The sequence below is a fragment of the Pseudomonas sp. GW821-FHT04D07 genome, assembly GCF_059420225.1.
On sequence record NZ_JBWKTH010000005.1, the window covers coordinates 216,952 to 273,685 of the forward strand.

At 63.0% G+C, this 56,734-nt stretch carries 53 protein-coding genes (1 of these 53 cut by a window edge); 21 read left to right on the forward strand and 32 right to left on the reverse strand.

All coding sequences use genetic code 11. The annotated features are described in order from the left end of the window. Positions 1-236 precede the first annotated feature (236 nt). From gspF to gspG, 7 genes are all read right to left on the reverse strand, one after another. On the reverse strand, positions 237-1,448 hold the full coding sequence (gene gspF, locus AC07T0_RS09685) for a type II secretion system inner membrane protein GspF (RefSeq protein ID WP_495000955.1): 1,212 nt from the start codon (positions 1,446-1,448) through the stop codon (positions 237-239). Next, on the reverse strand, positions 1,448-2,866 hold the full coding sequence (gene gspE / locus AC07T0_RS09690; RefSeq protein ID WP_495000956.1) for a type II secretion system ATPase GspE: 1,419 nt from the start codon (positions 2,864-2,866) through the stop codon (positions 1,448-1,450). Before gspE ends, gspF begins: the two co-directional genes overlap by 1 nt. Positions 2,867-3,059: 193 nt before the next feature. After that, entirely contained in the window at positions 3,060-5,465 is a 2,406-nt protein-coding gene (gene gspD, locus AC07T0_RS09695; protein ID WP_495000957.1) for a type II secretion system secretin GspD, read from the reverse strand. Then, the gene (locus AC07T0_RS09700) at positions 5,462-6,004 is read right to left on the reverse strand and encodes a type II secretion system protein M (protein ID WP_495000958.1); all 543 of its coding nucleotides are present in this window, start codon (positions 6,002-6,004) and stop codon (positions 5,462-5,464) included. The genes gspD and AC07T0_RS09700 overlap by 4 nt, the downstream gene beginning before the upstream one ends. After that, positions 5,997-7,154 (reverse strand): type II secretion system protein GspL, encoded by a 1,158-nt coding sequence (gene gspL / locus AC07T0_RS09705; RefSeq protein ID WP_495000959.1) that lies wholly within the window; start codon positions 7,152-7,154, stop codon positions 5,997-5,999. Before gspL ends, AC07T0_RS09700 begins: the two co-directional genes overlap by 8 nt. Then, positions 7,151-8,134 (reverse strand): type II secretion system minor pseudopilin GspK, encoded by a 984-nt coding sequence (gene gspK / locus AC07T0_RS09710; RefSeq protein WP_495000960.1) that lies wholly within the window; start codon positions 8,132-8,134, stop codon positions 7,151-7,153. Before gspK ends, gspL begins: the two co-directional genes overlap by 4 nt. 8 nt (positions 8,135-8,142) lie before the next feature. Continuing rightward, positions 8,143-8,589: a type II secretion system major pseudopilin GspG gene (gspG, locus tag AC07T0_RS09715; RefSeq protein WP_495000961.1), complete on the reverse strand. Its 447-nt coding sequence runs from the start codon at positions 8,587-8,589 to the stop codon at positions 8,143-8,145. A 521-nt stretch (positions 8,590-9,110) separates the two neighbouring features. Between gspG and hutH the strand changes: the two genes are divergently transcribed. The 10 genes from hutH (at position 9,111) to gspI (ending at position 18,967) form a co-directional block, all read left to right on the forward strand. Next, positions 9,111-10,640 (forward strand): histidine ammonia-lyase, encoded by a 1,530-nt coding sequence (gene hutH, locus AC07T0_RS09720; RefSeq protein ID WP_495000962.1) that lies wholly within the window; start codon positions 9,111-9,113, stop codon positions 10,638-10,640. A gap of 58 nt (positions 10,641-10,698) precedes the next feature. Then, positions 10,699-11,904, forward strand: coding sequence for an alpha-hydroxy acid oxidase (locus AC07T0_RS09725; protein WP_495000963.1), 1,206 nt, complete (start codon positions 10,699-10,701; stop codon positions 11,902-11,904). Continuing rightward, positions 11,901-13,277, forward strand: coding sequence for an FAD-binding oxidoreductase (locus AC07T0_RS09730; protein ID WP_495000964.1), 1,377 nt, complete (start codon positions 11,901-11,903; stop codon positions 13,275-13,277). The genes AC07T0_RS09725 and AC07T0_RS09730 overlap by 4 nt, the downstream gene beginning before the upstream one ends. A 102-nt stretch (positions 13,278-13,379) precedes the next feature. Further along, a complete protein-coding gene (locus AC07T0_RS09735) occupies positions 13,380-14,216 on the forward strand; it encodes a transporter substrate-binding domain-containing protein (protein WP_495000965.1) in 837 nt (278 codons plus the stop codon). Positions 14,217-14,289: 73 nt separating this feature from the next. Continuing rightward, positions 14,290-14,949 carry an amino acid ABC transporter permease gene (locus AC07T0_RS09740; RefSeq protein WP_495000966.1) on the forward strand — a complete coding sequence of 220 codons (660 nt, stop codon included), beginning with the start codon at positions 14,290-14,292 and terminating at the stop codon, positions 14,947-14,949. Continuing rightward, positions 14,946-15,617, forward strand: coding sequence for an amino acid ABC transporter permease (locus AC07T0_RS09745; protein WP_495000967.1), 672 nt, complete (start codon positions 14,946-14,948; stop codon positions 15,615-15,617). The genes AC07T0_RS09740 and AC07T0_RS09745 overlap by 4 nt, the downstream gene beginning before the upstream one ends. An 89-nt stretch (positions 15,618-15,706) precedes the next feature. Beyond that, complete coding sequence (locus AC07T0_RS09750; protein ID WP_495001027.1) at positions 15,707-16,507, forward strand: amino acid ABC transporter ATP-binding protein; 801 nt, start codon at positions 15,707-15,709, stop codon at positions 16,505-16,507. After that, on the forward strand, positions 16,504-17,637 hold the full coding sequence (gene hisC / locus AC07T0_RS09755) for a histidinol-phosphate transaminase (RefSeq protein WP_495000968.1): 1,134 nt from the start codon (positions 16,504-16,506) through the stop codon (positions 17,635-17,637). Before AC07T0_RS09750 ends, hisC begins: the two co-directional genes overlap by 4 nt. A 3-nt stretch (positions 17,638-17,640) precedes the next feature. Next, positions 17,641-18,378 (forward strand): histidine utilization transcriptional repressor HutC, encoded by a 738-nt coding sequence (gene hutC, locus AC07T0_RS09760; protein ID WP_495000969.1) that lies wholly within the window; start codon positions 17,641-17,643, stop codon positions 18,376-18,378. Positions 18,379-18,553: 175 nt separating this feature from the next. Next, positions 18,554-18,967, forward strand: a complete 414-nt coding sequence (gene gspI / locus AC07T0_RS09765) for a type II secretion system minor pseudopilin GspI (protein WP_495000970.1) — start codon at positions 18,554-18,556, stop codon at positions 18,965-18,967. On the opposite strand, the gene AC07T0_RS09770 is transcribed toward gspI, so the two are convergent. Next, on the reverse strand, positions 18,927-19,358 hold the full coding sequence (locus tag AC07T0_RS09770) for a type II secretion system protein N (RefSeq protein ID WP_495000971.1): 432 nt from the start codon (positions 19,356-19,358) through the stop codon (positions 18,927-18,929). The genes gspI and AC07T0_RS09770 overlap by 41 nt on opposite strands. Before the next feature lie 234 nt (positions 19,359-19,592). Here AC07T0_RS09770 and AC07T0_RS09775 point away from each other — a divergent pair, with 234 nt between their 5' ends. Both AC07T0_RS09775 and AC07T0_RS09780 read left to right on the forward strand, forming a co-directional pair. Further along, a complete protein-coding gene (locus tag AC07T0_RS09775) occupies positions 19,593-20,045 on the forward strand; it encodes a GspH/FimT family pseudopilin (RefSeq protein ID WP_495000972.1) in 453 nt (150 codons plus the stop codon). Then, positions 20,042-20,650, forward strand: a complete 609-nt coding sequence (locus AC07T0_RS09780; RefSeq protein WP_495000973.1) for a type II secretion system protein GspJ — start codon at positions 20,042-20,044, stop codon at positions 20,648-20,650. Before AC07T0_RS09775 ends, AC07T0_RS09780 begins: the two co-directional genes overlap by 4 nt. 196 nt (positions 20,651-20,846) lie before the next feature. Here the strand turns inward: AC07T0_RS09780 and AC07T0_RS09785 are convergent, their stop codons facing one another. Genes AC07T0_RS09785 through AC07T0_RS09795 form a run of 3 tightly spaced genes read right to left on the reverse strand, consistent with a single transcriptional unit; the run spans position 20,847 to position 23,111 of the window. After that, complete coding sequence (locus tag AC07T0_RS09785) at positions 20,847-21,797, reverse strand: FecR family protein (protein ID WP_495000974.1); 951 nt, start codon at positions 21,795-21,797, stop codon at positions 20,847-20,849. Positions 21,798-21,831: 34 nt separating this feature from the next. Then, positions 21,832-22,380, reverse strand: a complete 549-nt coding sequence (locus tag AC07T0_RS09790; RefSeq protein WP_495000975.1) for a sigma-70 family RNA polymerase sigma factor — start codon at positions 22,378-22,380, stop codon at positions 21,832-21,834. A 5-nt stretch (positions 22,381-22,385) separates the two neighbouring features. Then, positions 22,386-23,111, reverse strand: coding sequence for a TonB-dependent outer membrane receptor (locus AC07T0_RS09795; protein WP_495000976.1), 726 nt, complete (start codon positions 23,109-23,111; stop codon positions 22,386-22,388). 153 nt (positions 23,112-23,264) lie between these two features. Between AC07T0_RS09795 and AC07T0_RS09800 the strand changes: the two genes are divergently transcribed. Further along, positions 23,265-23,597 (forward strand): hypothetical protein, encoded by a 333-nt coding sequence (locus tag AC07T0_RS09800; RefSeq protein WP_495000977.1) that lies wholly within the window; start codon positions 23,265-23,267, stop codon positions 23,595-23,597. 101 nt (positions 23,598-23,698) lie between these two features. Here AC07T0_RS09800 and dctM read toward each other — a convergent pair whose 3' ends face one another. From dctM to AC07T0_RS09840, 8 genes are all read right to left on the reverse strand, one after another. Beyond that, positions 23,699-24,982 (reverse strand): C4-dicarboxylate TRAP transporter large permease protein DctM, encoded by a 1,284-nt coding sequence (dctM, locus tag AC07T0_RS09805; RefSeq protein WP_218222936.1) that lies wholly within the window; start codon positions 24,980-24,982, stop codon positions 23,699-23,701. Next, on the reverse strand, positions 24,982-25,620 hold the full coding sequence (locus AC07T0_RS09810) for a TRAP transporter small permease (protein WP_495000978.1): 639 nt from the start codon (positions 25,618-25,620) through the stop codon (positions 24,982-24,984). The genes dctM and AC07T0_RS09810 overlap by 1 nt, the downstream gene beginning before the upstream one ends. Positions 25,621-26,178: 558 nt before the next feature. Next, positions 26,179-27,165: a TRAP transporter substrate-binding protein gene (locus AC07T0_RS09815; RefSeq protein ID WP_495000979.1), complete on the reverse strand. Its 987-nt coding sequence runs from the start codon at positions 27,163-27,165 to the stop codon at positions 26,179-26,181. A gap of 193 nt (positions 27,166-27,358) precedes the next feature. After that, a complete protein-coding gene (locus AC07T0_RS09820; RefSeq protein WP_495000980.1) occupies positions 27,359-28,171 on the reverse strand; it encodes an HpcH/HpaI aldolase/citrate lyase family protein in 813 nt (270 codons plus the stop codon). A 161-nt stretch (positions 28,172-28,332) separates the two neighbouring features. Then, positions 28,333-29,547 carry a CaiB/BaiF CoA transferase family protein gene (locus AC07T0_RS09825; protein WP_495000981.1) on the reverse strand — a complete coding sequence of 405 codons (1,215 nt, stop codon included), beginning with the start codon at positions 29,545-29,547 and terminating at the stop codon, positions 28,333-28,335. Then, positions 29,547-30,896 (reverse strand): MmgE/PrpD family protein, encoded by a 1,350-nt coding sequence (locus AC07T0_RS09830; RefSeq protein ID WP_495000982.1) that lies wholly within the window; start codon positions 30,894-30,896, stop codon positions 29,547-29,549. Before AC07T0_RS09830 ends, AC07T0_RS09825 begins: the two co-directional genes overlap by 1 nt. Before the next feature lie 10 nt (positions 30,897-30,906). Continuing rightward, the gene (locus AC07T0_RS09835; protein ID WP_495000983.1) at positions 30,907-32,070 is read right to left on the reverse strand and encodes an acyl-CoA dehydrogenase family protein; all 1,164 of its coding nucleotides are present in this window, start codon (positions 32,068-32,070) and stop codon (positions 30,907-30,909) included. A gap of 23 nt (positions 32,071-32,093) precedes the next feature. Continuing rightward, positions 32,094-32,921: an HTD2 family dehydratase gene (locus tag AC07T0_RS09840; protein WP_495000984.1), complete on the reverse strand. Its 828-nt coding sequence runs from the start codon at positions 32,919-32,921 to the stop codon at positions 32,094-32,096. Between the two features lie 146 nt (positions 32,922-33,067). Between AC07T0_RS09840 and AC07T0_RS09845 the strand changes: the two genes are divergently transcribed. Both AC07T0_RS09845 and tal read left to right on the forward strand, forming a co-directional pair. Further along, positions 33,068-33,961 carry a LysR family transcriptional regulator gene (locus AC07T0_RS09845; protein ID WP_495000985.1) on the forward strand — a complete coding sequence of 298 codons (894 nt, stop codon included), beginning with the start codon at positions 33,068-33,070 and terminating at the stop codon, positions 33,959-33,961. A 132-nt stretch (positions 33,962-34,093) separates the two neighbouring features. Next, positions 34,094-35,014: a transaldolase gene (tal, locus tag AC07T0_RS09850; RefSeq protein WP_495000986.1), complete on the forward strand. Its 921-nt coding sequence runs from the start codon at positions 34,094-34,096 to the stop codon at positions 35,012-35,014. A gap of 194 nt (positions 35,015-35,208) precedes the next feature. On the opposite strand, the gene AC07T0_RS09855 is transcribed toward tal, so the two are convergent. Continuing rightward, complete coding sequence (locus tag AC07T0_RS09855) at positions 35,209-35,412, reverse strand: co-regulatory protein PtrA N-terminal domain-containing protein (RefSeq protein ID WP_495000987.1); 204 nt, start codon at positions 35,410-35,412, stop codon at positions 35,209-35,211. Between the two features lie 216 nt (positions 35,413-35,628). Between AC07T0_RS09855 and AC07T0_RS09860 the strand changes: the two genes are divergently transcribed. Then, on the forward strand, positions 35,629-36,525 hold the full coding sequence (locus AC07T0_RS09860; protein WP_495000988.1) for a LysR family transcriptional regulator: 897 nt from the start codon (positions 35,629-35,631) through the stop codon (positions 36,523-36,525). Positions 36,526-36,528: 3 nt separating this feature from the next. Here AC07T0_RS09860 and AC07T0_RS09865 read toward each other — a convergent pair whose 3' ends face one another. The 3 genes from AC07T0_RS09865 to AC07T0_RS09875 form a co-directional block, all read right to left on the reverse strand. After that, positions 36,529-37,773, reverse strand: coding sequence for a cyclic di-GMP phosphodiesterase (locus AC07T0_RS09865; protein ID WP_495000989.1), 1,245 nt, complete (start codon positions 37,771-37,773; stop codon positions 36,529-36,531). A 51-nt stretch (positions 37,774-37,824) separates the two neighbouring features. Further along, entirely contained in the window at positions 37,825-39,447 is a 1,623-nt protein-coding gene (locus tag AC07T0_RS09870) for a methyl-accepting chemotaxis protein (RefSeq protein ID WP_495000990.1), read from the reverse strand. A gap of 217 nt (positions 39,448-39,664) precedes the next feature. Next, positions 39,665-40,945 carry an HAD family hydrolase gene (locus AC07T0_RS09875; protein WP_495000991.1) on the reverse strand — a complete coding sequence of 427 codons (1,281 nt, stop codon included), beginning with the start codon at positions 40,943-40,945 and terminating at the stop codon, positions 39,665-39,667. A 261-nt stretch (positions 40,946-41,206) separates the two neighbouring features. Between AC07T0_RS09875 and AC07T0_RS09880 the strand changes: the two genes are divergently transcribed. Continuing rightward, complete coding sequence (locus tag AC07T0_RS09880; RefSeq protein ID WP_495000992.1) at positions 41,207-41,977, forward strand: DeoR/GlpR family DNA-binding transcription regulator; 771 nt, start codon at positions 41,207-41,209, stop codon at positions 41,975-41,977. A gap of 139 nt (positions 41,978-42,116) precedes the next feature. Here AC07T0_RS09880 and AC07T0_RS09885 read toward each other — a convergent pair whose 3' ends face one another. The 3 genes from AC07T0_RS09885 to AC07T0_RS09895 form a co-directional block, all read right to left on the reverse strand. After that, positions 42,117-43,310, reverse strand: a complete 1,194-nt coding sequence (locus AC07T0_RS09885; protein WP_495000993.1) for an MFS transporter — start codon at positions 43,308-43,310, stop codon at positions 42,117-42,119. Between the two features lie 245 nt (positions 43,311-43,555). Next, on the reverse strand, positions 43,556-44,188 hold the full coding sequence (locus tag AC07T0_RS09890; RefSeq protein ID WP_495000994.1) for a Vgb family protein: 633 nt from the start codon (positions 44,186-44,188) through the stop codon (positions 43,556-43,558). 9 nt (positions 44,189-44,197) lie between these two features. Next, entirely contained in the window at positions 44,198-45,418 is a 1,221-nt protein-coding gene (locus AC07T0_RS09895; RefSeq protein ID WP_495000995.1) for a helix-turn-helix domain-containing protein, read from the reverse strand. Positions 45,419-45,540: 122 nt separating this feature from the next. Here AC07T0_RS09895 and AC07T0_RS09900 point away from each other — a divergent pair, with 122 nt between their 5' ends. The 3 genes from AC07T0_RS09900 to AC07T0_RS09910 all read left to right on the forward strand — a co-directional run bounded on the left by AC07T0_RS09900 (position 45,541) and on the right by AC07T0_RS09910 (position 48,373). Next, positions 45,541-46,338, forward strand: coding sequence for a DUF899 domain-containing protein (locus AC07T0_RS09900; protein ID WP_495000996.1), 798 nt, complete (start codon positions 45,541-45,543; stop codon positions 46,336-46,338). A gap of 5 nt (positions 46,339-46,343) precedes the next feature. Beyond that, entirely contained in the window at positions 46,344-46,610 is a 267-nt protein-coding gene (locus AC07T0_RS09905) for a hypothetical protein (RefSeq protein ID WP_495000997.1), read from the forward strand. A 116-nt stretch (positions 46,611-46,726) separates the two neighbouring features. Continuing rightward, positions 46,727-48,373, forward strand: coding sequence for a SulP family inorganic anion transporter (locus tag AC07T0_RS09910; protein WP_495000998.1), 1,647 nt, complete (start codon positions 46,727-46,729; stop codon positions 48,371-48,373). A gap of 30 nt (positions 48,374-48,403) precedes the next feature. Here AC07T0_RS09910 and AC07T0_RS09915 read toward each other — a convergent pair whose 3' ends face one another. The 5 genes from AC07T0_RS09915 to AC07T0_RS09935 all read right to left on the reverse strand — a co-directional run bounded on the left by AC07T0_RS09915 (position 48,404) and on the right by AC07T0_RS09935 (position 55,460). Then, positions 48,404-48,589 (reverse strand): ribbon-helix-helix protein, CopG family, encoded by a 186-nt coding sequence (locus AC07T0_RS09915; protein WP_495000999.1) that lies wholly within the window; start codon positions 48,587-48,589, stop codon positions 48,404-48,406. Between the two features lie 132 nt (positions 48,590-48,721). Then, positions 48,722-49,600: a glutathione-dependent disulfide-bond oxidoreductase gene (gene yghU, locus AC07T0_RS09920; protein WP_495001000.1), complete on the reverse strand. Its 879-nt coding sequence runs from the start codon at positions 49,598-49,600 to the stop codon at positions 48,722-48,724. Between the two features lie 20 nt (positions 49,601-49,620). Further along, a complete protein-coding gene (locus AC07T0_RS09925) occupies positions 49,621-51,108 on the reverse strand; it encodes an efflux transporter outer membrane subunit (RefSeq protein ID WP_495001001.1) in 1,488 nt (495 codons plus the stop codon). Beyond that, entirely contained in the window at positions 51,101-52,273 is a 1,173-nt protein-coding gene (locus AC07T0_RS09930; RefSeq protein WP_495001002.1) for an efflux RND transporter periplasmic adaptor subunit, read from the reverse strand. Before AC07T0_RS09930 ends, AC07T0_RS09925 begins: the two co-directional genes overlap by 8 nt. Before the next feature lies 1 nt (position 52,274). After that, the gene (locus tag AC07T0_RS09935) at positions 52,275-55,460 is read right to left on the reverse strand and encodes an efflux RND transporter permease subunit (RefSeq protein WP_495001003.1); all 3,186 of its coding nucleotides are present in this window, start codon (positions 55,458-55,460) and stop codon (positions 52,275-52,277) included. 220 nt (positions 55,461-55,680) lie between these two features. On the opposite strand from AC07T0_RS09935, the gene AC07T0_RS09940 reads away from it, so the two are divergent. Then, on the forward strand, positions 55,681-56,154 hold the full coding sequence (locus AC07T0_RS09940) for a MarR family winged helix-turn-helix transcriptional regulator (protein WP_495001004.1): 474 nt from the start codon (positions 55,681-55,683) through the stop codon (positions 56,152-56,154). A gap of 40 nt (positions 56,155-56,194) precedes the next feature. Here AC07T0_RS09940 and AC07T0_RS09945 read toward each other — a convergent pair whose 3' ends face one another. Beyond that, a protein-coding gene (locus AC07T0_RS09945; RefSeq protein ID WP_495001005.1) for a LysR family transcriptional regulator crosses the window boundary here: on the reverse strand, positions 56,195-56,734 show its 3' portion. It continues 423 nt past the right edge of the window; the window shows 540 of its 963 coding nt (coding positions 424-963); its start codon lies off the right edge, out of view; it ends in the stop codon at positions 56,195-56,197.

Consider the following 56,734-nt stretch of genomic DNA (forward strand, 5'->3'; position numbering starts at 1 on the left):
CTGGGCTCAACACAGGCTTCTGTTGAGCTGCACACAAAGTCTGGACCCAACACAGGCTTCTGTTGAGCTGCACACAAAGTCTGGGCCCAACACAGGCTTCTGTTGAGCTGCACACAAAGTCTGGGCTCAACACAGGCTTCTGTTGAGCTGCACACAAAGTCCGGACTCGACATAGGACTAATGTGGGAGCGGAGCTTGCCCGCGAAGAGGCCAGCCCGGGCAACCCATCTGCCCGGCTATTGCACCAACTGATTGATCTCGATAATCGGCAGCAACACCGCCATTACGATCAACAACACCACCGCCCCCATCACTACGATCATCAGCGGTTCGAGCAGCGCGGTCATGCCCATGGCCCGCCGCTCGATATCCCGCGACAAGGTCTGCGCCGCCCGCTCCAGCATCGGCGGCAACGAGCCGGTCTTCTCGCCGCTGGCAATCAGATGGATCAGCACCGGCGGAAACACTTTCTCCACCTTCAGCGCCGCCGCCAGGTTCACCCCTTCACGGACCCGTGCCGTAGCTTCAGTCACACTCAGACTCAGGCGGTCGTTGGACACCGTCTGCCGCGCGGCCTCCAGTGCCCGCAACAATGGCACCCCGGCACCGCCGAGAATCGCCAGGGTCGAGGCAAACCGTGCGGTGTTCAGCCCCAACACAAAGCGGCCGATCAGCGGCAGGCGCAAGATCCGACTGTGCCAGCCCAGCCGTGCCGTCGGATTGCGCAGATACAAGCGCCAACCCCAGAAACCACCGACCAGGGCGGCGAAACACAACCAGCCCCAGGCTCGGATAAAATCACTGGCATTGAGCATCGCCAGTGTCAGCCCCGGCAAATCCTGGCGCGCCTGGGAAAAAGCGCTGACCACCTGGGGCACCACATAGCTGAGCAGGAAAATCACAATGGCCACCGACACCAACCCCACCACTCCCGGATAGATGAACGCAGTGAGAATCTTGCCCCGCAGGTTGTTGCGCTCCTCGATGTAATCAGCCAGTCGCTCCATCACCTGGGCCAGGTCGCCGGACTCCTCGCCCGCCGCGATCAATGCCCGGTAGATATCGGGAAAGTCCCGTGGACGCTTGGCCAGGGCTTCGGCCAGGCGCATGCCACCGCGCACATCGGCGCGCACCGCGCTCAAAGTCTGGGCGATATGCTTGCGCTCGGCCTGCTCCACCGTCGCGCTCAACGCGGCTTCCAACGGCAGGCTGGCCCCCAGCAGGCTTGCCAGTTGCCGGGTGGCCCAGGCCAGGTCGTTGTCCGAGAGCTTGGCGCTGAACATCCCACTGGCACTGCCTCCTCCTTGAACGCCGTCGGCCTGGACCAACAAGGCGGTCAGCCCGCGACTGCGCAACAGGCCCAGGGCCGCGCCCTGGCTGTCGGCTTCCAGATGGCCGGTTTCGATCTTGCCCAGGGCGTCGGCGGCTTCGAAGCGATAGCGATTCATCAGGCGTCCCGTGTCACGCGAAGGATTTCTTCCGGCGCGGTGGCGCCACTGTGCACCCAGCGCTCGCCGTCCTCACGCATGCTCAACATGCCGGCCGCCCGCGCGGCCAGACGCAGGGCCTGCTCGCCGGCGCCCTGGTGGATCAGACTGCGGATATCGTCGTCGATGCAGAACAACTCGTGGATACCAGTACGACCGCTGTAGCCGGTGTGATTACAGACGCTACAGCCCAGCGGCCGCCAGCTGCCGGGCGCGGCCGGGTCTTCCTGGCGACAATGCTGGCACAGGCGCCGGACCAGACGCTGGGCCAGCACGCCGAGCATCGACGAGGCCAGCAGGAACGGCTCCACGCCCATGTCGATCAGGCGGTTGACCGCCGACACCGCGTCGTTGGTGTGCAGGGTTGCCAGCACCAGGTGCCCGGTGAGCGAGGCTTGCACGGCAATCTGCGCGGTTTCCAGGTCGCGGATCTCGCCGATCATGATGACGTCCGGGTCCTGGCGCAGGATCGCCCGCAAGGCCAGAGCGAAGGTCATATCGATCTTGGCATTCACCTGGATCTGACTGATGCCCGGCAGGTCGTATTCCACCGGGTCCTCGACAGTGAGGATATTGCTGGTACTGGCGTCGAGCCGGGCCAGGGCGGCATAGAGGCTGGTGGTCTTGCCGCTGCCGGTGGGGCCGGTGACCAGCACGATGCCATGGGGTTGGCGGATCAGTTGATCGAGCCGGGCCAACACATCAGGGTCCATGCCCAGGGTTTCCAGTTGCAGGCGTCCGGCCTGCTTGTCCAGCAGGCGCATCACCACCCGTTCGCCATGCCCGGTGGGCACGGTGGAGACGCGGATATCGATCGGCCGACCGGCCACGCGCAAGGCGATGCGACCGTCCTGGGGCAGGCGCTTCTCGGCAATATCCAGCTGGGCCATGATCTTGATCCGCGACACCAGCGCGCCATGTAGCGCCTTGCGTGGTGAGACCACGTCACGCAGGGTGCCGTCGACCCGATAGCGCACCACCGAATGGGTCTCGAAGGGTTCGATATGGATATCGCTGGCCTCGTCCCGCGCGGCCTGGGTCAGCAAGGCGTTGATCATGCGGATCACCGGCGCGCCGTCCTGGGTGTCGAGCAGGTCGGTGATTTCCGGGATGTCCTGCATCAGCCGGTCGAGGTCCACCTCGTTTTCCGCCGCACCGACCACCGCCGCCGCGTTGCCGGTGTCGGCATAGGCGCTGGCGAGCAGGCCATCGAGCTCATCGTCGCGGACCTGCTCCAGGCGCGCCGGGCCGAACTGCCGACGGACCTCGCTGATGGCCCAGCCCGGGGTCGACGGGCAAGCGGTCAACACCGCACCGTCCTCGCCGTCGCGCAGCAGAACCCGCTGCGCCTTGGCCCAGGCGTACGGCAGCGCACTCATGGTGCCCCCAGGGCTTGTGGGAGCAGGCCTGGTGGGAGCGGAGCTTGTCGGATCGCCGCACCGCCGCGAAGAGGACCTTGAGGCCGCCAAAAGCTTCGCGGGCAAGCTCCGCTCCCACAGGTTCGATTGTGCCTTTCCTTGAGGAGCCGGCATTGCTTCAAGCCCACTCGCCACAAGGCCCCTGTTACCAGTTTCATGGCTGCGGCCTCTCATTGAGTGACACCGGCACCGCGCGAATTGCCGCCCGTGGCGCTTGCTGGGTCGACGGCGCGGAACCCGGAATCGCCAGGGCCGCATTCGGCAGCTGCGGCGCCTGCATATCCGGCATGGCCCAGCTGCGCTCCGGTTGCAGGCTGCCCTGGGCCCGGCGGATAAAGTCATAACGGTTGAGGGTGATGCTGCGCCCCGCCGCACCGTCGCGAATGATATAGGGCCGCAGGAACACCATCAGGTTGGTCTTGGTGGTCTCGCGCCGCTCATGACGAAACAACGCACCGATCCCAGGAATACTTGATAGAAATGGCACGCCGTCATTGGTCTGGGTATAACCGTCCTGCAACAAACCACCGAGCACCATGATCTGCCCGTCATCCAGCAGGATGCTGGTGTCGATGGCGCGTTTGTTGGTTACGGTGCCAGCGGCCGCCGCCGAGGCACGGTCGTCCACCGTGCTGACTTCCTGGTAGATATCCAGCTTGACCGTGCCGCCCTCGGAAATCTGCGGCCGCACATTGAGCTTGAGGCCGACCTCCTCGCGCTGGATGGTCTGGAACGGGTTGTTGCTGGAGCTGCTGCCGTTGGTAACGTACTGCCCGCTGACAAAAGGAATGGTCTGGCCGACAAAGATGCTCGCCACTTCGTTATCCAGGGTCAGCAGGTTCGGCGTCGACAGCACATTGGAGCCGCCCTTGGTTTTCAAGGCCCGGGCCAGGACCTTGAGGTCCATGACCTGACCGACGCCCGGGATGTTCACCGCGCCCTTGACCACACCGAGGCTCAGCCCCTGGGGTAGCACATCTATGCTGTTCTTGGCGCTGCTGACCAGATTGGTACTGCCCAGATTGACCCCGCCGATCACGCCATTGCCGGCCAGGCTGCCGGCTTGCCATTGCACACCGAACTCATTGGCATCGTCTTCGCTGACTTCGACGATCAGACTTTCGATCACCACCTGGGCGCGGCGCTGGTCCAGTTGGTCGATGACTTCCCGCAGATTGCGATACAGCGGGTCCGGGGCGCTGATCAGCAAGGTATTGGTGGTGGCATCGGCCTGGATGGTCACCCCGCCCGCGGAAAACGCCACGCTCTGGTCCGCGCCCTGGTTTGCACCGCCGGCCTGCGAGCCCCCGGCGCGCGCACCCTGCCCGTAGGACGAACTGCCCGTGGTGCTGGTGCCACTGCTTGTGGTGCCGCTGCTGCTCTGCGTACTGGCCTGGCCGTTCTGACTGCTGTTGTTACTGTTCATCCCGCCGTTACTGAGCATGGCCCGGGTCGGATCGCCCTTGCCATCAGCGCTGTCGCTTTCCCCGGTGAGCAGCCCGCGCAGAGCCTGGGCCAACTTGCCGGCCTGGGCATTGCGCAGGTACACCACATGCAGGTTGCTCGGGTTGCTCTGGGCATTGTCCAACTTGTAGATCAATTCTCGCGCAAGCTGCGTGCGCTCCGGGCTGCCGGAGCGAATGATGATCGAGTTGGAGCGCGGGTCGCCGAGCACGACAATCTTCTGGGTCGGGTCATTGCCGGGACTGTCGAGCAGTTCGGCGACCATGCTGGCGATATCGCTGGCAATGCCGTTCTGGATGGTCACCACATCGGTGTCAATGGCGCTGGGGGTGTCGATACTGGCGATCAGCGTGGCGACCCGCTCCAGGTTCTGCGCGTAATCGGTGATCACCACGGTGTTATTGCCCGGGTAGGCATTGATCGGGTTATTCGGCGAGACGATGGGCCGCAGCACCGGGATCAGGTTCACCGCGTTTTCGTATTGCAGGCGGAAGGTGCGGGTCAGCATACCGCCCTGGGCCGGGCGATCGGCGCTGTAGATCGGCCCGCCCAACAGCTTGGCATCGGCCTCCGGCACCACCTGGTTGACTCCACCGACATCCACCACGCTGAAGCCCTGCATGCGCAGGGCCGCCAGCAGCATGTCATAGGCGCGATGGGCAGGGACCTCGCCTTCGGAGACCAGAGTCAGGGTGCCCTTGACCCGTGGGTCGACCAGGAACTGCTGCCCGGTGGAGCGTGACAAGGCGCGGACCACCGCCTGGATATCGGCGTCGACGAAATTCAACTGCACCGGCTGGTTGCCCAATGGACTGGGCGCCAGGCTGCCTTTGGCCGCGCCCTTGCCCAGCCCGGGATTGATCGGCGTCCGTGGCTGCCGATGTTGCTGCTCCAGCTGGGCCTGGAGTCGCTGCCGATCAGCCACGGCATCGCCACTCTTGACCGTCGAGGCCAGGGGCCGACCCAACTCGCTTTCCACCAGCAATGGTGGCTGCGACGCCGGTGGTGTATTGCTGCAGGCACTCAAGGCCATCAACCACCAGGGCGCCGCAGCCTGCCGACAACGCAAGGCCAATAAAGAACCTGACCACTTCATGAAGCTTCCTTAGCGCCAAGCGCCTGATCCATGCGAACGGTTCCGGACAATTTGCCCATCGTGCCATCGGGTTCGGTCGCGCCTTTGCGCTGCAAACGGGCCTCGACCACTTCCAGGGTGAATAACGGGGGCGTACCCAGCAGCCAGCCCAACAGGCCATCCGCCGGGGCCTCGTCGAAGGTCAGCCGCCAGCCGGTACCAACGCCTTGCAATTGGTAGTGCCCAGCCAGGCCGCCGGCGTCCAGGCTGCTGCGCAAGCCGGCCTCGACATTTCCGCCAGCCGGACCGGCAAGCCCTTGCAGCAGGCCGTCGAGAGTCTGTGCCTGGGTACGCAATTTGGGGGTTTCCAGGCGCCAGAAGTCGATCTTTTGCAAGGGCGGCTGGATCAGCACAAACCACACCAGCAGGCCCGAGACACCCATCGCCATGCCCAGCACCAGCTGTCGCTCGCGCCGAGCCAGGCTTTGCCAATACAGCCGGACCTGGCTCGAAAGCTGGCGCCAGCGGTTTCGATAGCGGTTGATAAAGGCCTTATTCACTGTCGTTCTCCGCCAGCGGTTGTGGGCCGGTGGTTTTCAGGACCCAGCCGTCGGCAACCGTCGTCGCTTCCACGCCAGCCTGGCTCAGACTCAGTTGCCAGGCCTTGTCGCGACCGCCGCTCGGCATGCCGGGCAGCGGGCTCAGGTGCAATTCGCCATGTTCGAAGACCAGCGTCTGCAGGCTGCCGACCATAAAAGGCATGGCACTCCCGGCTTGCTGGACCAGACGGGCAAAACCGCTGTCACCGGGCGCGCCGCTCTCGCGCAAAGCCAGCTGCTGACGAGCCTGTTGCAACGGGTTGAGGACCATTGGCAAGGCCGGAAATGCCTGCTGCACCCGCTGGGTCATCCAGGCCTTGAGCTGCTGGCCCTGTTCCACCTGGCGAGCGGCATATAGATTGAGGCCCACGGCCCAGACCGCCACCGCGAGCGCCATACCGGCCACGGCTCGCCGCCAACCGCCGGCGTTGCTGGCCATTGGCTGGACCGCACCGTGCAGCCCCCAACCCGGGGCTTTGCCAGACCAGACGCGCTCCTCGGACAGACTCTGGACCAGCGCATTGTCCGGAGCCGACGCCCCGACCCAATGCATCACGCTGCCGCTATTGAGCAAATCCGCCAGCGCTGCCTCGACAGCCGGATGAACCTGGGCCTGGTCCTGGCTGCGGCGCAGCAACAGATGTTCATCGCGCACCGCTACGACAGGCGCGTGCGCCGCCGCCACCGGCAGGCAATAGGCCGCCGGGTACAGGCCGCGCAACTTGAGCCCGGACTGGCGCAGCAAGGTGCCGAAGCGCTCCAACAATGCCCGCTGCAGCCAGGCGACCTGTACCTGCCCCGCGGCATCCCGCGGGCTATGAACGATATGCATCGACTCACAACCGCCAAGGATCAGCGCCTGGGCCGCACAGCCCACCGCCGCCTGAATCCTCGCCAGTGGCAGGTTGGGTAACTCGATACTGGCCAGCAAGCTGTCGCGCGGATGCAGGTAACACTCCACGGAGGCGCCTTTATATGTCTGCCCCAACAGTGCGAGGCTGCTGCGGCCACGGTCGCTCAGCTTGCCCTGACGATCCAGCCAGGCAAACTCCAGCGAGCTGTCCAGGGTCAGCGTCTCCAGCGGCAACAAGGCCAGACGTAGCGAAGTCATACGCCCACCCGCGACCAGATCACCTGGGGCATCTGTAGCTCCTGGCGATACAGCAACACCGCGAGGCTGACCCGCCGGCTGTCGCTGCGCGAACGGGCATTGAGGCGGAACCAGTCGCTGGTGATCCCGACCTTGATATCGCTGACCACCAGCTCGGGCATCTGCAGACGATTGACGAAATCGCCGCGATTGATAAACCAGCGCCCGGAATCACGCTCAGACACCAGACTGCGCGCCCGCGACAGCGACAGCCCCGGCACCTGGGAGGCGAGGACTTCGGCGCTGGCGGTATTGCCGTTGACCCAGGTGTTGGCCGGCAGAATCGTCACATGGGGTGCCAACAGCGCCAGCACTGCGTCGTCTACTCCCGCCAAGGCACTCAAGTCATCCAGGCTGTGCAACATCGGCCGGGTCGCCGGCAGCGGCTTGAGCGCGGTTCCCGGCGAGGTCAACCGACCGCTGTCGAAGCTGCCCTTGACCGGCGGCGCAGCGGGCGCGTTATCCGGCAGCAACGAGTAAGCGGCGGTCACCCGCTGGACAATCCGCTGGCCCACGGCAGGCTTGATGCCGATCGATTCGCACAGTTGTTGGAAAGCCCGAACCTGGTCGGAATCGATCCGGCTGTCACGCACCAGATTACGCAGATTGAACTTACCCTGCTCGTCTTCCAGGCGCCCGCTGAACTGCCCGCCGCGCTCGCTCAGGCCAGCGACTACGAGCGGCTGCGCCCAGGCTTGGTCAAGCCGGGTCAGCGGGTCGTGCTGGCGGGCCTGCCAGAGCTTTTGCCGGCTCAGCTCCAGACCGCCGCGCAACAGCCAGGCGCCCTGGACTCGCGACTGCTCGGCTTCAAGGCTGCGAGTAAAGACGCTCTGGCGGGCGAGCATGCCGCCGGCGATCACCGCCACCACGGCGGCGATCAGCAAGGCGCTGATAATCGCCATGCCGCGCTGCCCGGCGGCTGTCAGCGAAGGTTTGGTCATGGCCCGGACTACAACTGCCAGGAGCCGATATCAGCGTCGGTGCCTTCACCACCCGGCTTACCGTCGGCACCCAGGGAGAACACATCGACTTCGCCGTTGGCCCCAGGGTTGAGGTACTGATAAGGACGGCCCCAAGGATCGTTGGGCAGGCGTTCGAGGTAGGAGCGCCAGGTGCTGTCCTTGGCGTTCGCCGGCCGCTCGGCCAAGACCTTCAGGCCCTGGTTCTGGTTCGGGTAGCTGCCATGGTCGAGGCGATAGAGCTTGAGGGCCTGCATCAGGCTGCCAATGTCCTGCCTGGCGGCGGTGACCCGGGCCTGGTCGGGGCGGTCGAGAACCTTGGGTACCACAATGGCCGCAAGGATCCCGAGAATGACCACCACCACCATGATCTCGATCAGCGTGAAGCCTTGCTGAGCGCCAATCCGCGAGCGGGAATTGATGTGCGCGATATCCATCTCGACATTCCTTGGCTTGATTCGATTCGCCGCGGATTGTTGCAAGAAGATATGTCACCGGTATTGAAAATCCTCGGGAGGAAATGCCGCCCACCCCGTAGTGCATTCGCGCCGCCGGCATGCAATCTCGCGAAGCCAAGGCCGCCGCTTTGGCGGACAACAGTGTGCGCAGCTGTATATACAGCAAAAATTTCCATCACCGCCGACCGTCTTTGTCTCCCGGCGCCTCCTTGCGCGGCAAAGCGCCCCTGCGCTGCGCGGAAACCTTGCATCGCGAAAAACCCTACTATCATTGGTTTCTATTCGCCCCAACAGTGTGCGAGAGGCGCGGTTTTGGTGCGGTATTTGGTGACACATCGACGGCTCGACCAGCGCTGGCGTTTTTTTTCAATCCGCGGGGATCGGGTCTGCAACGCCACTCTCTGACTGGAATAGCGGTTTTGGCCCGCATATTGCTCGTCCTGTATATACAGGAACATATAGCCGCCTATTCCACCCACCCTCCGCCTTAGGACACTGCCATGCCCGCACCTCTGCTGCTCAAGCCCGGTCAACTCACACTGGATCAACTGCGCGTCATCTATCAGAAGCAATGCGCGATCGAGCTGGACCCTGCCGCGCGTGAGAACGTCGACGCCAGCACCCGTACCGTGAACGAGATCATCGCCAACCAACGCACGGTGTACGGCATCAATACCGGCTTCGGCCTGCTGGCCCGGACCTCGATTGCCACCGAGTCGCTGGCCAAGCTGCAACGCAACCTGCTGCTCTCGCACTGCACCGGCACCGGGCCGTTGCTCGATGATGCCAGCGTCGGCCTGATCATGGCCTTGAAGGTCGGTTCGCTGGCCCGTGGCTTTTCCGGGATCCGCTGGGAAGTGATTGAAGCGCTGGTCAAGCTCTATCACGCCAAGGTCTATCCGTGCATCCCGTCCCAGGGCTCAGTGGGTGCCTCGGGCGACCTGGCACCGCTGGCGCATATGTCCGCCGTGCTGATTGGCGTCGGTCGCGTGCGCCAGGCAGGACGGGAAATGGATGCCGTCGAAGGCCTGGCGATTGCCGGCCTGGAGCCCATGGTGCTGGGGCCGAAGGAAGGCCTGGCGCTGATCAACGGCACCCAGGTGTCCACCGCGCTGGCATTGCGCGGACTGTTTGCCGCCGAGAAGCTGTTCAGCGCCGCCGTGGTCGCTGGCAGCCTGTGCGTGGAAGCCTTGAAAGGTTCCGACGTGCCCTTCGATCCGCGCATCCAGGCGGTACGTGGTCAACCCGGGCAAATCGACGTGGCCCGGTTCTATCGTGAACTGCTGGCGGACAGCGAGATTCGTCAATCGCATATCGATTGCGCCCGGGTCCAGGATCCCTACTCGCTGCGCTGCCAGCCGCAAGTCATGGGCGCTTGCCTGGATCACCTGCGTTTCGCCGCCGGGGTGTTCCTGCGTGAGTCCAACGCGGTTTCGGATAACCCATTGGTGTTCAGCGCCGACGGCGACGTGCTCTCGGGTGGCAACTTTCACGCCGAACCGGTGGCGATGGCCGCTGACGTCCTGGCCCTGGCAATTTCCGAGATAGGTGCGCTGTCCGAACGACGAACTGCCCAATTGGTTGACCCGGCGCTCTCCGGTCTGCCGGCTTTTCTGGTACGCGAAGGCGGCCTGAACTCAGGCTTTATGATCGCCCAGGTGACCGCCGCCGCCCTGGCTTCGGAAAACAAGACCCTGGCCCACCCGGCCTCGGTGGACAGCCTGCCGACTTCGGCCAACCAGGAGGACCACGTGTCGATGGCGACCTTTGCTGCCCGCCGTTTGCTGGATATGGCCGGCAACAGCAGCGCCGTGGTGGCCATCGAACTGCTCGGTGCCGCCCAGGGTGTCGACCTGCATGCCCCGCTCAAGACTTCGGAAAAGCTCGCTGAAGTCCTGGCGATGATTCGCAGCGAGGTCGCGCATTACGACGAAGACCGTTACTTCGCCCCCGATATCGCGGCGGCCAGAAACTGGGTCGAGTCCGCCGCCTTCGAACGCTGGTTGCCGGCCGCACGTCTTTACGCCTGATTAAAACCGGGTTGGCGCAGCCCTGCTGCGCCACTTTCATCACGCCATAGGGATCGCCATGCGTCGCTATTATTCAGGGCTGGATTTTCACCGAGCACAGAGCATTGCCGAACTGGCGGCGATGGCCCGGCAACGTCTGCCGCATTTCGCCTGGGAATACCTGGAAGGCGGTGCCGAAGAAGAGCTGACGCTACGCCGCAATCGCCAGGCCTTTGCCGATATCGCCCTGCTGCCGCGGACCCTGATGCCTTGCTCGGCGACGCAGACCCAAAGTTCGTTGTTTGGGCGAGACCTGCCGCTGCCCATGGCCATCGGCCCCACCGGCTACAACGCAATGCTTTACCGCGATGCCGATATTCATTTAGCTCGGGCCGCCACAGAGCGCGGCCTGCCTTTCACCTTGAGTACCGTGTCCACCAGTTCCCTGGAGCAACTGGTCGCGGCAGTGCCCGAGGTCAATCTCTGGTTCCAACTCTATTGCCTGCGTGATCCGGCCGTGCGCGAGGATCTGCTGCAACGTGCCGACGCGGTCGGTTGCAAGACGCTGCTGCTGACCAGTGACGCCGTGCTGCTGGGCAACCGCGAATGGGACCGACGCAACTTTGTCCGGCCCCGGCAATTGAGCCTGCGCAACCAGCTCGACGTGCTCTGTCATCCCCGCTGGATGGCCCAGGCGCTATGGCCACAGGGCCTGCCGATCCTGGGCAATATCGAGCGCTATCTGCCGCCCGAACAACGCACCATCGAAGGCGCCGCGCATTTTATCGGCAGCCAGATGGACACCGGACTCGACTGGGACGCACTGGCCCGGCTGCGCGAGCGCTGGCCGCACCGGCTGTTGCTCAAGGGCGTGCTGCATCCGACGGATGCCGAAAAAGCCGTGGCCCTGGGGCTCGACGGATTGGTGGTCAGTAACCATGGCGGCCGGCAACTGGACGGTGTTCCGGCCAGCCTCGACTGCCTGCCGGCGATTGCCGCCGTGGCCAAGGGCAAACTCGCGCTGCTGCTCGACAGTGGCATCCGTCGCGGCACCGACATTCTCAAGGCCTGCGCATTGGGTGCCGATGCCGTGTTGCTGGGGCGATCTACCCTGTATGGAGTCGCCGTCGGCGGACAAGCGGGCGCCGCTCATGCCCTCGATCTACTGGCGCAAGAGCTGCGCCTGGCCCTGTCTTTGCTGGGCACTGCAAACCTGAACCAGCTGGATCGTCGTGCCCTGGTCACGACGCCCTCTATCCTTTCCGACCGTGAGTTGAGCCGATGAGCGATTTACCACAAACCCTCGAACTGCTGCGTCAAGCGTTGGGGAATGACGCCGTCGTCACCGGCGCTGATATCAGTCAGCGTCACTACAGCGACTGGACCGGCCATGCCCCGACCTGCCCGGCGGCGCTGCTGTTGCCAAGGACCACGGCGGACGTGGCGAGTGCCTTGCGTATCTGCAATGACACCGGACAATCGGTGGTTCCGCAGGGCGGCATGACCGGCCTGGCCGGCGGCGCGGTGCCACGGGCCAGCGATATCGCGCTGTCCCTGGAACGCCTGCGCGGCATTGAAGAGATCGACCCGGCGGCCGCCACCATCAGCGTCCTGGCCGGTACCACCCTGGAGGAAATCCAGCAGGCGGCGCTCAACGCGGGCTTTGTCTTCCCCCTCGACCTGGGCGCTCGCGGCTCGTGCCAGATCGGCGGCAATATCGCCACCAATGCCGGAGGCAATGCGGTGATCCGCTACGGCATGACCCGTGACCTGGTGCTCGGACTGGAAGTGGTCCTGGCCGATGGCCGAGTGCTCGATCTGCGCAACAAGATGATCAAGAACAACTGCGGCTATGACCTGAAACAGTGCTTTATCGGCAGCGAAGGCACCTTGGGCGTGATTACCCGCGCGGTCTTGAAGCTTGCCCCGCAACCGGGCCAGACCAGCACCCTGCTCTGCGCCCTGCCCGACTACGCCAGCGCGGTCAGCCTGCTGCGGCGGATCCAGCGCGGTGTCGGCACGCCACAAGCCTATGAGTTGATGTGGCAGGACTTCTTTCGCCTCGGCGTCAGTTGGCTGGAAAACGCCACGGCGCCGATCTCACTGGAGCATCCGTTGTATGTGCTGCTGGAGTCCGCCGGCGCTCAAGACCAGCTCGAAGCGTCCCTGGAAGAGGCATTCGCCGCCGGTGAAGTCCTCGATGCGGTCCTCGCCAGCTCCCAGGCCCAGGCCCGCGGACTCTGGAAGATCCGCGAAGCAACCGCTGAGTTTCCGCTACGCATGACCCCCTTGAACTTCGACGTCAGCCTGCCGATCGGCCTGATCGGCGACTTCGTCGAGCGTTGCCGCGCACGCCTGGAACAGCGCTGGCCGGGCAACCACAGTGTGTATTTCGGCCACATCGGTGACAGCAACCTGCACCTCACCGTGGACTGCGCTTCCCTGCCCCAGCCCGCGCCGATCCTCGCCATCGAGGAGCTGGTCTACAGCGCCGTCGGCGAACTCGGCGGTTCGGTGTCCGCCGAGCACGGCATCGGCCTGCTCAAGCGCGAGTTTCTCCATCACTCGGTGGGCCCCGAAGCCCTCGCGGTCATGCGTCAACTCAAGGATTGTTTCGACCCCAACGGCATTCTCAACCCGGGCAAGATTCTCGCCTGAGAGCTGTATATACCGGAGTGGCACGTTAACTGCTGTCGCCAACCTGAATCACCGCTGGAACACACACTCAACCTCGCTGCATCCCCCTGAAGGAGTGACACCATGCAACTCGATTCTCTATTCAGTAAACGCTTCAACGGCCTGTGCCTGGCGCTCACCCTGAGCGTCGCGTCCCTGGCGGCACATGCTGATCAACTGGCCGATGTCAAAAAAGCCGGTGAACTGGTGGTAGGTACCGAGCTGCAATTCGCGCCTTTCGACTTCACCGACAACGGCAAGCAGAAAGGCCTCAACTCAGAGCTGTTCGAACAGTTGGGCAAGGAACTGGGGGTCAAGGTGAAATTCCTCGACCTGCCGTGGCCCAGCGTGTTGCCAGGGCTTGAAGCGAAGAAGTTCGATGTGGTCGCTGGCCCGATCATCGTGACCCAGGCCCGTAAAGAGCGTTACCACTTCATGCTGCCGATCGCCGAAGCCACCGTGGCCTTGATGATCGGCGCCAACGACAACAGCATCAGCAAGCCGCAAGACATCGCCGGCAAGGCCGTGGGCGCGGGCAAAGGCTCGGCACAGCTCGAAGAACTGAAGACCTTCGCCGCCACGCTGCCGGAGAAAGTCACGATCCGCGAATACGTCGACAACAACCAGGCCTACGCGGACCTGGCGGCCAAGCGCATTGTCGCCGTCGCCAACTCGCTGCCGAACATCTCCTATGTCGCCGCCCAGCGCAGCAACGCCTTCAAGGTGGTCCAGCCGCCGTTCGGCAAGACCTCCTACTTCGCCTACCTGGGACGCAAGGATGCCGACGCCAACAGCCTGATCGCCGCACTCGATACCGCCCTGTTGAAAATGCATGCGGACGGGCGCCTGGCAGCCTTGCAGAAGAAATGGCTGGGTGCCGAGATGAATGTGCCGCAAGCCGACTTCACCCCGACCTGGTAAATCCGCCTGCCCATTGGAGGACCTGATCGCCGGCCAAGCCTGGCCGGCGATCAACTGAGTTGGAGTCACTGCAATGTTCGATTGGCCTTTATTTTTGCAGAACCTGCCGTTACTGCTGACCAGCCTGCTGGTGACCCTCGAGGTCTCCACCGCGGCCCTGGTGATCGGCTTTTTCATCGGCATCCTGGTTGCCAGCCTGCGCCTGTCGCCGCTGCCATTGTTCAGGCGCCTGGGGGGCGGCTACATTTTCGTGTTCCGGGGCATTCCGCTGCTGGTGCAATTGCTCTTTGTCTATTACTTCCTGCCACGGGTCGGCCTGCCCAACGTATCGCCGCTGACGGCCGCGATCATCAGCCTGTCGCTGTGTGCCGGGGCTTATATCGCCGAGATCCTCCGTGGCGGCTTCCTGGCCATCCCCGGCGGGCAGTTGGAGGCGGCCGGGCTGCTCGGCCTGAGCACGCGGCAGATGCTGATCCGCATCCGCGTGCCGCAAGCCGTGCGCCTGACCCTGCCGGCCCTGGTCAATGAAATGATCCTGCTGATCAAGGCTTCTTCGCTGGTGTCGGTGGTCGGCCTCGCCGACCTGACCCGTACCGCGCAGAACCTCGCGGCCAGCGACTACCTGTTCGTGCAGGACTACCTGATGCTGGCCGGCTTCTATTGCCTGATCAATATTCCACTGGCGTTCTGCGGCGGTCTGTTGGAACGACGCATGAAGGAGCAACAGACATGATCTTCGACTATCGGGTCATTACCGAGCACCTCGACGATATCGCCCAGGGTTTCACCGTCACCCTCGGCACCTGGTCCGCCGGAGTGCTCCTGGGGTTGTTCCTCGGCTTGCTGATTGCCGTGGCGCAACTGTTTGGCAACAACCTGATTCGAGCGCCGCTGCGGGCCTTTATCGAGGTGATTCGCAGCACGCCATTTCTGGTCCAACTGTTCCTGGTCTACTACGGCGGGCCGTCCTTCGGACTCAGCCTGGACCCTGTTCCCGCCGGGATTCTCGGGCTGGGCATTTATGGCAGCGTGTACTTCGCGGAGATCTTCCGCACCGGTTTCGAGTCGGTCGCTCGTGGCCAACTGGAGGCGGCCGACTGTCTGGGCATCACCCGCTGGCAATGCATCCTGCGCATCCAGTTGCCGCAGATGCTGGTGATCATCCTGCCGGCGCTGGTCAATCTGGTGACCATCCTGTGCAAGGAAACCGCGGTGCTGTCGATCATTACCATCCCGGAACTGACCATGGTCATGACCGGTATCGGTTCGCAAACCTTCGCCTTTGTCGAAACCCTGCTGGTGCTGTGTATCGGCTACCTGCTGCTGGTGGAGTTCTGTTCGCGCCTGGGGATGTACCTGGAGACGCGGGTCGGACGCTTTATGAGCCGGCAGCCACAATGAACGCCCGACAACGCCCTGTGCAACCCATCGTCCCGAAACAAGGTGACCCCATGAAAACTCCCGAACAACTCCCCGGCGACTCGCAACCCATGGTGCGCCTGCACAATGTCGGCAAGAGCTTCGGCGCCCTGCGTGTACTCAAGGGGATCGACCTGGAGGTCCGGCATTCCGAAGTGGTATGTCTGATCGGCCCTTCCGGCTCGGGCAAAAGCACCCTGCTGCGGAGCATGGCCTTCCTCGAAGAGTACGACGAAGGCGAGATTCATATCGAAGGCCAGTTGCTCGGCTATGTCGCGGACAACGGCAAGGGTCGCAAACGCGCCGCGCAAGCGCAGATCAATCAGGTCCGGCGCAATATCGGCATGGTCTTCCAGCAGTTCAACCTGTGGCCACACATGACCGCGCTGGGCAATGTCAGCGAAGCTTTGCTGCGGGTGCGCAAGCTGTCGTCCGCCGAGGCCCGTCAGCGCGCGTTGGCCATGCTCGACAAAGTCGGCCTGGCACATAAGGCCGACGTCTATCCGATCCAGCTCTCCGGCGGTCAGCAGCAGCGCGTGGCGATTGCCCGGGCGCTGGCCATGGAGCCGCACATCATGCTGTTCGATGAGCCGACCTCGGCCCTCGACCCGGAGCTGGTGGGCGAAGTCCTGCAGGTCATGAAGACCCTGGCCAAGGAAGGCATGACCATGGTGGTGGTCACCCATGAAATGGGCTTCGCCGCGCAGGTCGCCGATTCGGTGGTGTTCCTCGACCAGGGTCAGGTGGTGGCCCAGGGCACACCGCAGCAAATCTTCCACAACACCGAACATCCCCGTCTGCAGCAATTCCTGCAGAACTATCTGGATCGCAATGCGTTCTGGCAAGACAACAAAGAGGCTTCCCTGGTATGAACGCTGCTGAACTGCAACTCCTCGCCCGCCCGCAAGTGCGTGATCTGGCCAGCTACAACGCCGGCCTCGGCACGGAAGCGGTGCGCAAGCGCTTCGGGCTGACCCGGGTGGCCAAGCTGGGCAGCAACGAAAATCCTCTGGGTCCGGCACCGGCGGTCGCCGCCGCGATGGCCCTGGCCTGCTCCAGCATCGCGCTGTACCCGGATGCCAGTTGCCTGGAACTGCGCGCCGCCCTCAGCGCCAAGCTCGGCGTGGCGGGCAATCAGTTGGTGTTCGGCAATGGTTCCGAAGATCTACTGAGCATCATCAGCCGGGTGTTCCTCGACCATGGCGATGAAGTGGTCACCGTGGTGCCCTCGTTCGGCCTGCACTTTATCTACCCCATCGCCGCCGGTGCCCGGGTGACGGGCGTGCCGATGACCAGCGAAGGCCGCTTCGACGTGCCGGCGATGATTCAGGCATTGACCCCGAAAACCCGTCTGCTGATGTTTTCCTGCCCGTCCAACCCGGTGGGCTGCACCCTCGACGCCGACGAGTTGCAACGTCTGTTGGCGGCACTGCCGGCCCAGTGCCTGCTGGTGTTCGACGAGGCCTATTACGAGTATGCCCAGTTCGAGCAGGGTTACCCTGATTGCCTCGGCCTGATCCAGGCCAGCGGCAAGCCGTTTATCCTGCTGCGGACCTTCTCCAAGGCGTATTCCCTGGCCGGCTTGCGGATCGGCTACGGTATCGTCAGCGACCCCATGCTGGCCGACCTGATCGACCGCCTGCGCACGCCGTTCAATATCAACCGCGTGGCCCAGGCCGCGGCGATTGCCGCACTGGCCGACGAGGAGCACCTGCAGGCCACCCTCGCCCATGTCGCCCATGAGCGTCGGCACATGGTGATCGCCTTGCAGAACCTCGGTCTGGACACCGCACCGTCGATGGCCAACTTCCTCTTCTTCAGCACGCCCTATCCGGCTGAAACCATCAACCAGGCCTTGCTGAGCAAAGGCATTATCGTCAAACCCTGGCGCGAAAACGGCTACACAGAGTACTTGCGTGTCTCCATCGGTAGCTGTGAGGATAACGACCTTTTTCTCAAGGCCTTGGCAAGTGTGCTTGCCGCTCAAAAAAATGCGGACTGAATCATGATCAAAAATGCACCGCAAGCCCTCTATCGGCGCGCGAAGGACTTTGTGCAAGACAAGCTGCGCAGCGGCGAATGGAAGCCTGGCGACTTGATCCCCTCGGAAAATCGCCTGGTGCAGGAGCTGGGCATTTCGCGCATGACCGTCAACCGGGCCTTGCGCGAGCTGACGGAAGAAGGTCATCTGTTGCGGATTTCCGGGGTCGGCACCTTCGTTGCCGAAAGCAAACCGCAATCGAACCTGCTGCGCATCACCAATATCGCCGACGAAATCATCGCCCGTGGGCATCGCTACTCCTGCCGAGTTCTGCACCTGGGTCGCGAGGCGGCCTCGATGCCGGTGGCCGCTGCCCTGGCGCTGCCTACCGGCTCGTCAGTGTTTCACCTGATCTGCGTGCATAGCGAAGAAGGCGTGCCGGTGCAACTTGAGGATCGCTACGTCAATCCCGAACTGGTACCGGACTTTCTGCAACAGGAGTTCGGTGAGCAGCTGCAACCGGCGCGCTACCTGTTGCAGGTCATTCGCCCCGATGAGATGGAGCATATCGTCGAAGCCGGTCACCCCAGCAGCGACGAAAGCCGGCATATGCAGATCGACGCCCTGGAGCCGTGCCTGATCCTGGTACGGCGGACCTGGAGCCAGAACAAAATCGTCACCTATGTGCGCCTGACCCATCCCTCGTCGCGTTATCGCCTCGGCAGTCGCCTGCCGGTGAGTGGCGCGCACCGCGACAGTTGAGAGAAAGCAGCAGAATTCCCAAGGTCGCTGGCCATTGAAAACGGCTGGTAGCGAGCTAAATGCGGACAGACGCCAGGATCATGGCCAGCAGCCGAAAAAGCTCGGGAGCTTCGGTCAGCAGGCGGTCAAACAAGCCGGCTAACCTGATACCTGGGTTCCCTCTTGAGTCAACTTGATGCCTGCTCCACGCCAAGGCGGTTTCACCCTGATCGAAGTGCTGGTGGCGTTGACGATCATCGCCGTCGCGCTGTCCGCCGCCGTGCGCATGGCCGGGGTGATGACCCAGAGCAACGGGCTGCTGCGGGATAAATCCATTGCCTTGTTGGCGGCCCAGAGCCGTCTGGCGGAATTGCGCCTGGAAGGACGCTTGCCCGTCGGGCGCAAGTCCTTCGAATGCGATCAGGGCCGGCTGATGTTGCGCTGCGAGCAGATGATCGGCGCCTTCGGCGGCGGTTTGTTCAAGGTCGATATCCTGGTTCTGGATCGCCGCCGCGAAGCGCCGCCACTGGCGCAGCTGGAAACCGTGCTGAGCCCGGCCCAAGCCGCGCTCACGGGCGGGTCAGCTTCGGCAGGAACGGCGCAGCGCTGAGACGGGTCACGTTCAGGTGGAGCTTTTCCTTGCCCCGCTCGACAACAATGCCCTCGGGTTCGATGGCAAGTAGGCGCACACCCTGGCTCAGGAGCTCGCCGGCGAGGAAGCTGCGCGGCGGGCCGTCGTTGAGGCTGAGGATCGCCACTGCTCCGTGCACCCCGGCCATGACCCCGGAAACCTTGATATCGAGCACCGCCGGCTGGTTGGAAAACCATTGCAAGGCGGGATTGTCGCTGCGGGTGCCGGCGGCCGGCGGCAGGCCTTCGGGCAACAGCGATGACGCAGGCTTCAGCAACAGGCTGGACCAGATCAGCGCACCGGCCAGGGCCGCGAGCAAGGCCAGCGCCTGGACCAGCTGGGGCGGAGAGAAACGGTGAGTCCATTGCATGCTTGAAGTCCTTTTCGACGTTGATCCGAACGCGCCACCCTGTAGGCGCTGGCTTGCTGGCGATGCGATCCAATGGTCGACATCACCGTTGCCTGATACACCGCTATCGCCAGCAAGCCGGCGCCTACACAACCGCGCTCCCATCAGACTACCTGTCAATTCTCACGTTTTTATTTCACACGCTCATCATCTTCGCGGCGCAGCATGTATTCACCCCCAAGGAGCCCTTGTCGAATGGATGTCGTGCGCCCCCAGACCGGTTTCACCTTGATCGAACTGATGGTGGTACTGGTCATCATCGGTATCGTCAGCGCGGCCATCGGCCTGAATATCAAGCCGGACCCGCTGCACCGGCTGCGCCTGGACGCCGAGAGCCTGGCCCAGGCCCTGCAAGTGGCCCAGGCCGAAGTCCAGGCGGATGGCCGGCCGATTCGCTGGCTGAGTGACAGCCAGGGTTATCGCTTCAGCCGCGGCGACGATCAGGGCGGCATCGAGCAATTCGCCCACGACCCACAACTGCGCCCCCGAGCCTGGCAGAGCACACCGATGCAGGTGCGCATCGAGCCGGGTAAAAGCCTGCTGCTGAGCGCCGAATGGATCGGCGCGCCGCTGCGCCTGTCACTCTCCGACGGCCAGCACAGCATCAGCGTGCTGCGCAGCGCCACCGGCGAGGTCAAGGTGCAGTGAAACGCCAGGCTGGTTTTACCCTGATCGAAGTGATGGTCGCGATCATGCTGATGGCGATTGTCAGCGTGATTGCCTGGCGCGGCCTGGACAGCGTCAACCGCGCCGATGAGCACCTCAAGGCCAGCGCCGAACAGACCCGCGAACTGCTGGCCGCGTTGGGACAACTGGATCGCGATGTGGCGTTGCGCGCCGGTATCGAACTGGTGGAGCCGATGGTGGTGGATGTCGAACACCCGCTACCGCCCGCTCCCGTGGCCCTGAGTGTACGCAACGCCGAGCGCAAGGGCTTTCGTCTGGAGCTGATCCGCGCAGCGCCGCAGCAGGACGGCGCGCTGCAACGGGTACGCTGGTGGTTGCAGGGTGGCACCCTGTATCGGGCCGCGGGGCCGGCCCGCGCACAATTCCCGTTGCCGGCGGCCAAGGACGGCGTGGCGGTGCTGGGTCAGGTGCGGGAAATGGACTTGCGGGTGTGGCAACCGGGCAAGGGCTGGCACAACCTGGGCGGGAATCATCAGGACAATCCCCAGGGCCTGGAGATTACCCTGGTACGCGATACGCCCCAGGGGCCGGAGCGTTACCGGCAGGTGCTGGGGCCGCTGGAATAGCGTTACTCACTGGCTCGAATGCTGAACGCACACCTTGTGGGAACGGAGCTTGTCGGGACGCCGCACCGCCGCGAAGAGGCCCTTGAGATCGCTAAAAGCTTCGCGGGCAAGCTCCGCTCCCACAAGCTCCGCTCCCACAAGGACCGTTCCCACAAAGACCGGGGCAAGACGGGTATCGACAATCGACAACCCAGAATCAGCTGAGCAACACCACCCCACCCGGCAACTCGGTGCACTTGGCCCCATAGGCATCGCGAATCAACCATGCCACCCCCGCCAACTGATCGAGGCTGAAACGCGCCTGGACCTTGCGTTTCCCCAGCTCGGCATTGAGCAACACCAGCATGCCCGGACGATAACGGTTGATCTCGTCGATCACCGAGGCCAGGGTCGCGTCGTTGAACACCAGCATCTTGTTGCGCCAGGCGATCACGTTCGCGGCATCCACCATTTGCGGCTCGCCGGTATGCTGGGCGTCGTAGGTCAGCTGTCGGCCGCTTTCCAGCCGGAAACCGCGGCCCTGCACCTGCAGCGTCAACAAACCCTCGATACAGGTCACACAAACGCTACGGTCGATATGACGCAAATTGAAGCGCGCCTGCTCGGCATGCAACCAACCGGGACCAGCCTGGACGCTGATCGACTCGCGCGAACGCGTCACCACCTCCACTTCACCGCTGACCAGTTCGATCTGCGGGTTGCCGCCGACCGATGCCAGGCGATTGATCCGGGTCTGGGTGTTGAGCTCCAGGTGGATATCGTCACCCAGATCAATACGCCGCTGCTCGCCGACTTCGGTGACATAGTCGGCACCCAGCCCGGAAAAGCCGCCCGGTATCGTTTCGCGGATCAGGAAAAAAGCCGCCGACGCCGCAATCGCGCCGCCGAGAAACGCCCGCCGACCGAACTGTCGTGAACGTGGCGGGTGTTGCAATTGCAAAGCGGCAGGCTTGAGGGACTGCCACAGCGACTTGCTGCGTTCGAACGCCTGGGCGTGCTCCGGACTCTGCGCGCACCACTGGCGCAAGGCTCGGGCATCGGCGGCGGTAGCCTGCCCCGAGGTCAGGAGGATCAGCCAATCCTGGGCTTCGCTGTGCAGTCGAGCGGTCTCGCCGGCCCGGGAATCAGTGATGGAAGTCGTGTTCAAGCGCGCAGGTACTCAAGAAAATTTTGCTGGTCTATTACCTAGACGGTTTTCCCGCACCGGGACCGAACCGCTGAATCACTTTTCTTTCAAGACGCGCCGCGCAATGCCCCAGAGCCGCCTTCAACTCCTTCTCGACCATCCGTGTGGAAATCCCGAATCGCTGGGAGATTTCCAGGTGCGGCGCCTCCTCCAGGCGCGCGGCGATAAAAATCCGCCGGCGCCGCGGCGGCAGTTCATACAAGGCACTGAGCAGCAACTGAATCTCCTTCTGCCCGCCCACGACCCGCTCCGGATCCTGGGCTTCGTCGCCGACCTGCAACAACTCCTCGATTTCCTCGCCGGTCAACAAACGAGCGTCGGCCTGGCGGCGATCGGCGGCGATATTCAGCGCCATGCGGTACAGGTAGGCATTGGGCTGGGTGAGGTTGAGCGGCGTCTCCATGCGGTCGACCCGCAGATAGGTTTCGTGCAGGACGTCGTTGGCCAGATCCTCGGAACCCAGGCGCCGGCGCAAACGCGCCTTGAAGTCGTCATAGGAGGTCAGGAACAACCGGACCATCGGACTGTGCCCGATCTTCTTCATACCTCTCAGGCTCCTTCCCGCTCTGTGCATTCCATGCTGCTTCCTGCTGAATTCGGCGTTATTAGAAGGGTTATCGGCTGATGCAGCGAGGTCGGGGCAGGACGTCTGACCCGCACACTGCTCAAGCGTGCCACCAGCGCCCCGTCGCGCTGAAGATCTCCGGTAGAACTGACCAGGCGACTGTACTGGACTTCGCCGGCACGCCCGATCCACACCTGCAACACCGCCCGGTAAGTCCCCGGTCGGGTCAACGGCAGCGCGCACAAGGCCTGTTCGATCGCCACCTGGATCGCCCGGGCATAACTGCTCGCCATGGCTTTCGCCGCCGAACTCTCGCCGCCCTTGCCCGCCGGTCGCTCGCTGACTTGCGCCACTTGCAGGGTGAAGGCATCGGCGCGGGTGTAACGCGCCATCAGGCCACTGCCGGTGAGCAACAGACCCAGGGCTTCGCTGGCCCGGTAGTGCCCATGCACGGCGAAGGACCGGCGCGCACGGGTCAGGTCACGGTCCACCAGCACCGCCATGCCGCTCAGGCGGCTGAAGGTGTCCAGTGCGCCGGCCAGGTCCTGGGCGGCGATGTCCAGGTCCAGGCGCACCTCGCGATCGAGCTGCACCGGTTCCGCCGCCAGGCACGCCAAACTCCCGGCCAGCAGCCAGCCGGCCAGGACCCATCCCACCAGGGGAGAGCGAAAGAACGACAGACGCACCGCCACGGATCGAAGTCCCTGCACAGCTGACGTGTTCCTGAAAATCGTCATCCTGAGGGCTGTTTATGAATCTGATGTTACGTTCGCTGCAAAAAAACCATCACCCAGTGGCAAAAAGCTTTGCTCTAGACTAAAGGACTAGAGAAACCCCGCTCCCGGGGTCGCCAGGAGGCTTCAATGAAACGCCCTTCAATCCTCGCCGGCTTGCTGCTGGTCAGCGCCGCGCTCTCCGACCCGGTCCTGGCCGCTGGGCCTACCGCGCAACCGGTCGGCTGCATCGACGTCAGTGTCGGAGGCTATAAGGCCCCGGACTACAACTGCTTGAGCCAGCAGATGAGCGACCCGGAGCAGACCCAGGCGCGACAGGAAAACCAGGAAGCGCTGAACCCCGATATCAGCAAGAAGGCCCCGAACAAGCTGGGCCTGGCAACGCCGGCCGCCACCCGCGTGCGCATGGGCAATACCTTCGGCACCTCGGTGACACCGCAACGGCCGCCAGCGGGCCAGTGATACCCAGCGCTGCTGCTGTGGGAAATTTGAAGCCCGGCGCAATCCTGTGGCGAGCGGGCTTGTCGGAACGCCACACAATCGCGCTCGACTTCAAATCTGCATCAAGGCATACCCAACCAGTGCGGCAGCGTCAGCGAGATCATCGGCACGTAGGTCACCAGAATCAGGAACGCCAGCAGAATCATCAACCACGGCAACGCCGCGCGGATGGTCTGCCCCAGGCTCAGCCCGGTCACCGCCGAGGTCACGAACAGGTTCAGCCCCACGGGTGGGTGGACCAGGCCGATTTCCATGTTCACCACCATGACGATACCCAGGTGAATCGGGTCGATCCCCAGCTTCACCGCAATCGGGAAGAAGATCGGCGCCAGGATCAGCACAATGGCCGATGGCTCCATAAAGCTGCCCGCCACCAGCAACACCACGTTGACCATCATCAGGAAGCCGATCGGCGTCAGCCCCTCGGACACCACCCAGTTGGTGATCTGCTGCGGGATCTGCTCGGTGGTCAGTACATGGGCGAAGAGGATCGCGTTGGCGATGATAAACATCAGCATGATCGCCAGCCGACCGGACTCCATCAGCACCTTCGGGCAGTCGCGGATCTTCATGTCCTTGTAGATAAACAAGGCGACAAACGCCGAATACACCGCCGCCACCGCCGCCGCTTCGGTCGGGGTGAACAGGCCGCTGTAGATCCCGCCCAGGATGATCACCAACAACAGTAGGCCCCAGAACGCCCGGCGTGCCGCCGTCAACCACTCGCGAAAGGTCGCGCGGGGCTGGGCGGGCAATTTCTTGATCCGCGCCACGATATAGATCGCCACCATCAGCATCAGGCCCAACAGCAGCCCGGGAATCACCCCGGCCATAAACAGCTTGCCCACCGAGGTTTCCGTGGCCGCCGAGTACACCACCATGACGATGGACGGCGGAATCAGGATACCCAGGGTCCCGGCGTTGCAGATGATCCCGGCGCCGAATTCCTTCGGATACCCTGAGCGCACCATCCCTGCCACGGCGATGGAACCCACCGCCGCCACCGTCGCCGGCGAGGAGCCGGACAAAGCAGCGAACAGCATGCAGGCCAGTACCGCGGCAATCGCCAGACCGCCACGAATATGCCCGACACAGGCGTTGGCGAAATCGATCAGGCGCTTGGCCACGCCGCCGGTGGTCATAAAGGCCCCCGACAACAGAAAGAACGGGATCGCCAGGAAGGTGTAGGCATCCGAGGTTTCGAACAGCTTGATCGCCAGGGAACTGAGGGAATCCTGGCTAAAGATCAGGATCGACACCGCGCCGGACAGGCCTAGGGAAATCGCAATCGGTACACCGAGAAACATAAAGGTGAACAACAGCAGAAACAGACAGAGAACGGCCATCAGTGCTGCTCCTTGTGTTCACTCGCCAGCTTGCTCGCTTCGCCGGCTTCGTCGGCCAGGCCCAGCCCGGTCTGACGACGGGTGAAAATGCGGTAGAAGATTTCCAGGTAGCGGATCAGCACCAGAGCAAAGCCCACTGGCACGATCAGCACGATATAGCCGACCTTGATCCCATACTGGTCGAGGTCCTCGGCGCCGATCCCGGCGGCGAGCACCGCGCTCAGCCACTTGTAGCTGGCCACCATGAACAATCCGGCGTAGGCCAGACAGCAGGCGCAGGCGAGCAACGCCAGGTAGCGCTGCACCGGGCGCGGGGTCAGCTTGACCAGGGCATCGACCCCGAGGTGGCCGGCGGTGCGCACGCCGTAGGAGATACCGAAGAAGATCAGCCAGCCGAACATGGCCTTGGTCAGGGCCACGCTCCAGGTCATGTCCTGGGCCACGGTCATGGTGGCGTCGCCCAGGCGGTTGAAGAAGCCGCTGCTCCAGGCCCAGCGGTCGGCCAGGTTGAAGAACAGCGTGTAGATGTTGTTGGCCATCACATAGACAAAGGTCACCAGCGTCATGGACGCCAGCAGGAAGGCGATAAAGCCTTCCTCGAAATGTTCCCAGATGCGCCGCAACGGTTGCGTTTGCATGGGTAGGACTCCGTGAGAGGGAAAAGGAAGGACCGGGGCATGAGCCACGATGCCGATCAATCAAAGCCGGACACGATCCCTTGTAGGAGCGGAGCTTGCTGGCGATGAGGCCCGTGAGCCTTGCATCGCTTATCCGGACGCCATCGCCGGCAAGCCAGCTCCTACAGGATTTGTGTCGTATGCAAATTTGCTGTTCGACACAAATCCCCTGTGGGAGCCAGCTTGCTGGCGATGAGGCCCATGAGCCTTGCATCGCTTATCCGGACGCCATCGCCGGCAAGCCAGCTCCTACAGGATTTGTGTCGTATGCAAATGGGGTGTTCAACACAGATCCCTTGTGGGAGCCAGCTTGCTGGCGATGAGGCCCGTGAGCCTTGCATCGCGTATCCGGACGCCATCGCTGGCAAGCCAGCTCCTACAGGATTTGTGTCGTATGCAAATTTGCTGTTCGACACAAATCCCCTGTGGGAGCGGAGCTTGCCCGCGAAGAGGCCCGTGAGCCTTGCATCGCCTGATCGGCCTACAGGGGGTCGGTGTTCACAAGCCAAACGCCGCCGATCAGGGCTGGTTGGACTTGTCCGCCGCGTCGATCAGGTCGGCGCCGATATCCCCCTCGAACTTCTTCCACACCGGCTTCATCGCCTCGCGCCATTGCGCGCGCTCTTGCGGGGTCAGCTCGACGATTTCACTGGTCTTGGCATCGACGATCTTCCGCTTGGCGCTCTGGTTCAGCGCTTCGGCCTGCTTGTTCACTTCGACGGTGACCTCGGCCATGATCTTGTCCAGCTCGCTGCGGATATCCGGTGGCAAGCCGTCCCAGAACTTGCTGTTGGTGATCACCATGTAGTCGATCAGGCCATGGTTGGACTCGGTGAAATACTTCTGCACCTCGTTGACCTTCTGGCTCTCATAGTTCGACCAGGTGTTCTCGGTGCCGTTGACGGTGCCAGTCTGCAAACCCTGGTAAACCTCGGCGAAGCTCATCTTGCGCGGGTTGGCGCGAATCGCCTTGAACTGCTCCTCCAGCACGCTGGACGCCTGGACGCGGAATTTCAGACCACGGGCATCACCCGGGACATGCAGTGCCTTGTTCGCGGAAATCTGCTTCAGGCCGTTGTGCCAATAGGCCAGGCCGAGAATGCCCTTGCCCTGCATCGCGCTCAGCAGCACCTTGCCCTGGGCGTCCTGGAAGCGGTCGACGGCGGCCATATCGTTGAACAGAAACGGCAGGTCATAGATCTGGATCTGCTTGGTGTACTGCTCGAACTTGGCCAGGGACGGCGCCAGCATCTGCACGTCACCGAGCAGCAGGGCTTCCATTTCCTTGCCGTCGCCGAACAGCGACGAGTTGGGATAGACCTCGACCTTGACCCGGCCCGGCAGGCGTTCTTCGGCGAGTTTTTTGAACAGCAGCGCGCCCTGCCCCTTGGGCGTGTTTTCCGCGACGACGTGGGCGAACTTGATCACGATGGGTTCGGCCGCCTGGGCCAGGCCGGCGGCGAGTAAGGTGGCGGCGCAGAGCAGCGCCCGGGTCAACTTGAACATGTAAGTCACCTTCTTATTGTTGTGTTGTAGGCAGGTTGCCTAAAGCCATGCGTATAGAGAATTTCGAATTTTGAGTACCTGCGTTCAGCTCAGGTGAACGCTCCGTAAACCCTGGGCTTATTACCGAAGGTTGAATACGGCGGGACCTCCGATTGCCAAGTAGGGAACGGCCTGTTTTGGCGGCGGTTATCGCCTACGCCAGCGCCAACAAACGCCGTGCTCGCAACAGGACCGGCGCGTCGACCATCTGCCCGTCGACCTGATAGGCCCCTGCGCCGTCGCTGCCGGCGTCCACCACGCGCCGAGCCCAGGCCAGGTCCTCGGCGCTCGGCGCCAGGGCGGCGTGGATCACCGGCACCTGCCGGGGGTGAATGCACAGCGCACCGGCAAAGCCCATTTCATAGGCGTGGCGGATCGAGCGGTGCAAACCCTCTGGGTCATCGATGGCCGGATGCACGCCGTCGAGTGGTGCCACCAGGCCAGCGGCGCGCGAATGTACGATCAACGCCAGACGGGCTTGGTCGAGGGCGAAATGCGCGGCATCCGAGCCGCTGCTCAGATTGAGGTCCAGGGCCAGGTCCAGGCCGCCGAAGGACAGGCGCTCGACGCCTGGGGCGCTGGCGATTTCGGCGAGGTTCAACAGGCCTCGGGCACTTTCGATGATTGGCCATACGAGTTTTCCGGTCGCGGCCACGGCGCCGACCTGGGCCGCGCTCTCGACCTTGGGCAGCAGTACGCCGCTGACCCCGGGGTGTTGTTTGCAGAACGCCAAGTCGGCTGTGTGCTCGGCATGGTCCGGGGCATTGACCCGTACCAGGACCCGGGCCTGGGGATGGGCGCTGAGGAATTGCCCGAGATGCTCACGGGCAATTCGCTTGAGCGGTTCCTCGACGGCATCTTCGAAGTCGACAATCACAGCATCGGCGCCGCTGGCCAGGGCTTTGGCGAAACGCTCGGGACGGCTGCCGGGCACAAAGAGCGCGGAGCGGGCAATGGATGGAGACATAGTGAATTCCTTGATTTTCTGTATATGACGCGGGAGACCGTCGATACACGATCCCTGTAGGAGCCTGCTTGCTGGCGATGGCGGTTTTTCAGTCGGCAGAGATGTCGGCTATCAGATCGCATCGCCAGCAAGCTGGCTCCTACAAGGTGTGCGGCGTTTTTTCAGACCACCCCATCCACCCGCAGCTGCTCCACCGCCTCGGCGGAGAAGCCCAGCTCACCAAGGATCGCCCCGGTGTGCTCGCCCAACCCCGGCACCGCATCCATCCGCGGCGCAAACGCCGCATTGCGCGCCGGTGGCAGCAGGGCCGGGAGTTTCCCCGACGGGCTCTCGACCTCACGCCAACCATCCCGAGCCTTGAGCTGCGGGTGCTCCCACACGCCCTGCATATCATTGACCCGGGCATTGGCGATCTGCGCCTCTTCCAGCCGGGCAATCACCTGCTCGGTGCTGAGCCGGGCAAAGCTGTCGACGATGATCTGGCGCAACACCTCACGATTGGCCGAACGCTTGAAGTTGGCCGAAAAGCGCTCGTCCACCGCCAGCGCCGGGGTCAGCAGCACCTTGTCGCAGAACGCCGCCCATTCACGTTCGTTCTGCAGCCCGAGCATCACCGTGCCGCCGTCGCCCGCCGGAAACGGGCCATAGGGATAAATGGTCGAGTGCGCCGCGCCCGCCCGTGGCGGCGGCGCGGCGCCGTCGAAGGCGTAATACATCGGGTAGCCCATCCACTCCACCAGGCTTTCCAGCATGCTGACGTCGATGCGGCTACCCTCCCCGGTTTTCTCCCGCAGCAACAACGCAGAGAGAATGCCGCTGTAGGCGTACATGCCGGCGGAGATATCGGCGATCGAGCAGCCGGCCTTCGCCAACTCATCCTCACCCGCCCCACCGGTCACCGAAAGAAAGCCGCCCTCGCTCTGGATCAGCAAGTCGTAGGCCTTTTTCTTCTCATAAGGACCGCCTGCGCCATAACCGGAAATATCGCAGACGATCAGCCGTGGAAAACGTTCGTGCAGCGCCTCAAAGGACAAGCCCATACGGGCGGCGGCGCCCGGTGCGAGGTTTTGCACCAGCACGTCGGCCTCGCCCAGCAGCTGCTGGAGGATGTTATCGGCGGCGTCCTGCTTGAGATCCAGGGTCAGACTTTCCTTGGAACGGTTGGTCCAGACGAAGTGCGAGGCCAGGCCGCGAACACGCTCGTCATAGCCACGGGCGAAATCGCCGCTGCCGGGGCGTTCGATCTTCACCACCCGGGCGCCCAGATCGGCCAGTTGCCGCGTGCAAAATGGCGCGGCGATGGCATGTTCAAGGCTGATCACAGTGATGCCATCCAACGGACGCGGTGCTGGGGTATTGCCTGCTACCGTATTCATCAGCGCAGCTCCTTCAAGTCAGTGCTGTTGCGCAGGTCCCAGACCTGGCGGATCAAACCTTCGACCTGCCCAGGCGTGCGAGCACCGGAGAACTGCAGCAGACGACGGAATTTATCTTCCAGCTCGGCTCGCGACAGACTGTTGCCGGGATCACCCTTGGGCTCGTCGATCGCGCCGTACAGCGTGCGGCCGTCGACCGTGCTGACCACCACCCGGCCCAGCCAGCGTTGGGGATAGGCAGCGTCAACTTCCGGGTCCAAGGTCATCCTGACTTTCTCGCGAAACGTCGCCACCGCCGGATCGGTCAATGACAGCTGGTGAAACTCCGGCAGCCCGGCCTTGCCATGCACGGCGATCAGGCCCAACACGGTGCCCATGGAAAATTTGGCCTGGTGCACGCTCTGCGGCACCTCGACCCGTCCCAGCACATCAATGGCGCTCTGATGCACACGGGTTTCCACGTGCCGAATCTGTTCATGGCCCAAGCCTTCCTGCCACATCAGCTCCAGCAACGCATCGGCCGCCGGATGGGTATGACGGCAGGACGCATGGAACTTGAACGAGGTTTCCACCAACGCCCAACGGCTGCCCAGGCGGTCGGACAGTTTCGTCGGATCGGCATCGCTGGACATACCGGCGGCCAGCCCCTGGTCGCCTTCGAGAATATTGCGCGCACCGGTCAAACCGTCTGCCGTCAGGTAGGCGGCCAGCAAGCCATCCGCCGCGGCCTTGGCGGTGTGCAACTGCTTGGAGTCGGCGGCATCGCGGAGGAACTCCCAGAGCCCGGCGGCCTGGGTACCCGCACTGCCCAGCAGGTTGGTAAATTGCTCTTGGTCGAAATCCATCAGCTTGCCCACGGCCACGGCCGCCGCCAGGGTGCCAACCGTGGCCGTGGTGTGGAAGATCCGGTAGTGGGAACGGCCAAGGAACTCGCCGATACGAATCCCTGCCTCATAGCCGGCTACCGACGCCAGCAGCAACTCGCGACCGGACTTGCCCAGGTCCTGGGCCGCCGCCAGGGCCGCCGGGAACACCACGGTGGCCGGGTGCAGCACGGAGCTATTGTGCAAGTCATCCTGCTCCACCAGATGGGACGACGCGGCGTTCACCAGGGCGGCGAAATATGCCGAGCTGCCCTGGCCATTGACCAGGATCCGCGCCGGGCCATCCGCCGGGCCCATCTTGCCGGCATAGGCTTCGAACAGCGGAATCGGGTGCGCGCCCTGGCTGGCCAGGGCCGAGGCCAGCCAGTCGAGGAACAGCTCTTCGGTACGCTCGAACACCGCTTGCGGCACCTGTTCGTAACGCAGGCCGGCGAGGAATTCGCAAAGGGCTTGGGTATGGCTCATGCTCGGTTCCTCAGAAGCTGCGCGGCAGTTCGAGCAAGTGCTCGGCCACGTAGGACAGGATCAAGTTGGTCGATATCGGCGCCACCTGGTACAGGCGGGTCTCGCGAAACTTGCGCTCGACGTCGTATTCGCAGGCGAAACCAAAACCGCCGTGGGTCTGCAGACAGGCATTGGCCGCTTCCCAGGACGCCTTGGCCGCCAGGTACTTGGCCATATTGGCGCTGGCCCCGGCGTTCTGGCCGCTGTCGTATTCCTCGCAGGCGCGCCAGCGCATCAGGTCGGCGGCCTCGATCTCGATATGCGCTTCAGCAATCGGGAACTGCACACCCTGGTTTTGCCCGATGGGCCGGCCGAACACCACCCGGTCGCGGGCATAGGCGCTGGCTTTTTCGATAAACCAGCGGCCGTCGCCGATGCACTCGGCGGCGATCAGCGTGCGTTCGGCATTCAGGCCGTCGAGGATGTAGCGAAAGCCCTTGCCCTCTTCGCCGATCAGGCTGTCGGCGGGGATTTCCAAGTTGTCGAAGAACAGCTCGTTGGTCTCGTGGTTGACCATATTGGCGATCGGTTGCACGGTCAGGCCGTTGCCGATGGCCTCGCGCAGGTCGACCAGGAAAATCGACATGCCTTCGGATTTCTTCTGCACCTCGGCCAGCGGCGTGGTCCGGGCCAGCAGGATCATCAGGTCGGAATGCTGGACCCGCGAGATCCAGACTTTCTGCCCATTGATCACATACTTGTCGCCGTGCTTGACTGCGGTGGTCTTGATCTTGGTGGTGTCGGTGCCGGTGGTGGGCTCGGTGACGCCCATCGATTGCAGGCGCAACTCGCCGCTGGCCAGCTTCGGCAGGTAGAAGCGTTTCTGCGCCTCGCTGCCGTGGCGCAACAGGGTGAACATGTTGTACATCTGGCCGTGCACGGTGCCGGAGTTGCCGCCGCAGCGGTTGACTTCCTCAAGGATCACCGAGGCTTCGGCCAGGCCCAGGCCGGAGCCACCATACTCTTCGGGAATCATTGCCGACAGCCAGCCAGCGTCGGTCAGGGCTTTGACGAACGCTTCGGGGAAACCCTTCTCTTCATCGATCTTGCGCCAGTAGGCGGCATCGAATTCAGCGCACAGGGCACGAACACCCTCGCGAATGGCATTAAGTTCTTCGTTGTTATTCGGATTCATGGAGGTGATAGCCTTTTTTATTGTCAGTCGAAGTGCACTTCAGCCTGCTGGGCCAGGCCATTGGCGTTGCCAGCCCAGAGCTGGGCAACGCCGGGGCTGAGAATCCGTCCACCGACTTCGAAGGGTTGCGGGGCGATCAACGGGCGCACACCGCGATAGGAGAAGCGCCGCAGGGTCGCTTGCGGATTGGCCCTGCAGAACGCCCGCAGGTTCAGGGTGGCGATCATCGGACCGTGCACCACCAGGCCCGAATAACCTTCGGTGTCGGTGACGTAGGGGAAGTCGTAATGGATGCGGTGACCGTTGAAGGTCACGGCGCTGTAGCGGAACAGCAAGGTCGGCGTCGGTTCCACGGCTTCGCGCCAGTCGCCCTGGGTCAGCGTCTCACCGCTGCTTTGCTTGGGCGGCGTCGGTTCGCGATAGACGATGTCCTGTTCTTCGCGAATCGCCAGCCGACCGTCCTGGGCGTATTCATGCCGTACGGTGACAAACAGCAAGGCGCCGCTGCGCCCCTGCTTTTCCTCGATATGACTGATGGTCGACAAGCGGGTCGCATCGTGACCGGCGCGCAGCTGCTCGAAGAACTCAAGGCGCCCACCGGCCCACATGCGATTGCGATTGTCCGCCGGCGGCAGGAAACCGCCACGGGCCGGATGGCCGTCGCTGCCCAACAGGCTCTCGGCCAGCGGCTCCTGGAAGAAACACCATTGCCACAGCGGCGGCAGCGCCTCGCCATGGGCCGGAGCCGGTTCGCCAAAGGTCGCGGCGATACGCTTGAGCAAGTTGCGGCTCAATTGGTCGTGGGCTTCTTCGGTCCGTCCTAGCCAGGCACTCAGGTCTGTCGCACTCATGGAAGGTTTCTCCTTGCCGGTTGTTGTCATAAACCGATGATGCAAGGCGCAGCCCGTTCCGAGAATTTGCATTTCTATAAGCCGGCGTTCAGTTATGCTGAACGCCAATGTCCCACCTGCACGCAACCCCTGAGCGGAGTCGCCCCATGCATTTCGATCTGGCGGATCTACGCCTCTTTATCCATATCGCCGAATCGCCGAGCCTGACCCAGGGTGCCCGCCGCGCCTTTCTCTCGCCGGCCGCCGCCAGCGCGCGGATCAAAGCCCTGGAAGCGCAACTCGACACTCGCCTGCTGTACCGCGACAGCCGTGGCGTGGAAGTCACCCCGGCTGGCCAGCGGTTGCTGCAACACGCACGGTTGATCATGCGCCAGGTCGACTATCTGAAAAGCGAGTTCACCCGCTACGGTGGCGACTCCGCCGGGCATATCCGCATTTTCGCCAACACCACGGCGGTGACCGAGTTCCTCCCGGAAGTGTTGGCCGGTTTCCTCTCCCAGCGCCCCGGGGTGACGGTGGACCTGCAGGAGCGCCTGTCGCGGGACATTGTTCGTGGCGTACTCGACGGCACCACCGATATGGGCATCATCGCCGGCCCGGTGGAAGCCAGCGGCCTGCAGGTGATGCACTTCAGCACCGACCGCCTGGTACTGATCGTACCCGTGGCGCATCCGCTGGCGGCGCAGCAGTCGGTGACCTTCGGCCAGACTTTGGCGTTCCAGCATATCGGCCTGCACGAAGGCAGCACCTTGCTAAGCTTTTTGCGCGAGCATGTCGAACGGCTCGGCAAGACCTTGTCGTTGCGTATCCAGGTCTCCAGCTTCGAAGCCATCTGCCGTATGGTCGAAGCCGGGGTCGGCATCGGCATCATTCCCGAGTCCGCCGCCGTGCGGCACAGCCGGACCATGGAGCTGGTGACTGTGGCCCTGGACGAGCCCTGGGCCATTCGCGAGCGCAGCATCCTGGTGCGCGAGCTCGAAGCCCTGCCCGGGACCATACGCGCCTTGATCGCCACGCTGATGCCCGGGACACAAACCTGAACAGTCCTACAGTTTGAGTTGCACAAAGCCCTGCTTCGGCGGCATTCTTGAAGGTATTCGACTGACAGAACTTTTCACCTCAGCCGCACTCAATCAGTGCATGGATCCACGCCCTTCCCGACAGAGACGCTCATGACTTCGAAGCTTGCACAACTCAAGCAGTTCACCACCGTGGTCGCGGACACCGGCGACCTCGACGCCATTACCCGCCTCAAGCCGGTCGACGCCACCACCAACCCTTCGCTGCTGCTCAAGGCCGCGGCGCTGCCAGGCTACGCCGACCTGCTCAAGGCCGCCGTGGCCCACGCCAAGGGCGATGTGGGCCTGGCCTGCGATCATTTCGCGGTGTCCGTGGGCAGTGGCATTCTCAAGGCGATTCCCGGGCGTATTTCCACCGAAGTCGACGCGCGCCTGTCCTTCGATGAAACCGCGCTGCTGAGCAAGGCCCACCAGTTGATCGAGCTGTACGACAAGGCCGGTGTCAGCCGTGACCGCGTGCTGATCAAGCTGGCGTCGACCTGGGAAGGTATCCGCACCGCCGAGAAACTGGAGAAGGATGGCATCCAGACCAACCTGACCCTGCTGTTCTCCTTCGCCCAGGCCGCGGCCTGCGCCGACGCCGGGGTGTTCCTGATCTCGCCGTTCGTGGGCCGGATCTACGACTGGTACAAGAAGTCCACCGGCAACGAATACAGTGGTGCCGACGATCCGGGCGTGCAGTCGGTAACGCGCATCTACAACTACTACAAGTCCAACGACTACAAGACCGTGGTCATGGGCGCGAGCTTCCGCAACCTCAACCAGATCGAACAACTGGCCGGTTGCGACCGCCTGACCATCAGCCCCGACCTCCTGGAAAAGCTCGCTCAGGACGAAGGTCAGTTGGAACGTCGACTGCTGCCGGGTGCAGCCGGTGAACCACGCCTGCACCTGAATGAAGCGCAGTTCCGCTGGGCCTCCAACGAAGACGCCATGGCCACCGAGAAACTCGCCGAGGGTATTCGTCAGTTCGCCCGGGATCAGGAAAAACTGGAAGCCTTGCTGGCTCAGTAACCGGTACTTTACTCGCCGCCAAAACAACCCGGGCAGTCGGCTACTCCGCTACCCGGGACACTGCTCGCCTTGGGTCCTGCTGCCACACGGCCAGTCAGCGACCCGTTTGATACAGTCCCGGCGCCCCTCACCAGGCGTTAAACGCCTGTGGGGCGAACCGGTCGGCCTTTCGGCCCGACCACATACGCCCACCGTCAATTGGTGCGTTCGACGCTATCGGACGCAGCCTGCTTACCGGCTGCCACGGCCTGGGCCTTTTCCGACTGTTGGTAATGGGCCATGGAAACATCACGTGCCGCTTCCATGCGCGCCATGACCTTATCGCTGCCACCTTCGGCCATGGCCGCAACGGAGGCGGTCATCAGGGTTACGATCAACAACGCTTTAAGGGATTTCATCAGTCACTCTCCAATAGTTTGAGTTCGTCAGCACGGGTTCCTGCTGACTTGGGCTCATCCTATCGAGTGGCGCATTTCAGCCTGTTCCCCGCAGGATGAAATTTTTTACAGGAACACCCGCTCGAGAGAACCACGGTGCAAGCCGTCCCCGGTGCTGGATAAGCGCCAGGCAACGCCCTAGAATCCGCAGAGCATTGATTCTGGAAAACAGACAATATGGATCGTATCGACTGCATGCGTGCGTTTGTCGCCACCGTCGGCGCCAATGGCTTTGCCGCCGCGGCCCGGGCCATGGATGTTCCGCGCTCGAAAGTCAGCAAGCAGATCCAGGCGCTGGAAGAAGCCATTGGCGTGCAACTGCTGCAACGCACCACCCGCAGCCTGCACCTGACCGAGGCCGGCGCCGAATACTATGAAGCAGCCCGCGAGCTGCTGGCATCCCTGGACGAAACCGAACAACGGGCCCGCGATGGCGTCGGCGAGCTGCGCGGCGTGCTGCGGGTCAATGCGCCCATGTCCTTCGGACTGCGACGGCTGGGACCGCTGATTCCGCTGTTCCACCAGCAGCATCCGAACGTGGAACTGCAACTGGTGCTCAGCGACCAGCAAGTCGACCCGGTGCGCGGCGGCTTCGATGTCACCCTGCGCATCGCCAGCCTGCCGGACTCTTCCCTGGTCGCCCGTTTGCTCGCCCCCGCGCCACGGATCATGGTGGCCTCGCCGGCCTATCTGGCGCGGGCCGGCATACCCCAGACACCGAAGGACCTGACCAGCCATCAATTCCTGAACTACGGCTACCTGCAAAGTGGTGTCAGTCTGCAACTGAGCAATGGCAAGGAAACCCTGCGAGTCAATGTCACCGGGCCGCTGCACGCCAACAACGGCGACCTGCTGGCTCAGGCGGCGCAAGCCGGCATGGGCATCGCCCTGCTGCCCGATTTTATCGTCGAGGATGCCCTGGCTGCCGGCACCCTGGTCCCGCTGCTGTGCGAATGGAAGGCCCCGGCGATCAGCATCAACGCGGTCTACCCCTCGTCGCGCCGGGTGCCGCAGAAGACCCGGGCCTTTATCGAGTTCCTGGTCAAGGCACTGGCGGTGGGCGCAACGGCCTGAGCGCTAGGCGGTATTGAAGATCGACTGCTTGCCAATGGAAATGCCCGACCACAGCTCGTCCAGGTGCTTGAACCCCCACTTATTGACCGACTCCAGGCTGGTGATCGAGTCCTGTTCGCTGGCAACGGCAAGATCGATGACACTCTGGGCGATGGGCATGCGCAGTTTCGAGGAGTAAAACACCTTCACCCGGGGCGTCAGCAATGACTGCTCATGCTGCTCCATGACGATCCCCAGACGACCGCTGTGCAACAGCACCAGGGCACCCACCGGATAGATTCCGATGCAGCGGACAAAGGCATGGAAGACCTGCTCATCGAACTGACCTTTCCAATCGGCCATTTTCCGAATCGCCTCGGCCGCCGTCCAGGCCTGCTTGCCATGTCGCTCGGAGGTCACCGAGTCATAGCTGTCACACACCGCGGCCATCCGCGAAAACAGGCTGATCTGCGTCCCGCAGAGCTTGTGCGGATAACCGCTGCCATCGACTCTCTCGTGATGATGCAGGCAGACATCCACCACCCGCGGACTGAAATGACGGGTGTCGAGCAGCAGCTTCGCGCCGATCTCGGGATGTCGGCGCAGGCTCTCGAACTCGGCCTCCGTGAGCGGCAAGGTTTTATTGAGCAACTGCGCCGGCAGCATCATCTTGCCCACTTCATGCAGGATGCCCGCCATACCGGCTTCTTTCACCAGGCCTGCGGGCAGGTTCAGGCGGTAGGCCAGGCTCATCATCAGCGCGCATACCGCCACTGAATGCATATAGGTGTACTCATCACTGGTCTTGAGCCGGGCCAGGCTGATCAATGCATCGGGGTGACGGATCAGCGAATCCGAGATATCGGCGATCAGTTGGGTAACCTGCTCGGGATCAACCGCCCGGCCCATTCGCAGATCGCTGAACAGGCTCAGCACCGCGACCTTGGTCCGCGCGCACAAGCTCAATGCGTGGATCACTTCATCGCTCATGGCGATCCGCGGGCGATTGCGTGGACGCTCCTGTGCAGGAATGACCAGCGGTTCGAGCGCCGATGCCGCCGCCGAAGCCAGCTCCTGGGCCTGGAGATCCAGCCCCTTGCTGGTATCTATCCAGAGCGCGGCGAGGCCGGAGCTACGGATCTTCTGCAGATCCTCTTCGTTATCGAGCAGAAAGTGACTGCGCCAGAATGGGTGATCCATCCAGGAGCCGCAAAAGGATTGCACATACATACCGACACGAAGCTCGCTCACCTGTATCTGTCTTAGCATGACGAACATCCTGGTTTCTTATCACGCTGGAGCACCTCGCTGGAGGTCCGGCTACAGCGAAAACCGCGCGATCAGGTGATTCAGGCTTCCCGCCAGTTTCGACAGCTCGCCACTGGCGATCGACGTCTGGCTGGCGGCCGACGAGCTTTGAATGGAAAGATCACGAATACTCATCAGGTTACGGTCAACTGACCTGGACACCTGCGCCTGTTGCTCGGAAGCCGTGGCGATCAGCAGGTTCTTTTCATTGATATGCGAGATCGACAGGGTCACCTCCTTGATTGCCAGGCCCGTCTCGTGGGCCAGTGAACGGGTCACCCGGGTTTCTTCGCTGCTGTGGTTCATCGACTCCACGGCCTTCTTCGAGTCGAGCTGGATACCCTTGACCATCTGCTCGATTTCCTGGGTCGACTGCTGGGTCCGATGGGCCAGGGCACGTACCTCGTCCGCGACCACCGCAAAGCCACGGCCCTGCTCGCCAGCCCGGGCGGCTTCGATGGCGGCGTTCAACGCCAGCAGGTTGGTCTGCTCGGCGATGGCGCCAATCACGTCGAGCACCTTGGCAATATGCAGGGCCTGTCCGGCCAGACCTTCTATATCGGTTTTGGTCTGTTCGACACGGCTGCTCAAGCGCTCAATGGAGCCGATGGTTTCATCGACTCGATCCTGGACGATCCGTGCCGAGCTTTCCGAGGCCTGGGTGGACTGTGAAGCCGCAACGGCATTTCTGGCCACTTCCTCGACCGCGGCGGTCATCTGGTTGACCGCGGTGGCGGCCTGGTCGGTTTCAACGCTCTGCTTTTGAATACCCTTCGTCGACTCATGGGTAATCGCGCTCATCTGCTCAGCCGCCGAGGCCAGCTGTCGGGACGAGTCGGAGATATGTTCGATGGTGTTCTTGAGACTCGAACGCATGGCGGCGGCGACCGTCTGCAGGTCGGTGATTTCATCCCGCCCGCTGACCTCCACCTTGCTCTTCAGGTCACCGTCGGCGATCTTCTGCATCGACAGACGCAGGGCATTGATCGGCTGCGCGATACTGCGGGTAAACAGCAGCGCCACGGCACAACTGATCACCAGGGCCAGCACCATGAATATCAGTGTCAGCAAGAGCGCGCTGTCATAGCTGGTGTTTGACAGCTGCCCCGAATGCTCGGCCCCCTCCTCGTTGAGGCGGATCAGCGCTTGAATCGAAGCTTGCAACTTCTTCGCCGCGTCACTGGTGGTGTCACGAATGAAGTGGGTCATGCTCTCGAAGGATGCGGCCGAACTCATGCTCACCAGTCGATCGATCAGGTCCTGGTAATTGCGCACATCACTGATCACCTGATCATAAAGCTGTTTTTCTTCGGGACTGGAAACCCGCGAAGCATATTTTTCGGTTTCCTGGCTCAGGACGACTTTCAGCGCCTGCAGTTTGTCCAGGGAGCTTTTGCTTTGGCGCTCTTCATCCATGACAAAGCGACGGGCATCGAGCCGGTAGAGTTGCCCCGCATCTTGAATGCGACCGGCCTGACGCACACTCGGCAGCCAGTCCGTTTGCAGCCTCAGAGACGCGTCGTGGATTTCTTTCATCCGATACAGCGAGGTCACTCCGAGGCTGATCAGCAACAGGCAGATCAGCCCGAAAGCGAGGGCCGATCTGAGGGTCAACCTGATGTTCCTTGTCTTCATGAAACCACTCCGAGGCCAGGCTGCGTGAACGTTCGCTTGCGGGGACGCCAATCACTCCAGCAGTGTAGTACGTCCCTTGCAAAGGAGCGGTTTCAGCGTTCGGGTCACCTTGGCTGGCGCTCGATATGACGTGCCAGTTGTATCAACAGGCCTTTGGGCGAAAACCTTTATTACCGCGACTCACGGGCAGCCTGGCGCCACCCGCGAGCCGACAGACTTACGCCAGCAGCTTGCGCTCGGTCTTGCCGTACTTGATCGACTTCTCATCCGGAATCATCAGGCCGGTCTGTTCGTCGCGCCCCTGCAGGACGAAACGGGCGTCCGCCTTGCCCAACTGCTCGGCGGCCTTCTGGCTGTCGGCACCGATCTCGCCCTTTTTCATGCGGTTGACAATCACGCCCACGGCGGTGTCCTTGAAGTCACGCAACATCCAGGCATCGCCGTCGCTGTCGCCAGCCACCAGCACCGGGCCATAGCCCTTCTTCGCCACCAGCACGTTCTTGATCCCGACGGTCTTGCCCGGGCCGTAGTTGAAGTGCCAGCCCGGCAGGTAGCTGCTGTCGTACTTGCCGTCTTTCATCGCCAGGCGCAGGCCGATCACGTTTTCCGGCGGTACGCCATAACCGTAGTTGGGATGGCCAGCGAACACCCGGACCACGTCATCGATGGACGCGGTGCTGATATAGACGTCGATGCCGTTGGCTCGCAGCGTGTGCATCAGGCCACGGATTTCCTCGTGGATACGGATGCCGTGGAAGTGCGTATCGGCGACCACCCCGGCCTTGCCCGGCAAGCTGCGCGGGCTCTCGTACCTGACCTTGCGCAGGCCATCACCCAGGTCATGGTTGTTGGAGGCCTCGGCCATCGCCTGCAACTCGGCGGTGCTCATGTTCTTGTAGAAGTAGATGATCCACTTGTAGCCGATCTCCACCGGGTAGCTGTCGCAGATCGCGTCATACATGAAGTAGAGCTTGGTGAAGAAGTCCTTGAACTGATCGGTGGCCTGGATTTCCTCCAGGCTCTTGCTGCCGGCCAGGCCCTGGTAGTTGGCGTGCAACCAGCGGTAGTCGGCTTCGACGTCGGCGGCGATGTCTTCCATGTTCACTGGCTTGCCGTCGACCGTCAGGTAGTCCTTCATAAACGCACCGTTCGGCACGTCCTGGCGCAGCACGGCGGCAAACTCGTCGGGGTTGAGTTTGTACTGCAAGTGGTTCATCTGGTAGACCAGCAGCGCCTCTTCGCAGTCGTTCATGATGCAGGTGTTGTCCCAGTCGAACACCGCGTACGGGCGTTTGTCCGGGTGGTAGGACGCACTCTTCAGGCCATGCTGGTCGAGCACCGCCTGCAGGCGCTTCTGGTTCAACGGCGACCAGCGCGCCGGGTCCAGTGCGCTCGGCGTGGCCTTGGCGGTGGAGGCCTCGGCAAGGCGGCCACTCAACAACAAGGGACTGACAACGGAAACGGCGGCAAGGGTATTCAGAAACTGGCGACGCTGCATGGCATAACTCCTGGAATTAGAAGAATGGTCGCAAACGGGGCGACGGCGAGAGCGTGTTTCAAGACAAGGGCGCAGGGGACGGGCCGCCCGGCGACGAGGCTAGCGCCAAATACATATAAATACAACAATGCCACAATATTACACATTTATGGCACATCGACACTTTCTCACCGACAGTGATGGGCGACCGAACTTGACAGCGCTGTCCCGTCTTCCACAATGCGTGCTCGGATAGCGATCCCAACAGTAAGGACATGAGGTATGTGGCAAGAAGAGCGTTACCAGCGGATTCGTGCACTGCTGGCGACCTTGCAGCGTGTGACCACCGACCGCATTGTCACGGAACTGAATGTTTCCCGCGAGACCGTGCGGCGCGACCTGGTGGCGCTGGAAACCCTGGGCGAGTTGAAACGCATCCACGGCGGTGCGATCAACGTCGAGGACGAGGCGCCGATTGCCGAGCGCGTCCATATCAACGTCAAGTTCAAGCGTGACCTGGCCCGCGCCGCGGTCGGCCTGCTCGCCCATGGCCAGACGATCTTTATCGACGCCGGCACCACCACTGAAATTTTTGCCCAGGAGTTGGCCAAGCTGGGCGGGCTGACCGTGATCACCAACTCGTTCAACGTCGCGCTGCAACTGCGCGGCGGCAGCGCGCCGGGTAGCCAGCACAACGAAGTGATCGTCCTCGGCGGCACCCTTGGCGATCGCGCACCGGCCACGGTGGGCGCTACCACGGTGGCGGAAATCGGCCGCTACCGCGCTGATCTGGCACTGCTCTCACCGGTGGGGGTGGACGTCCATCAGGGCGCCAGCAACTACGACCACCGCGAAAGCGAAGTGGCCCGGGCCATGGTCGAGCACACCGAACGGGTGGTGATCCTGGCCGACTACAGCAAACTGGGCGTGCAGAGCCGTGTCAGTTTCTGCCCAGCGGAGCGCATCGACGTGCTGGTGACCAATCAGCGGGCCAGCGACGAAGCCGCGTTCGACGCACTGAAAGTCAGGTTCAAGGAGATTATCCTGGCTTGATACCCCGGGTCGTCGGGGCATCCAGAATCGCTATCGGCAGCAAGCCGGCTTGTGTCTGGTGTCACGATTAGACGGGTGGTGAGAGACCAACGCGGCGGAACTTGCTGGCGATAGCGCTGACGAATTTTGCACCGCCCGTTCATTCGCGTATGCCTGAAAGCGCCGAATCCCCCAGCCAGCGGCCAAGGCTGATGATCCACACCAGCGCGGCAATCAGCAGGGTACTGAACAGCATGCCGTGCACGCCGCCATCGGCGATCAGCTTGCCAGCTACGAAGGGGAAACCAAAAACCCCGAGGAAATAGGCCAGGCTGAACAGCAGCAGCGCCTGTGCGGTCAGCCCCGGCGGCGCTTCATTGGCCGCCAGCCCGTTGATCACCGAATAGTTCAGGCCGTAGCCGATACCCAGCAAAGCCGCCATGGCGCCGTAGCTCAGGCTGTCGTGCACCCATTGGCCGAAACCGAGTACCGCCAGCAGCATCAGCGTGGTCAATACGCTGGAGGCGGCAAAGGGGTTACGCTTGACCACCCAACCGGCAATCAGCAGCCGACAGGCGATGGCGGCGCCCATGAAACAGAGGAAAAACAGCGAATAGTCGAGTCCGAGGCTGGCCGCATAGCTGGTTTGAAAGCTGCCCAGACCACCGAAGATCGCACCGCCCAGCCCGACCATCAGGATCGAGAACACGGACCTGGAGCGCAGCACCTGAACGGCTGACGCCACGCTGATCTTGATGACCGGCCGGTTAGTGGCGCCCGTCTGGTCGCGACCACCCAGGTGCCAGAAATACAGCCCGCCGAGTATCGCGGTGGCGGCGGCGCAGAAGAATGCCGTCTGGATCGGCAAGCCGAAGTAACCGGCGAGCTTGCCGCTGATCGGCCCGCTGCCGATACCGCTCAACATGCTGCCCGAGAGCAAGGCAAAGCAGTGGGTGCGCCGCGCCGGTTCGACCATTGCCGTGACCATGATCGGTCCCAGGGTGTAGAAAATCCCCCAGCCCAGGCCCAGCACCAGAGCGCAAGACATCAGCGCGCCCCCCAGCCCCGGAACCAGCGCAAAACCCAGCGAAGCACAGGCCAGGCAGCCGGCGGCGAAGGCGACACAGCGCGCGGCGCCCCAGCGATTCATCAGATGCCCCGAGCCGACGACTGCGGCCAGGGTGCTGAGCATCGCGGTGGCAATGACCTGCCCGGCATCATGTTCGTTGCCGCCAAAGGACTTGACCAGCAAGGCCAGCAGGAAGGTTGAGCCGTAAGCGACCGAAAGCAGGAAACTGGCCATGCAGAAAGCGCCAAATCCTGAGTGGGAACGAGGGAGTGAGGAGGATGTCATGTTTTTTCCAGGCGTTGTTCAGTGTGCTTTTTAGCACTGCCCGGCGTACGGTTAGCTAGCGAAATCGCGGAGTAAAGATAGAAAAGCTTGTACGTTTTTCCGAGCAGAGACAGCTCGAAAAAAATGGATCGCAGCACCCGTTGCAACCCAGTTTCGGGCACCACGATGGTGTGCGGTGATACACGGAGCGGTGGCAGCCGGCTTGCCGGCGATGGCGTCCGGATAAGCGCAGCAGGTCTGCCGGCTTACCTGGGGCGGCGGACCGCGCGGATCCTGCCGCTATTCCCGCCACCGCAAAAAAACCGATTTTCACCATCCGACTCAAGCCCCGACACCCCCATGCCAGCGGGCATATCGATGCGTTCCAGCAGCGCGCCGGTTTGCGGATTGAGCCGCCGGACATCGCTCTTGTCGTCTTCCCAAGTACCATGCCAAAGCTCGCCATCGACCCAGGTAACCCCCGTGACGAAGCGGTTCGATTCGATAATGCGCAGAACGGCCCCGGTTTCGGGATCGACCTGATGGATCCGGCGGCCCTGATACTGCCCGACCCACAGCGTCCCTTCGGCCCAGGCCAGCCCGGAGTCGCCGCCATTGCCGGGGGCCGGGATGGTCGAGAGCAGCTCACCGCTCTTTGGATCGATCTTGCGGATACGACCTTCGCCAATCTGGTACAGGTACTGGCCATCGAAGGCGGTTCCGGCCTGTGCGGCAACCTCGATCGAACGCACCACCTCCCCGGTTTCCGGGTCGAGGGCGTTGAGCCTGTCGCCCGAGGCAAACCAGACATGCTGGCCGTCATAAGTCACGCCAGCCACCGAGTCGGCGCCTGGAAAAGGCCCATATTCACGAAGAATTTCAGCTTGAGAGTTTTTCATGAGCTCAGTCTAGCCGCTGGTCAGCGGACCTGGGAGTAACAAGACTGACGGGAATCCCGGTACGGATGCAAGCGCCCAGCGGCGTGCCGGTCCGCGGCCGAAGCCTTGCACCTTGCCTGTCGCCGCCAGGGCATCGAGCGCCCGCTGCACCGTGCGCGGGCTTGTCCCCAGGGCGATCGCCAGGGCCGAGCTCGACCAGGATTCGCCATCGGCTAAAAGCGCGAGCACGCCGCCATGCCGCTCCTCGACCGGCGGCGCCAGGATGACCAGCGCCTGGGCCTGTCGCAACGTGAGCACAAAGCCCTCGCCGGTCGCCCTCACCTGTGCGAATGGACGAATCTCGCCCCGCAGCCGGCCGATTTCGACCCGTAGCCGGACCCGCTGCGATTCGTCGGCCTCCTTGCCGCGGAATGCCCGGGCGATAAGGGTCTGCCGCGAGACAGCGCCTGGCCAGTTCTCGGCAAGGGCACGGAGCAACACGAACAAGACCGGCCGCGTCGTCAGCGATACCCGCGCATTGCCCTCACCCACCGTGTAGCGGCAGGCATCCACCACCAGCGCCGCCGAGGCAAACAGTTGCTCGACTTCCTCCAGCCCTATCAAGCGCTCCTCGCCCCGCGTGATCAGGCGTGCCGCTGGCCTGCTCAGCACCTGGGCGGCGCTTTCGACTTCGGCGGCGAGCGCATGAATCCCCGCCTCATGCGCGGCATTTTCCGCCCGCTGCAGCGCGGCGCGCGCCGCGCCCGTCTGCAAGCGCCGGATAGCGATCCCGGCGCTGGCCAACTCGTAAGCGGTCCTCAATGGTGGGGGCAGCAATGTCGGTTCAAGCTCGCCCAGCAGACCTGCGGCCTCGTCAAGATGGCCGGTCAAGAGCAGCAGCCGGATTTCCAGGTGCCGGGCATGCGCGGCATTCAAATGGTCGCCATGCTCCTCAAGCACCGCCCGCGCACTCGCCAGGGTCTTGGCCGGCCAGGCCAGGTCACGCGAGACCAGTGCGATCTCGGCTTCGGCGACGACGCAGCGCGCCCTCGCCACCACCTCTTGCGAACCGAAGGCACGGGCGGCGAGCTTGAGCAGGGCCCTGGCGCGAACCCGTTCGCCCAATTGCGCCATGGCAATACCGCGCAGCGCAAGCGCGGGCCCGTCGTCGCGCAGGGCGACCCGCTTCAAGGCGCCGAGGACATCACCGCGCGCAAGCAAGCGCGCCGCGGCGCTGATCAGCGCGTCCATGGACATCCCGTCAAACTTGTCACTCCCACCATCCGCTGGGCCCGCCTTAGTCTGCTCACAACCACCCGGTAACTGCTCGCACGACCGATGGTACGACGAGCAATGGCAAATGGAGAACCATGATGAGCACACAGAAGATAGGCACCCGCGAAGAATGGCTGGCGGCGCGACTCGAACTGCTGGCGGATGAAAAAGAACTGACCCGACGTGGCGACGCCCTGGCCCTGCGACGTCAGGCCCTGCCCTGGGTACGGATCGACAAGGCCTACCGCTTCGACACCCCGGCGGGCAGCGTCTCGTTGCAGGAACTGTTCAAGGGCCGCTCGCAACTGCTCGTCTATCACTTCATGTTCGGGCCCGATTACAGTGCCGGCTGCCCGTCCTGTTCCTCGATCGCCGATGGTTTCAATGGTGTCGTTGTCCATCTCGAGCACCATGATGTCGCCTTCACCGCCATCTCGCGGGCACCGCTGGCCAAGCTGCAAGCGTTCAAGCAACGCATGGGCTGGAGCTTTGACTGGGCCAGCTCGTTCGGCAGCGATTTCAACAGCGACTTCAACGTCTGGTTCAGCGAAGAGCAGCAGCGCGAGGGCGGCATCGTCTATAACTATCTGCGCGAGGCGCCCTTGGCGGGTCCCCAGAGAGGCCAGACCGTCCAGGAATGGCAGTTGCAGGGCAGCGAAAGTCCGATTGCGCGGATCGCCGCGACGACCGGCACCGACATTGCCACCTACACCCGTGACCGGCCCGGCATCAGTGCCTTCGTGCTCGAAAAAGGCGAGGTCTACCATACCTACTCCGCCTATGCGCGTGGGGTGGATGGTATCTGGGGCATGTATCAATGGCTCGACCGCGCACCCAAGGGCCGCAACGAACAAGGTATCTGGTGGCGGCGCCACGACGAATACGGCCAGGAGTAACCCGCATGTTCTCGTCCAAGCGGGCTCTGGAAGGCAGATCGACAGGCACGCCCGTCGGCAATGCCCTGGGTATTGCCGACGGGCTGTGCCTGGCGGCCGCGCCAATCTTCGCCATCATGGCACTGCTCACGGCCCTCGACCCAGGCACGGATATGATCTGTGCCTCAATGCCGGGAGCCTTTGCGCTCAACGGCATGCTGACGATGTACCTGATCATGGGCGCCGTCCATCTGCCGCCCTGGCTGCGGCTGATTGGCGGCCGCGGCGGCTGATCGACGATGGCGACCGGCAAGGGGTCGAACATCGCCCAGGGTTGCAGGCAGCCTATTGCTCTTTGGTTATCATTGCATGTTAATGTTATGCACATGACCACCTTGGAGTAAGCGTCATGATTGCGATACGAGAAGCCTGGAAGTCCGGATTGCTGGGGCGCAAGCACTGGTCGCGCAACCTGGTCGCGGGCGTTATCGTCGGGATCGTCGCGCTACCGCTGTCCATGGCCTTTGCCATCGCCTCGGGGGTCAAGCCCGAACAAGGCATCTACACCGCCATTGTCGGTGGCCTGCTGGTGTCCTTGTTCGGCGGCAGCCGGGTGCAGATCGCCGGTCCCACGGGCGCCTTTATCGTGATCCTGGCCAGCATCACGGCCCGTTACGGCATTGACGGCCTGCAGATAGCCTCGTTCATGGCCGGGGCGATTCTGCTGACGCTCGGGATCACCCGGCTCGGCGCCATTATCAAGTTCATCCCTGATCCGGTGATCGTCGGTTTCACCGCCGGCATCGGGGTAATTATCTGGGTCGGGCAATGGAAAGATTTCTTCGGCCTGCCGAAAATCGCCGACGGACATTTCCATGAGCGGCTCTGGCACCTGCTCGAAGCGCTACCAAACCTTCATCCGGCGACCACCCTGCTGGCGCTCCTGAGCCTGCTGCTGGTCCTGCTCACACCCCGGCTACCCGGCATGAAACGCGTGCCCGGGCCGTTGGTGGCGATGGTGGTCGCTACCGCCATACAGTCGATTTTCCAGTTTTCCGGGGTGGCCACGATCGGCAGTGCCTTCGGCGGAATCCCCCAGGGGCTGCCGACCTTGAGCCTGCCGGAAGTGACCCTGCCGCGAATCATCGAATTGATTGGCCCGGCGTTCGCCATCGCCATGCTGGGCGCCATCGAGTCGTTGCTCTCGGCGGTGGTCGCCGATGGCATGGCCGGCACCCGGCATGACTCCAACCAGGAACTCATCGGCCAGGGCATCGCCAACCTGCTCAGTCCCTTGTTCGGTGGTTTTGCCGCTACCGGGGCGATTGCCCGAACCGCCACCAATATCCGCAACGGCGGCAACAGCCCGCTGGCCGGACTGGCCCATGCGCTCACGTTGGTGCTGCTGATTTCTTTCCTGGCACCGTTGGCTTCGAACATCCCGCTGTGCGCCCTTGCGGCCATCCTGTTTGTCGTAGCCTACAACATGAGCGAGCTGAAACACTTCAAGCGCATGCTCCAGCGGGCGCCACGGGCTGATATCGCGATATTGCTGATCACCTTCCTGCTGACGGTCTTCAGCGACCTGACCATTGCGGTGAATATCGGCGTCATTCTCGCCATGCTGCAATTCATGCGGCGGATGGCGTCTTCGGTGGAAGTGCAGAAAATGGTCGGCAAGGACCTGGAAGTCGAGCTGCGCCTCAACGGCCATGTCGATTTGCCGCCGAATGTCCTGGTCTATGGCATTGAGGGGCCGTTGTTCTTCGGCGCGGCGGAAACCTTCGAACGTGTCCTGGCGCAGACCCACACCGACCCCGGGACCCTGATCATTCGCCTGAATCACGTGCCCTTCATGGACATCACCGGCTTGCAGACCCTGCTTGAAGTCATCGAGCAGTTACGCAACCGCAGTATTGCCGTGAAGTTGTGCGAAGCCAACGAGAAAGTCCTCGGCAAGCTGCGCAAGGCCGGGATACTCCAGGCGCTGGGGCCTGAGCATTACCATGCCGACTTCAATTCGGCACTGAGCGCAGCCAGCCCACCCAGGCAGTAACCGCGGCCTGCCTGGCGTCGCATGGCCGGGTCACTGCCCCCTGCCAGCCGCCTTGCTTTGGGTCGAATAGGAAACACCGTGGGTTTCCAGATAGTCGCGAATCAGCTGGCGAACCACCTGGGACGGCGTCAGGTCCTGAGCAGCGCAAAGCTCCTCAAGGGCCTTTTTCTTGACCGGATCAATCAGTACGGTCAAGCGTGCGGTCTTGCTTTCCATGGAGGTGTCGACACTCTGAAGCGGCCTATGATAATCAAATTATAATAAGCGCTCTCCAGCTTGTCACCTCCTTACCCGGGCAACCACCGCACGCCGCCTCGTCATCTTGCGTAGACGTCGTTATCGCCAGGACTACTCACTCGCAACAGTCAGCTTGTCTTCGGTGCGGGTGTCGAAATCGCTCGCATCATGACGCTCGCGCAGCTGGCTGGAAGGCTCCCCGGAGACCCGGTTGACCATGCGCCCACGCTGCACGGCGGGACGTGCGTCGATGGCATCGGCCCAACGCCGGACATGCGGGTAGTCCTGTACCGAAAGAAATTCCGCCGCCTCGTAGAGCCGCCCCTTCACCAGACCGCCATACCAGGGCCAGATCGCGATGTCGGCGATGCTGTACTCGCTGCCCGCGATGTATTCGCTGACGGCAAGCCGCTTGTCGAGCACGTCGAGCTGGCGCTTGGTTTCCATGGCAAAGCGGTCGATCGCATATTCGATCTTGGTCGGCGCATAGGCATAGAAGTGCCCAAAGCCGCCGCCCAGGTACGGCGCGCTGCCCATCTGCCAGAACAACCAGGACAGGCATTCGGCACGGGCCGCGGGCTCGGTCGGGAGGAACACGCCGAACTTCTCGGCGAGGTACTGCAAGATCGCCCCCGACTCGAAGATCCGAATCGGTTTCGGGCCGCTGTAATCCATCAACGCCGGGATCTTGGAGTTCGGATTCACACCGACAAAACCACTGCCGAACTGTTCCCCCTCGCCAATACGGATCAACCAGGCGTCGTATTCCGCCCCCGAGTGACCGAGCGCCAGCAGTTCCTCCAGCAGGATGGTGACCTTCTGGCCATTGGGCGTGGCCAGGGAATACAGCTGCAGCGGGTGACGTCCGACCGGCAGGTCCTGGTCGTGGGTCGCACCGGCGATCGGGCGATTGATACTGGCGAATTTACCGCCGTTTTCGCGGCTCCAGGTCCAGACCTTGGGTGGCAGGTATTCTGATGAGTGGGTCATGCTCGATATACTCTTTGGGGTCAATGGGGCGCCGCGGCGCTGCCTGCGCCAGCCTGATTGACTGCAACCTCAGGCTTGGCGTTCAACTTCGTGATATTCCAACCACCACCCAGCGCCTTGATCAAGCCGACATTGGCGCTCAACTGCTGGGTTTGCAATTGCAGTACCGAACGTCGTGCTTCCAGCGAAGCGACCTGCGCCGTCACCACATCCAGATAGGCGACAGCGCCCTGGCGGTAGCGGGCCAGGGACAGGTCCTCGGAATACTGCGCGGCCGCGGCGGCGTCACGCTGGTCGACCAGGGCGCTGTCCAGCCCGGCGATGGTCGAAAGGTTGTCCTCGACCTGCTCGAAAGCACCGAGCACCAGACTGCGGTACTTGGCCGCGGCCTCATCGGTGGCTGCCTTGGCAATATCCACCTGGGCCTGGCGTGCACCCGCGTCGAACAGGGTCGTCACCAGCGAAGGACCTAGGGCCCAGAACAGGTTCGGGGCCGTCAGCAGGTTGGCGAACTCATCACTTTGATAGCCGCCCTGGGCACTCAGGGTGATGGCCGGAAACCAGGCAGCCCGGGCCACGCCGATCCGGGCGTTGGCGGCGGCGATCCGGCGTTCGGCGGCGGCAATGTCCGGGCGCCGCTGCAACAGCGTCGAAGGCAGGCCCGTGGGGACATTGGGCAAGGCCATCGGCGCGGTGTTCGAGGCAATGGCATAGGTCGACGCCGACTCACCCAGCATCGCGGCAATCGCATGCTCGATCAACGCCCGCTGCACTCGATTCTGGCTCAACTGCGACTTGACCGAGGACAGCTGGGTACGCGCCCGCGCCACATCCAGGCCGGAGACGATCCCACCACCGTGCAGCCCCTCGGTCAGGCTCAGCGCCTTGGTATAGGCATCGCGGGTTTCGCTCAGCAACTGGTTCTGCCAGTCGAGGCCGCGCAGATGGATGTAATTGTCCGTCAACTGGGCCTGCAGGCTCAGGCGCACCGAGGCCAGATCGGCCTGTGCCGCCTGGGCTTCGTTGACACCCGCCGCCACCGAGTCGCGCACCCGGCCCCAGAGGTCGACCTCATAGTCCACCTCGACGCCCAGGGTGGCGGAACTGTAGACATTCGGCGAGGTGGACGAACGCAACGGTCGCGTTTCCGACTGGCGCAGGCGCTGGCCATTGCCGATCGCCTCGACCTTGGGAAACAACCCGGAGCGGGTCTGGGCAACAAACGCCTGGGCCTGGAGATAATGCGCCAACGCGGCGCTCAGGTCGGGGTTGTGGTCGAGCAACTGCTGCTGCATGGCGTCCAGTTGCGGGTCATTGTAGATGCGCCACCAGCCTTCCCGGCTGGACTGATCGTTGGGCGTGGCCAGCGTCCACGGGCCCTGGGTATGGAACTGCCCGGGCTCGGGGGTCTTCGGCACGTTCATCGGCGGCGCAAGCGAGCAGGCACTCAGGCCCAGGGTCGCGATCAGACACAAGCCCGAGGGCCACGGCGCGCTGTGTTTAGCCATGGGGTTTGATCTCCACCCGTACCGCGTCGTTGTCGCCCAGGCCATCGGGTGGCGTGTCGATCACCCGGTCACTGGCGCCCAGGCCGCTGCCGATCTCCACGGAGTCGCCAAAGTCCCGGGAAATGCTGATGGCCTTGAACTGCACATGATCGTTCTTGTCGAGGGTCGCGACCCGCATGCCGTGATCGTCGAACACCAGGGCGCTGGCGGGCAGGCGCAGTACATCGGTCTGTACCGGCAGATCGAACTGCACACTGGTATAGCCGCCCGGCAGCAGGCGACCGCCCGGGTTGTCCACCAGCAATTGCACCAGGGTGCTACCGGAAGATGCCGTCACCGCGTCGGCAGTGGCAATCACCCGGGCGTTGAAGGATTCCTTGCGGTATTCAGGCACCGTGAGCCGTGCCGTGGTGCCGATGCGGATCTGCGGCGAGAAGGTCTGCGGCACTTGCACGTAGATCCGCAGGCGGCTGACATCCGAAACGGCGAACAACTCCCGTCCGGCGCTGCCACCGGCGCTGATCAGCGCGCCGACGTCGGTGGAGCGCGCGGTGACCACCCCTTCGAACGGTGCGGTCAGGCGCTGGAAGCCCTTGGTCGCGACCAACTGCTCGACATTGGCCTGGGCCGACTTGACGTTGGCCCGTTTCGCCGCCAGGTCGCCGGTGCGCTCATCGACATCCTGGCGCGACACCGAATCGGATGCCAGCATCGCCTGCCAGCGCTTGGCCGTGGTTTCGGCCAGCGTCGCATTGGCCTGCGCCGAGGCCAAGTTGGCACGGGCCTGCAGCAACTGCTGGTCGAGTTCAGGGGTATCGATCTCGGCCAGCAGTTGCCCAGCCTTGACGTGGGCGCCGATGTCGACCTTCCAGGACTTGAGGTAACCATTGACCCGGGCAAAGATCGAGGCCCGCGAGTAAGCCTCCATCCGCCCCGGCAGGTTGAGGACCGGGCCCTGGGCCTGCACGCCCGGCGTAATCAGATTGACACTGGGCAGCGCCTGGGCGTTGGTCCAGGTTTTCAGCTGCCGCGACTCGCTGGCCCGCACGCTGATGCCCAGCACCACAACGGCGACCAGGAAGGCCAACCCCAGCAGCAGGCCGACCAGACCCCGACGTGAACGTCCGCGAGGGGTCGGATTGGGTACGATGGTATCGATGGACATGTCAGACCCCTTGAATCGCGATGGCAGGTGATGCGGCGCGCGCATCGCGCCCGTGGACAAGACTGAAAATCAGTGGCACCAGGAACAACGTGGCGATGGTGGCGAAACCCAGGCCGCCGATCACGGCGCGGCCCAGCGGGGCGTTCTGCTCCCCGCCCTCGCCCAGGCTCAAGGCCATGGGCGCCATGCCGATGATCATCGAGATGGCGGTCATCAGCACCGGCCGCAGGCGGGTAAAGCCGGCCTCCAGGGCCGCCTGCAGCGGATCACCATGCTCGGCGAGGCGTTCGCGACAGAAACTCACCACCAGGATCGCGTTGGCGGTCGCCACCCCCATGCACATGATCGCCCCCGTCAGGGCCGGCACCGACAGCGGTGTGTGGGTCACGAAGAGCATCCAGACAATCCCCGCCAGCGCCGCCGGCAAAGCGGTGATGATCACGAACGGGTCGCTCCAGGACTGGAAGTTGACCACGATCAGCAGGTAGATCAGCACTACCGCGCCGAGCAAACCGAAGAGCAAGCCGCTGAAGGCCGAGCTCATGGTCTGTACCTGCCCCTGCAACTGAACTTTCGAGCCGCTGGGGACTTCGCCGGCATGGGCCACGATGATCTTCTGGATATCGGCGGCTACCCCGCCCAGGTCACGATCCTGGATCGAGGTCAGGATCTCGACCACCGGCTGGATATCCGATTGGGTCACCACCGAGTTGCTGTGGCTGCGCTCGATCGAGGCCAGGCCACCGAGGGTCTGCTCCGCCGCGCCGCCGCTGCCGGTCAACGGCAGGTTGTGCAGCGCGGCCAGATTGTCGAGGCTGTATTGCGGCGTTTGCAGGACAATCGGGTAGGAAACGCCGTTGGCGTTGTTGAGCCAGAACGTCGGCGCCACCTGGCTGGATCCGGCCAGGTTGACCACCAGGCTGTTGGTGATGTCACGTTCGGTCAGGCCGACCAACTGCGCCCGGGTCCGATCGACATCGATCTTGAAGGTCGGCAGTTGCTGCGATTGCTGGATACGTGCATCCACCACTCCCGGCACCCGGCGGACCTCACGCAGCAAGCTGTTGGCATAGCTGAAGTTGGCCGCCAGGTTGTTACCGGTGATCTGCAGGTCGATGGGCGCCGAAGAACCGAAGTTGAGAATCTGCCCGACAATGTCCGGAGCCGGGAACGAGAACACCGCGTTGGGGAATTCGCGCGGCAGGATCTCACGCAACTCCCGCACGTATTCAGCCGTTGGCCGGTGGTCCTCGTTCAGGCTGATCTGGATATCGCTGTCCTGGGAACCTACGGTGCCGGTGTTGTTGTAGGCCACGTTGATACCGCTGATGGCCAAGCCGATGTTGTCCACCAGCGCCGCCAGTTGCTGCGGCTCAATCACCTTGCGGATCGAATTCTCGACCTCGCTGATCAGCCGGGTATTGCTCTCCACCCGCGTACCAATCGGCGCACGCACATGCAGCAGAATCAGCCCGGAGTCGACTGCGGGGAAAAAGTTGCGGCCCAGGAACGGCAACAGGGCAAACGAGGCAACGACAAAGGCAAGCATCGCCACAACCACCGTACGCCGATGCCGCAAGGCACTTTCCAGCGCCTCATGATAATACCCGCGAAAGGCCTCGAACCGCGCTTCGAAGCCGCGCTGGAACAGCACCAGGGGATTGTTCGACGGCGCGACCAGGGCCTGCCCGTCCTCGCCATGCAGGTGGGGCTTGAGCAGGTAGTTGGCCAGGGTTGGCACCAGGGTCCGCGACAGGAGGAACGAGGCGATCATGGCAAAAATCACCGCTTCGGCCATTGGCACGAACAGGAACCGCGCCACCCCGTCGAGGAAGAACATCGGCACGAACACGATGCAGATACACAGCAAGGAAACGAAGGCCGGCGTGACGATCTGCGCCGCACCGTCGAGTATCGCCGTTTCCACCGGTTTGCCCTGCTCCAGGTGCCAGTTGATGTTCTCGATGGTCACCGTGGCATCGTCCACCAGAATCCCCACCGCCAGCGCCAGCCCGCCCAGGGTCATGATATTCAGGGTCTCGCCGAGTGCCGACAAGGTGGCGATCGAAGCCAGGATCGCCAGCGGAATCGACGTGGCAATAATCACCGTCGAGCGCCAACTGCCGAGGAACAACAGGATCATCAGGCTGGTCAGCGCCGCCGCGATCACGCCTTCGCGCGCCACGCCGCTGATCGCCGAACGCACGAACAGGGACTGGTCGCCGATCAGGTCGATATTCAAGTTGGGGGGCAAGGCCGCCTTGGAGTCAGCCAGCTTGTCCTTGATGCCCGCGATCACCCCCAACGTCGACGCCGAACCGGTCTTGAGCACCGGAAGCAGTACCGAGCGGTTACCGTTGACGTGAACAATATTGGTCTGCGGCGGGTTGCCGTCGCGGACCGTGGCAACGTCACGAATCAGCACAGTGGTGCCGTCGGCGGTCTTGATCGGCAGGTTTTCCAGGTCCCTGAAGTCCGAGGGGGCGTTGTTCAACTGCAGCATGTACTCATAGCTGCCGATCTTCTGCGTGCCCACTGGGGTAATCACGTTCTGTGTCGCCAGGGCAGTGGCGACATCCTGTGCCGAGAGCCCCCGCGCCTGCATCCGCGCCGAATCCAGGTCGATCTGCACCTGGCGGCTCTTGCCACCGAACGGATAGGGCAGCGCCGCACCGGCCACCGTGGTCAGCATCAGGCGCACGGTATTGAGCCCGAGGTCGCCGAGCTTCTGCTCGCTGAGGCCGCTGCCCGACAAGGCCAGTTGCACGATAGGCACCGTCGAGGCGCTGTAATTGAGAATCAGCGGCGGTACGGTGCCGGGCGGTAGGTTACGCAGAATCGCCTGGGACACCGAGGTCAGCTGGGCGTTGGCGGTGCTGATATTGACCCCGGGCTGGAAGAACACCTTGACGATCCCATAGCCGCTCAGGGACTGCGCCTCGATATGGCGGATGTCGTTGACCGTGGTGGTCAGCACCCGTTCGAAGGGCGAAGTGATCCGCCCCGCCATCTGGTCCGGCGGCAGCCCGGTGTACTGCCAGATCACCGCAATCACCGGAATGCGAATTTCCGGAAAGATATCCGTGGGCGTTCGCCAGGCCGCGAGAGGACCGATGATCAGGATAAGGATAGCCAGTACAACAAAGGTATAGGGGCGCCGCAAAGCTATGCGCACGAGGCTCAGCATAGAGGTGATCCAGACAGGAGGTTGGACAGTGAAGACGGCTAACGGTACTGATATACAGGCTATAAAGAGGCATATGCCACGATATAGATTTTAGAGGCATACGCAAGTATATTTGTCACAGGACATGTCGACTCCGCCCCATGACCTGAAAAACCTTGTTCTCAAGGCTGTCACAGGCATAATTACTGGCTCGACCTTTGCATTAGAGAGTGATCAGCCCTTGAAATGTGCGCCACCCAGTCCCGACAGTTCCCAGGCCAGCAGTTGTGCCAATGGCGCCGTGCGCCGTGCTTCCAGGCGTCTGGGACAAATCTATGACGAAGCGTTCGCACCCTGCGGCCTGAAGGCTACCCAGTACTCCCTGCTGTCGCATATCGCCCGCGCCGATCAGCCGAAAATGCGCGATCTGGCGCAGTCTCTGGTGATGGATCTTTCGGCCCTCGGCCATACCCTCAAACCGCTGGTACGCGACGGGCTGGTGGAGTTGCAGGTGGACGAGCTCGACCGCCGTAGCCGGCGCGTGCTGCTGACCGAAGACGGCCGGCGCAAATACGAAGAAGCCCGGCTGATCTCCCAACGGATGTCGAGTCGTTTCGAGCAGGCGTTCGGTGAGGAAGAAACCGTGCAACTGCGCAAGACCCTGGACTTTATCGCCTCGGATGATTTCGCCCGCTCATTGCTGGGTGGCGATTGACAGCTGAGGTCGGCCCCCCGGTGGGTTATCGTCAACCGCCCTATCGAGCCTGCTGGCTCTTGCTCCTGCGGGAATAAAGACACTCCTGGGCGATGGTCGTGCGCAACTGCGCCGCCTCCTGTTCCAGCCGCTCGCACATGAAATCCACGAACACGCGAATCTTGCGCGACAGCTGGCGGCTCGAAGGCCAGACGATGCTCATGCTGTCCGGCGGGATCAGATAGCCATGCAGCAGGCAGCGCAACGAACCGTCGGCCAGGGCCTCGCGAGCGAGAAAGTCGGGGATGGTACCCAGGCCAAAGCCCTTGACCAGCGCCCCAAGGACCATTTCCATATTGTTGCTGATCATCACCGTGCGGGTCCGTGGCTCCCGCGCGCCCTCCTCGCGCAATAATGGAAAATCCAGCAGCTTGCCATTCTTGAAGTAGCGAAAACGCACCGCCAGGTGGTCATCCAGTTCCGCCGGGGTCTGCGGCGTGCCATGCCGTTCCAGGTACGCCGGCGCGGCGCACAGTACCGGTTGCACGCCAGGCAAGGGTCGGCTCATCAAGCGCGAGTCCGGCAGGTTGCCGCTGCGAAT

Bases quoted from the DNA above. Each gene is read 5' to 3' on its own strand.
- AC07T0_RS09835 (WP_495000983.1), bottom strand. From the start codon at position 32,070: ATGAATCCGAATAACAACGAAGAACTTAATGCCATTCGCGAGGGTGTT.
- hutH (WP_495000962.1), top strand. From the start codon at position 9,111: ATGCCCGCACCTCTGCTGCTCAAGCCCGGTCAACTCACACTGGATCAA.
- gspI (WP_495000970.1), top strand. From the start codon at position 18,554: ATGCCTGCTCCACGCCAAGGCGGTTTCACCCTGATCGAAGTGCTGGTG.
- AC07T0_RS09925 (WP_495001001.1), bottom strand. From the start codon at position 51,108: ATGGCTAAACACAGCGCGCCGTGGCCCTCGGGCTTGTGTCTGATCGCG.
- AC07T0_RS09890 (WP_495000994.1), bottom strand. From the start codon at position 44,188: ATGAAAAACTCTCAAGCTGAAATTCTTCGTGAATATGGGCCTTTTCCA.
- AC07T0_RS09770 (WP_495000971.1), bottom strand. From the start codon at position 19,358: ATGCAATGGACTCACCGTTTCTCTCCGCCCCAGCTGGTCCAGGCGCTG.
- gspK (WP_495000960.1), bottom strand. From the start codon at position 8,134: ATGACCAAACCTTCGCTGACAGCCGCCGGGCAGCGCGGCATGGCGATT.
- gspG (WP_495000961.1), bottom strand. From the start codon at position 8,589: ATGGATATCGCGCACATCAATTCCCGCTCGCGGATTGGCGCTCAGCAA.
- AC07T0_RS09910 (WP_495000998.1), top strand. From the start codon at position 46,727: ATGATTGCGATACGAGAAGCCTGGAAGTCCGGATTGCTGGGGCGCAAG.
- AC07T0_RS09740 (WP_495000966.1), top strand. From the start codon at position 14,290: ATGTTCGATTGGCCTTTATTTTTGCAGAACCTGCCGTTACTGCTGACC.
- AC07T0_RS09815 (WP_495000979.1), bottom strand. From the start codon at position 27,165: ATGTTCAAGTTGACCCGGGCGCTGCTCTGCGCCGCCACCTTACTCGCC.
- AC07T0_RS09935 (WP_495001003.1), bottom strand. From the start codon at position 55,460: ATGCTGAGCCTCGTGCGCATAGCTTTGCGGCGCCCCTATACCTTTGTT.
- AC07T0_RS09775 (WP_495000972.1), top strand. From the start codon at position 19,593: ATGGATGTCGTGCGCCCCCAGACCGGTTTCACCTTGATCGAACTGATG.
- AC07T0_RS09880 (WP_495000992.1), top strand. From the start codon at position 41,207: ATGTGGCAAGAAGAGCGTTACCAGCGGATTCGTGCACTGCTGGCGACC.
- AC07T0_RS09735 (WP_495000965.1), top strand. From the start codon at position 13,380: ATGCAACTCGATTCTCTATTCAGTAAACGCTTCAACGGCCTGTGCCTG.
- AC07T0_RS09930 (WP_495001002.1), bottom strand. From the start codon at position 52,273: ATGTCCATCGATACCATCGTACCCAATCCGACCCCTCGCGGACGTTCA.
- AC07T0_RS09840 (WP_495000984.1), bottom strand. From the start codon at position 32,921: ATGAGTGCGACAGACCTGAGTGCCTGGCTAGGACGGACCGAAGAAGCC.
- gspL (WP_495000959.1), bottom strand. From the start codon at position 7,154: ATGACTTCGCTACGTCTGGCCTTGTTGCCGCTGGAGACGCTGACCCTG.
- tal (WP_495000986.1), top strand. From the start codon at position 34,094: ATGACTTCGAAGCTTGCACAACTCAAGCAGTTCACCACCGTGGTCGCG.
- AC07T0_RS09915 (WP_495000999.1), bottom strand. From the start codon at position 48,589: ATGGAAAGCAAGACCGCACGCTTGACCGTACTGATTGATCCGGTCAAG.
- AC07T0_RS09905 (WP_495000997.1), top strand. From the start codon at position 46,344: ATGTTCTCGTCCAAGCGGGCTCTGGAAGGCAGATCGACAGGCACGCCC.
- AC07T0_RS09865 (WP_495000989.1), bottom strand. From the start codon at position 37,773: ATGCTAAGACAGATACAGGTGAGCGAGCTTCGTGTCGGTATGTATGTG.
- AC07T0_RS09750 (WP_495001027.1), top strand. From the start codon at position 15,707: ATGGTGCGCCTGCACAATGTCGGCAAGAGCTTCGGCGCCCTGCGTGTA.
- AC07T0_RS09895 (WP_495000995.1), bottom strand. From the start codon at position 45,418: ATGGACGCGCTGATCAGCGCCGCGGCGCGCTTGCTTGCGCGCGGTGAT.
- AC07T0_RS09810 (WP_495000978.1), bottom strand. From the start codon at position 25,620: ATGCAAACGCAACCGTTGCGGCGCATCTGGGAACATTTCGAGGAAGGC.
- AC07T0_RS09875 (WP_495000991.1), bottom strand. From the start codon at position 40,945: ATGCAGCGTCGCCAGTTTCTGAATACCCTTGCCGCCGTTTCCGTTGTC.
- AC07T0_RS09800 (WP_495000977.1), top strand. From the start codon at position 23,265: ATGAAACGCCCTTCAATCCTCGCCGGCTTGCTGCTGGTCAGCGCCGCG.
- hisC (WP_495000968.1), top strand. From the start codon at position 16,504: ATGAACGCTGCTGAACTGCAACTCCTCGCCCGCCCGCAAGTGCGTGAT.
- AC07T0_RS09900 (WP_495000996.1), top strand. From the start codon at position 45,541: ATGAGCACACAGAAGATAGGCACCCGCGAAGAATGGCTGGCGGCGCGA.
- AC07T0_RS09830 (WP_495000982.1), bottom strand. From the start codon at position 30,896: ATGAGCCATACCCAAGCCCTTTGCGAATTCCTCGCCGGCCTGCGTTAC.
- AC07T0_RS09825 (WP_495000981.1), bottom strand. From the start codon at position 29,547: ATGAATACGGTAGCAGGCAATACCCCAGCACCGCGTCCGTTGGATGGC.
- dctM (WP_218222936.1), bottom strand. From the start codon at position 24,982: ATGGCCGTTCTCTGTCTGTTTCTGCTGTTGTTCACCTTTATGTTTCTC.
- AC07T0_RS09855 (WP_495000987.1), bottom strand. From the start codon at position 35,412: ATGAAATCCCTTAAAGCGTTGTTGATCGTAACCCTGATGACCGCCTCC.
- AC07T0_RS09885 (WP_495000993.1), bottom strand. From the start codon at position 43,310: ATGACATCCTCCTCACTCCCTCGTTCCCACTCAGGATTTGGCGCTTTC.
- AC07T0_RS09745 (WP_495000967.1), top strand. From the start codon at position 14,946: ATGATCTTCGACTATCGGGTCATTACCGAGCACCTCGACGATATCGCC.
- AC07T0_RS09820 (WP_495000980.1), bottom strand. From the start codon at position 28,171: ATGTCTCCATCCATTGCCCGCTCCGCGCTCTTTGTGCCCGGCAGCCGT.
- AC07T0_RS09725 (WP_495000963.1), top strand. From the start codon at position 10,699: ATGCGTCGCTATTATTCAGGGCTGGATTTTCACCGAGCACAGAGCATT.
- AC07T0_RS09790 (WP_495000975.1), bottom strand. From the start codon at position 22,380: ATGAAGAAGATCGGGCACAGTCCGATGGTCCGGTTGTTCCTGACCTCC.
- gspE (WP_495000956.1), bottom strand. From the start codon at position 2,866: ATGAGTGCGCTGCCGTACGCCTGGGCCAAGGCGCAGCGGGTTCTGCTG.
- AC07T0_RS09860 (WP_495000988.1), top strand. From the start codon at position 35,629: ATGGATCGTATCGACTGCATGCGTGCGTTTGTCGCCACCGTCGGCGCC.
- AC07T0_RS09730 (WP_495000964.1), top strand. From the start codon at position 11,901: ATGAGCGATTTACCACAAACCCTCGAACTGCTGCGTCAAGCGTTGGGG.
- gspF (WP_495000955.1), bottom strand. From the start codon at position 1,448: ATGAATCGCTATCGCTTCGAAGCCGCCGACGCCCTGGGCAAGATCGAA.
- hutC (WP_495000969.1), top strand. From the start codon at position 17,641: ATGATCAAAAATGCACCGCAAGCCCTCTATCGGCGCGCGAAGGACTTT.
- AC07T0_RS09870 (WP_495000990.1), bottom strand. From the start codon at position 39,447: ATGAAGACAAGGAACATCAGGTTGACCCTCAGATCGGCCCTCGCTTTC.
- gspD (WP_495000957.1), bottom strand. From the start codon at position 5,465: ATGAAGTGGTCAGGTTCTTTATTGGCCTTGCGTTGTCGGCAGGCTGCG.
- AC07T0_RS09845 (WP_495000985.1), top strand. From the start codon at position 33,068: ATGCATTTCGATCTGGCGGATCTACGCCTCTTTATCCATATCGCCGAA.
- yghU (WP_495001000.1), bottom strand. From the start codon at position 49,600: ATGACCCACTCATCAGAATACCTGCCACCCAAGGTCTGGACCTGGAGC.